At 42.8% G+C, this 40,509-nt stretch carries 35 protein-coding genes; 32 read left to right on the forward strand and 3 right to left on the reverse strand.

The annotated features are described in order from the left end of the window. The first annotated feature begins 140 nt into the window (after positions 1–140). The 16 genes from RG608_RS10530 to RG608_RS10605 all read left to right on the forward strand — a co-directional run bounded on the left by RG608_RS10530 (position 141) and on the right by RG608_RS10605 (position 15,037). A complete protein-coding gene (locus RG608_RS10530; RefSeq protein WP_002908049.1) occupies positions 141–587 on the forward strand; it encodes a LytTR family DNA-binding domain-containing protein in 447 nt (148 codons plus the stop codon). 4 nt (positions 588–591) lie between these two features. Next, a complete protein-coding gene (locus tag RG608_RS10535; RefSeq protein WP_002908050.1) occupies positions 592–1,266 on the forward strand; it encodes a hypothetical protein in 675 nt (224 codons plus the stop codon). Between the two features lie 130 nt (positions 1,267–1,396). Beyond that, entirely contained in the window at positions 1,397–1,585 is a 189-nt protein-coding gene (gene rpmB / locus RG608_RS10540) for a 50S ribosomal protein L28 (protein WP_001140948.1), read from the forward strand. A 141-nt stretch (positions 1,586–1,726) separates the two neighbouring features. Further along, positions 1,727–2,092 (forward strand): Asp23/Gls24 family envelope stress response protein, encoded by a 366-nt coding sequence (locus RG608_RS10545; protein WP_002893676.1) that lies wholly within the window; start codon positions 1,727–1,729, stop codon positions 2,090–2,092. Positions 2,093–2,094: 2 nt separating this feature from the next. After that, a complete protein-coding gene (locus tag RG608_RS10550) occupies positions 2,095–3,759 on the forward strand; it encodes a DAK2 domain-containing protein (protein WP_268686843.1) in 1,665 nt (554 codons plus the stop codon). Between the two features lie 109 nt (positions 3,760–3,868). Beyond that, on the forward strand, positions 3,869–4,477 hold the full coding sequence (locus RG608_RS10555; RefSeq protein ID WP_268686842.1) for an SP0191 family lipoprotein: 609 nt from the start codon (positions 3,869–3,871) through the stop codon (positions 4,475–4,477). Positions 4,478–4,894: 417 nt separating this feature from the next. Beyond that, a complete protein-coding gene (locus RG608_RS10560) occupies positions 4,895–5,770 on the forward strand; it encodes an ABC transporter ATP-binding protein (protein ID WP_308946951.1) in 876 nt (291 codons plus the stop codon). A 10-nt stretch (positions 5,771–5,780) separates the two neighbouring features. Beyond that, positions 5,781–6,515 (forward strand): ABC transporter permease, encoded by a 735-nt coding sequence (locus RG608_RS10565; protein ID WP_268686840.1) that lies wholly within the window; start codon positions 5,781–5,783, stop codon positions 6,513–6,515. A 4-nt stretch (positions 6,516–6,519) separates the two neighbouring features. Further along, the gene (locus RG608_RS10570; RefSeq protein ID WP_268686839.1) at positions 6,520–7,620 is read left to right on the forward strand and encodes a sensor histidine kinase; all 1,101 of its coding nucleotides are present in this window, start codon (positions 6,520–6,522) and stop codon (positions 7,618–7,620) included. Beyond that, positions 7,617–8,216 carry a response regulator transcription factor gene (locus RG608_RS10575; RefSeq protein ID WP_268686838.1) on the forward strand — a complete coding sequence of 200 codons (600 nt, stop codon included), beginning with the start codon at positions 7,617–7,619 and terminating at the stop codon, positions 8,214–8,216. Before RG608_RS10570 ends, RG608_RS10575 begins: the two co-directional genes overlap by 4 nt. A 901-nt stretch (positions 8,217–9,117) precedes the next feature. After that, the gene (locus tag RG608_RS10580; protein ID WP_308946952.1) at positions 9,118–10,818 is read left to right on the forward strand and encodes an acetolactate synthase large subunit; all 1,701 of its coding nucleotides are present in this window, start codon (positions 9,118–9,120) and stop codon (positions 10,816–10,818) included. Beyond that, positions 10,811–11,287 carry an acetolactate synthase small subunit gene (gene ilvN, locus RG608_RS10585; RefSeq protein WP_002898887.1) on the forward strand — a complete coding sequence of 159 codons (477 nt, stop codon included), beginning with the start codon at positions 10,811–10,813 and terminating at the stop codon, positions 11,285–11,287. The genes RG608_RS10580 and ilvN overlap by 8 nt, the downstream gene beginning before the upstream one ends. A 64-nt stretch (positions 11,288–11,351) precedes the next feature. Beyond that, the gene (gene ilvC / locus RG608_RS10590) at positions 11,352–12,374 is read left to right on the forward strand and encodes a ketol-acid reductoisomerase (protein WP_002893657.1); all 1,023 of its coding nucleotides are present in this window, start codon (positions 11,352–11,354) and stop codon (positions 12,372–12,374) included. Positions 12,375–12,473: 99 nt separating this feature from the next. Then, on the forward strand, positions 12,474–13,724 hold the full coding sequence (gene ilvA, locus RG608_RS10595; RefSeq protein ID WP_268686836.1) for a threonine ammonia-lyase IlvA: 1,251 nt from the start codon (positions 12,474–12,476) through the stop codon (positions 13,722–13,724). A 56-nt stretch (positions 13,725–13,780) separates the two neighbouring features. After that, positions 13,781–14,713, forward strand: coding sequence for an SPFH domain-containing protein (locus RG608_RS10600; protein ID WP_268686835.1), 933 nt, complete (start codon positions 13,781–13,783; stop codon positions 14,711–14,713). A gap of 108 nt (positions 14,714–14,821) precedes the next feature. Further along, a complete protein-coding gene (locus tag RG608_RS10605; RefSeq protein ID WP_002893653.1) occupies positions 14,822–15,037 on the forward strand; it encodes a hypothetical protein in 216 nt (71 codons plus the stop codon). Between the two features lie 94 nt (positions 15,038–15,131). Here the strand turns inward: RG608_RS10605 and RG608_RS10610 are convergent, their stop codons facing one another. Together RG608_RS10610 and RG608_RS10615 are read right to left on the reverse strand one after the other, a co-directional pair. Then, entirely contained in the window at positions 15,132–15,872 is a 741-nt protein-coding gene (locus tag RG608_RS10610; protein ID WP_268686834.1) for an amino acid ABC transporter ATP-binding protein, read from the reverse strand. Beyond that, complete coding sequence (locus RG608_RS10615; protein WP_268686833.1) at positions 15,869–17,434, reverse strand: ABC transporter substrate-binding protein/permease; 1,566 nt, start codon at positions 17,432–17,434, stop codon at positions 15,869–15,871. Before RG608_RS10615 ends, RG608_RS10610 begins: the two co-directional genes overlap by 4 nt. Positions 17,435–17,565: 131 nt before the next feature. Between RG608_RS10615 and RG608_RS10620 the strand changes: the two genes are divergently transcribed. From RG608_RS10620 to sufB, 9 genes are all read left to right on the forward strand, one after another. Further along, positions 17,566–19,461: a DUF2207 domain-containing protein gene (locus RG608_RS10620; RefSeq protein WP_268686832.1), complete on the forward strand. Its 1,896-nt coding sequence runs from the start codon at positions 17,566–17,568 to the stop codon at positions 19,459–19,461. A gap of 138 nt (positions 19,462–19,599) precedes the next feature. Continuing rightward, a complete protein-coding gene (locus RG608_RS10625) occupies positions 19,600–20,442 on the forward strand; it encodes an undecaprenyl-diphosphate phosphatase (protein WP_268686831.1) in 843 nt (280 codons plus the stop codon). A gap of 173 nt (positions 20,443–20,615) precedes the next feature. Next, complete coding sequence (gene mecA, locus RG608_RS10630) at positions 20,616–21,368, forward strand: adaptor protein MecA (RefSeq protein WP_268686830.1); 753 nt, start codon at positions 20,616–20,618, stop codon at positions 21,366–21,368. Further along, entirely contained in the window at positions 21,359–22,525 is a 1,167-nt protein-coding gene (locus tag RG608_RS10635; RefSeq protein WP_002911768.1) for a glycosyltransferase family 4 protein, read from the forward strand. Before mecA ends, RG608_RS10635 begins: the two co-directional genes overlap by 10 nt. Before the next feature lie 89 nt (positions 22,526–22,614). Further along, entirely contained in the window at positions 22,615–23,385 is a 771-nt protein-coding gene (gene sufC, locus RG608_RS10640) for a Fe-S cluster assembly ATPase SufC (RefSeq protein ID WP_011837463.1), read from the forward strand. A gap of 41 nt (positions 23,386–23,426) precedes the next feature. Next, on the forward strand, positions 23,427–24,689 hold the full coding sequence (gene sufD, locus RG608_RS10645; protein WP_268686829.1) for a Fe-S cluster assembly protein SufD: 1,263 nt from the start codon (positions 23,427–23,429) through the stop codon (positions 24,687–24,689). Positions 24,690–24,729: 40 nt separating this feature from the next. Continuing rightward, positions 24,730–25,962 carry a cysteine desulfurase gene (locus tag RG608_RS10650; protein ID WP_308946953.1) on the forward strand — a complete coding sequence of 411 codons (1,233 nt, stop codon included), beginning with the start codon at positions 24,730–24,732 and terminating at the stop codon, positions 25,960–25,962. Then, positions 25,949–26,386, forward strand: coding sequence for a Fe-S cluster assembly sulfur transfer protein SufU (gene sufU, locus RG608_RS10655; protein ID WP_268686827.1), 438 nt, complete (start codon positions 25,949–25,951; stop codon positions 26,384–26,386). Before RG608_RS10650 ends, sufU begins: the two co-directional genes overlap by 14 nt. Before the next feature lie 17 nt (positions 26,387–26,403). After that, complete coding sequence (gene sufB / locus RG608_RS10660; RefSeq protein ID WP_002893631.1) at positions 26,404–27,816, forward strand: Fe-S cluster assembly protein SufB; 1,413 nt, start codon at positions 26,404–26,406, stop codon at positions 27,814–27,816. 123 nt (positions 27,817–27,939) lie between these two features. On the opposite strand, the gene pbp3 is transcribed toward sufB, so the two are convergent. Further along, the gene (pbp3, locus tag RG608_RS10665; RefSeq protein WP_268686826.1) at positions 27,940–29,208 is read right to left on the reverse strand and encodes a D-alanyl-D-alanine carboxypeptidase PBP3; all 1,269 of its coding nucleotides are present in this window, start codon (positions 29,206–29,208) and stop codon (positions 27,940–27,942) included. A 293-nt stretch (positions 29,209–29,501) separates the two neighbouring features. On the opposite strand from pbp3, the gene RG608_RS10670 reads away from it, so the two are divergent. The 7 genes from RG608_RS10670 to RG608_RS10700 all read left to right on the forward strand — a co-directional run bounded on the left by RG608_RS10670 (position 29,502) and on the right by RG608_RS10700 (position 40,328). After that, a complete protein-coding gene (locus tag RG608_RS10670; RefSeq protein WP_268686825.1) occupies positions 29,502–31,457 on the forward strand; it encodes a peptide ABC transporter substrate-binding protein in 1,956 nt (651 codons plus the stop codon). Between the two features lie 191 nt (positions 31,458–31,648). Beyond that, positions 31,649–33,619, forward strand: coding sequence for a peptide ABC transporter substrate-binding protein (locus RG608_RS10675; protein ID WP_268686824.1), 1,971 nt, complete (start codon positions 31,649–31,651; stop codon positions 33,617–33,619). 232 nt (positions 33,620–33,851) lie between these two features. Continuing rightward, positions 33,852–35,828 carry a peptide ABC transporter substrate-binding protein gene (locus RG608_RS10680; RefSeq protein WP_308946954.1) on the forward strand — a complete coding sequence of 659 codons (1,977 nt, stop codon included), beginning with the start codon at positions 33,852–33,854 and terminating at the stop codon, positions 35,826–35,828. 64 nt (positions 35,829–35,892) lie between these two features. Beyond that, a complete protein-coding gene (locus RG608_RS10685) occupies positions 35,893–37,389 on the forward strand; it encodes an ABC transporter permease (protein WP_268686822.1) in 1,497 nt (498 codons plus the stop codon). Beyond that, positions 37,389–38,315, forward strand: coding sequence for an oligopeptide ABC transporter permease OppC (gene oppC, locus RG608_RS10690; protein WP_125445637.1), 927 nt, complete (start codon positions 37,389–37,391; stop codon positions 38,313–38,315). The genes RG608_RS10685 and oppC overlap by 1 nt, the downstream gene beginning before the upstream one ends. Positions 38,316–38,323: 8 nt before the next feature. Beyond that, positions 38,324–39,391, forward strand: a complete 1,068-nt coding sequence (locus tag RG608_RS10695; protein WP_268686821.1) for an ABC transporter ATP-binding protein — start codon at positions 38,324–38,326, stop codon at positions 39,389–39,391. Positions 39,392–39,401: 10 nt separating this feature from the next. Beyond that, entirely contained in the window at positions 39,402–40,328 is a 927-nt protein-coding gene (locus tag RG608_RS10700) for an ATP-binding cassette domain-containing protein (RefSeq protein ID WP_125434312.1), read from the forward strand. Positions 40,329–40,509: the final 181 nt, after the last annotated feature.

A 40,509-nucleotide genomic window follows, 5' to 3' on the forward strand; every position in this document is an offset into this window, starting at 1 on the left:
GAGACCCGGTTTTTTGATGTTTGATTCTTGTCAATGTTAGCAGCAAACCACTTACCGCCCAAAATCTACCACTTACTGAAAAAGCCTTGTTTCTCATTTTGAAACTGATATAATAAACGTAGAAAGTAAAGGAGGTAGCAATGAAAATTCGAGTAGAACTGGATTCGGATTTAGCGGAAGTAGAGATTGTCATCAGGGCTGCTCGATTTGATGCTCAGCTCGAGCAAATTCAGCAAGCTCTGGAGCAAGCAACGGCACCGCCCATTATTTTTTATAAGGGAGCTAGCGAATATTTTCTGGATATTGACAATATTCTCTTTTTCGAGACTGACGGTAGCAAGATTTTTGCTCATACGCGTGAGGATGCTTATGAAGTCAAGCACAAGCTCTATGAGTTGGAAGACCGCCTGCCCTATTATTTTTGTCGCATATCCAAATCCAGCATTATCAATAGTAAGGCGATTTACTCGCTGGAAAAATCCTTTTCGGGCAGTAGCAGCGTCCGTTTCTACGATACCCATAAGGAAGTGTATGTGTCTAGGCACTATTATCAAATTTTAAAAGAAAAGTTAAACGAAACGAGGTAACATCATGAGAAAAACAATATTAGGACTGGCTTGCTTACTTCTAGCAGCTTGGGTACTTTTGCAGGGGAATTTCGGGATTCCCGTTATTCACATCAATGTTTGGCCTTTGTTGGTCATTATGGGCTTTGTCTATTTTTCAGCGGAGAGCTTCTATTCTGGCAACATTCCGCTAGGTTTTATCTTTGCCATTATCGCTTTTATCATTGCTAATAGCACTTACGACCTCTTGCCCAATATCTCAGCAAGCGCAGTTAGTTTTGCTGGTATTCTAGCCTGTATCGGTGTCAATTTCTTGGTCAAACCTAGCAAAAAATGGAAATTAAGGCATTTTTCTAAACATTTTTCTGGCGAAGAAATTGGTGGCGAAGGCATTGTCTTTGGCTCAGGCACCCGTTATGTCAATAAGGACAATTTTAGCTATGATGAGCTGACTTGCTCTTTTGGTAGTGCCAAGGTTTACTTTGACAACGCTAAGATAGCTGGGGATTCAGCGACTTTTAAAGTGGAAGTTGCTTTTGGTAATGCCACTCTCTTTGTTCCAAGCTCTTGGCAGGTTGTCAGCAAGGTTGCTTGTGCTTTTGGCGGTGTTTCTCAAGTTCGCGATACCAGTGAAAAAGAAAAAACGCTCTATTTAGAAGGCAGCGTGGCTTTCGGTCATTTGAAAGTGATTTATATCTAATTATTTCTTGTTTTAAAAAGGTGATTATTTGCAAAACTTGGGAACTAGCTCTTGCCAAACTCGGTAAAGTATGGTAGACTTTATAAGTATGTGGTAAAACACCTTAAACTAATCAGGAGGATAAGTATCAATGGCTAAAGTATGTTACTTTACTGGTCGTAAGACTGTATCAGGAAACAACCGCTCTCACGCGATGAACCAAACAAAACGCGCTGTTAAACCAAATCTTCAAAAAGTTACTGTTTTGATTGACGGTAAACCTAAAAAAGTTTGGGCTTCAGCTCGTGCCCTTAAATCAGGTAAAGTTGAACGCGTTTAATTTTTATTTAAAAGGATGGAAATTTTCCGTCCTTTTTTGCTTGTAAATTTCCGCCTAGACAGTTGATTTAGACCCTTCCTCTTTTACACCCTGTATAAAATATGGTAGAATAAACTATAAAATACTTTTGAGGTACAAATTATGACTGTGAAAATTAATACAAAAGATGGTCAAATTGAGCTGACTGATGATGTGATTGCGACAATCGTCGGCGGTGCAGCGACTGAAATTTTTGGTGTAGTTGGCATGGCCAGCAAAAATGCAATCAAGGATAATTTTCAAGCCCTTTTAGGAAAAGAAAACTATGCTAAGGGCGTGGTTGTGAAAGCGACTGATGAAGGTGATATCGCAGTTGATGTCTACACTGTGTTAAGCTATGGAGTCAAAATCAGCGAAGTTTCCAAAAACATCCAAGAGCGTGTTAAATTCAGTTTGGAAAACAAGCTCGGAATTACTGCCCATGCAGTGAATGTTTATATCCAAAATATTAAAGTCGTAGGAGAATAATCGTGGCAAATATTACTACTAGTTTATTTCAAGAAATGGTGCAGGCGGCATCTACTCGCTTAAATAAACAGGCTGAATATGTGAACTCTTTGAATGTCTTCCCGGTTCCAGATGGCGATACAGGTACCAACATGGGTATGACTATTGAAAATGGTGCTAAGGAAGTGTCAGATAAGTCTGCTTCAACAGTTGGAGAAGCGGCAGGTATCTTTGCGAAAGGTCTTTTGATGGGTGCGCGTGGTAATTCAGGAGTTATCACCTCCCAGCTTTTCCGCGGTTTTTCTCAAAGTGTGAAAGAGTATGAAGAGCTGACTGGTGAAGATCTAGCTCTGGCCTTTCAGTCTGGTGTAGAAGTGGCTTACAAGGCAGTTATGAAGCCGGTTGAGGGAACGATTTTGACTGTTTCCCGCGGTGCGGCGATCGGTGCCAAGAAGAAAGCTGAAGTCACTAATGATGCTGTAGAAGTTATGAAAGCGGCTCTTGAAGGAGCTAAGGCTGCTTTGGCTAAGACACCGGATATGCTGCCGGTTCTGAAAGAAGTCGGTGTTGTGGATTCTGGCGGTCAAGGACTGGTCTTTATCTACGAAGGCTTCTTGTCTGCTCTTACAGGCGAATATATTGCGTCTGAGGACTTTGTGGCGACACCTGCGACCATGTCTGAGATGATCAATGCTGAGCATCATAAGTCTGTAGCTGGCCATGTGGCAACGGAAGACATCACTTACGGCTACTGTACAGAAATCATGGTGGCTCTCAAGGCAGGACCAACCTATGTAAAAGACTTTGATTATGATGAATTCCGTAACTACCTCAACGATTTGGGAGATTCCCTGTTGGTAGTCAACGATGATGAAATAGTCAAAGTCCATGTCCATACTGAAGATCCAGGATTGGTTATGCAGGAAGGTCTCAAGTATGGTAGTTTGGTCAAGGTCAAGGTTGACAATATGCGCAACCAGCACGAAGCGCAGGTTGAAAAGGAAGAACGCTCAGCTAAGCCTGCTCAAGAAAAAGACTTTGCGATTATCGCTGTCGTAGCTGGTGATGGCTTGGCTGAAATTTTTAAGGCTCAGGGAGTTGACTATATCATCTCTGGCGGTCAAACTATGAATCCATCAACGGAAGACTTTATCAAAGCTGTGGAGCAAGTCAATGCTCGCAATATTATTATCTTGCCAAACAATAAAAACATCTTCATGGCAGCCCAATCAGCAGCGGAAGTGATTGAACAACCTGCAGCTGTTATTGAGACTCGTACGATTCCTCAAGGCTTGACCAGTCTCCTGGCTTTTGATGGCGGCAAGACTATTGAGGAAAACCAAGAGCGTATGACTGCAGCCTTGGCAGAAGTAGTCAGCGGCAGCGTGACGACTGCGGTTCGTGATACGACGATTGATGGCTTGGAAATTCATGAAAATGACAACCTCGGTATGGTGGATGGTAAGATTGTTGTTTCTAATCCAGATATGCTGGCAACTTTGAAAGAAACGTTCAGCAAGATGCTCAATGAAGACAGCGAGATTGTCTCTATCTATATCGGTGAAGACGGCAGCGAAGAGTTGGCTAGCAGTCTTGCTCAAGATTTGATGGAACAATTCGAGGATGTCGAAGTAGAAATTCATCAGGGCAGTCAGCCGGTTTATCCATATATTTTTAGTGTTGAATAGCATAAAAAGGCAATCGAAAGGTTGTCTTTTATTATTTTATAGAAAATACTTAGACAAGAAACTGGTATTATGTTATACTGTAACAAATAAAAAGTAAAAAAGGTGAACTATGAAAAAATTTTTCATTCTTGTTATTTCTGCTTCGGTACTCTTGACGGGCTGTGTGCTTCCTAGCTTCAGCAAGCATCGTCCTAGACATTCTTCTGAATCAGCAGCTTCTTCTAGGAGGACTAAATCCAGCTCTAGCTCCAGCTCTAGCAAGTCATCCAGTTCTTCTTCTGAAAGTACAGAGATTGTCTCTAAAACTTTAGTCGGAGACATTGAAGAGATCCATCATCGTGATACAATTACCTATCAGGGCAAGAAAATCTTGAATCTTCGGATGGAATTGCTCACTTCCTTGCCAGAAGAAGCTAGTGCGGCATCAGCTACTTTGACTCCAGAGGAAATGACGACTATCATTCGTGAAGGAATGCAGTCTGATTCGAATTATGTAGCAGCTAAGAGTTTGGAAGGTGTTAATATTGATTATTCAGTTACAGCGGATAAAAAACTGCAGACCTTGATTGAAATTGATTTGCAAAAGGTCAATGTCGAAGAGGTGGAAAAGAATTCTTTCTTCCAAGGCTTTGGACTAAAGGACATTAAGGATATTACACCTGAGATGTTCATTCTGAGTCTGAAGCTCAATGGTCTCAAAGAAGAGGTACAGAGCTAAATTTTAAAAAGCGTTGGTCACCTCATCTTACAAATTGAGTAGCCTCTTTATTGAAAAATTTTTTAGATTAGGCTGCTTTGATTCCAGTTTCTATCTAAATTGCAACAGACATACAACTAGTCGGCTTCTCTCAACGAGGGGGACCGGCTTTTTTGTGTCTTCATGCAGAGGGGAGATAAACAGATTATTCCAATATTTGCTAGCTTTGTGCTCTAAAAGCAGAATAGTGACATTTGTCATGTCAGTCGGTGACAAAATCAACTAGTAGGAAAAATTTCTTTGCCTTATAATATAGTTAACAAAATGATAAAAGGTTGCTGTAGGCATTGAAAAAGCGATAGTGCTTAGTATTCTTCCGGCTTTGGAAAAATAAAGGAAAGATGTACATACGGTTCATCAAATCAAAGGAGGAGCAAAATGGAACTGATTGAAGTAAAGAAGCTTTCAAAAAGCATTCATGGTAAGGAGATTTTAAAGGATATTTCCTTTGAAATCTCCCAAGGTGACTGTGTGGCCTTGATTGGTCCCAACGGAGCAGGGAAAACGACTCTCATGGATTGTTTGTTGGGTGATAAGTTTCTGACAGCAGGCCAGGCAAGGATTCAGGGACTCAAACCAACTGACAATCATCTCAAACAGTCTGTAGCGATTTTACCACAGGAAAATACAGTGGTGGAGGATTTGAAGGTCAAGGAACTTTTGACTTTCTTCCAAGCAATTTATCCAAATAGTCTGTCTGATCAAGAAATTGATGGCTTGCTGCAATTTACAGACAAGCAAAAGAATCAGTTGGCCAGTAAGCTATCTGGTGGACAAAAACGTCTCTTCTCTTTTGTTCTGAGTCTGATTGGCCGTCCTAAGATTCTGTTCTTGGACGAACCGACGTCAGCTATGGACACCTCCACTCGTCAGCATTTCTGGGAAATTGTTAATCAGCTCAAGCAGCAAGGAGTGACCATCGTTTATTCCTCTCATTATATCGAAGAAGTTGAGCATACGGCAGATCGGATTTTGGTGCTGCACAAGGGTGAGCTGATTCGGGATACGACGCCTTATGCCATGCGCAGTGAAGAACAGGAAAAACACTTCACCTTGCCGCTGACTTATCAGTCTGTGCTGGAAAAGCTGGATAATGTGACTGATATAGAAATCAAGCAAAAGGCTTTATCTTTTGCTACTAGAGATGCTGGACAGGTCTGGCAGGTTCTGCAGGAACACGGCTGTACAATCGAAGAGATTGAAGTACGTAATCGTACCCTCTTGGGTAGTATTTTTGAAACAACACAAGAATAGGAGAGTAATCATGAAAAATATGGCAAGTCTTATGAAGATTGAGTTGATTTTAATGAAACGGCAGGCTGCTTATTATCTCTTGTCTATTGGTCTGCCCAGCGTCTTTTACCTGATTTTCTCAGGAATGATGTCTGGAAGTGATACGCCTGAACCTGTGCTTCGAGGCTACCTCTTCTCTATGACTCTTTTTAGTATCATGTCTAGTGCTTTCTTTAGCATTCCAAGCACTTTACAGTCTGATAAAAATAATAATTGGCAAAAAATGATTCAGCACTCGCCGATTTCTATGGTAAAATATTATATATCAAAACTTTGCAGTACGCTGTTGACTTTTATGCTTTCTATCATTGTAGTCTTCTCGATTGGGCATTTTGTTCGCGGTGTTAATCTGCCAATGGTAGACTGGCTTCTTATTGCCGTGATTCTTCTGGTAGGAAGTGTGGTCTTTATTGCTATGGGTGTATTGGTCAGTCTCTTGCCAAGTGCTCAGCTCATGTCTGTTGTGGGCAATATCGTCTATATGGCACTGGCTGTTCTAGGCGGTCTATGGTTTCCTCTGACTATGTTTCCAAAATGGCTCCAGCCAATCGGTAAGTTGACGCCAAGTTATCAACTGATGCAAGTCGTGTCTTCTTATCTGGAACACCATGAGTTTAATGGCAAGGCCGCTTTGATTGTTCTTATTTATACGGTTTTGGTCAGCATTCTTGTGCTGCAGCTCAAAAAGCGAATTGAGGTAAAATAAATTCATGTGGGAAAAACTTAAACAAGTCCACTATATGTTTCATATTGCGCTGGTCTTTATCATCTTTCCAGTTGCGGGAGTGATTAGCGGGGAATACCCGCTTTTCGTCTTGCTCTGGACAGCTATTTTTGTTGCGGCTTACTATGCGGTCTTGTTAAGTAACCATCGCCTTATCCAGTTTTTTTCTTGGTGGCTCTTGATTGCTTACATATATTATGGTTCTGTCTGGCTGAATACAGGTTTTACCTGGTATATTTTTTATCTATCCAATCTTCTTATTTACGAACTGGATGATATTTCTTTTAAATCCTGGCGTTTTTTGACCTTTCTCGCCTTGCAGCCTGCTATTGTGCTGACTAATTATTTGATGGGCAATGTTGGTCCAGCAGAGCTGCTTTCCTATATTGTAATCTTTCTCTTTTCGGATGGTTTGACTTTTGGTCTTTATCGGATTCAAACGACAGAGCGAATCAAGGAAGAAAAGGTCAAGCAAAATGCCCAGCTGAATCTTTTCCTGGCGGAAAATGAGCGCAATCGGATTGGTCGAGACTTACATGATAGTCTAGGACACACCTTTGCTATGCTCAGTGTTAAGGCGGAGCTGGCTCAGCAGTTTTTGCAGATGGAAGCCTATGACAAGGCAGCAAAAGAACTGCAGGAAGTGCAAGAGATTAGTAAGAAGTCCATGGCTGATGTTCGGCGGATTATTAACGATCTAAAGAATCGGACTCTGGACGAGGAACTAGTGACCATTCGTGCCATGCTGGAGATGAGCGGCGTTCAGGTAAAAATAGATAACCAACTCAATGTTGCCAGTATCCCACCGAGTCAGCAGTCGACGATTAGTATGATCTTACTGGAGGCGGCGACCAATATCATTAAGCATGCCAAGGCTAAAAAGAGTAATTTTTCTTTGGTAAAGAACGACGAAAAGCTTATTTTAGACATTCAGGATGATGGTTGTGGTTTTCAAAAGCTGACTGGTCGGGAGTTGCATAGTATTCGAGAGCGACTGTCTGCCTTGTCAGGAAGGCTTGAGATTCTCAGCAGCCAAGATCCAACATGGATTCGAATTGAATTGCCATACGGAGGGAAGGAAGCATGAAACTTTTGTTAGCAGAAGATCAAAGTATGCTGAGAGATGCCTTAGCTCAGCTCTTGCAGCTGCAGTCAGATGTCGAAGAAGTCTATCAGGCCGCAGATGGGCAGAAGGCCATTGACTGTCTCAAGTCAGAAACTGTTGATGTAGCTATTTTGGATGTGGAAATGCCCCACCAGACTGGCCTAGATGTTCTCGAATGGGTCAAGGCCAATCGACCCAACATCAAGGTCATCATCGTCACAACCTTCAAGCGACCGGGCTACTTTGAGCGAGCTGTTAAGGCGGATGTAGATGCTTATGTGCTCAAAGAGCGTAGCATTGCGGATTTGATGAAGACCATCCATACCGTTCTAGATGGGCAAAAGGAATATTCGCCGGAATTGATGGAGGTGCTAATGACCAGTAGGAATCCTCTCTCTCAGCAGGAGAGGCTAGTCCTGCAAGCTGCGGCGACTGGCCTGTCCAATAAAGAAATTGCTGAAAAACTCTACCTGTCAAATGGAACGGTTCGTAACTATATGTCTGCTATTTTGACCAAGCTAGATGCTGAAAATCGAACAGAAGCTGTCCGAATCGGGCAAGAGAAAGGCTGGTTATAGCTGGCAGGAGCTTGAGAGGAATCAGATATATTGGCATATCAAGAAAAAACATTATTTCTTTTCCTTTAATCTCCAATCTTGTGTAGGCGAGCTATCGACCATTCAGAGATAATGAACTAAAAAATTGAAAAAAGAAACAGGTTTTCTATACCATAGTTAGGTAGAAGACCTGTTTCTTTTGTTTTGTATAATCTAAGAATGAATTATCATTCTTGCTACAGTTTTTGCTTGTCTTAGGGAAGCAGCCTTAGTCAGTCTTACGATTGACAGAAAAGTAGAGATAAATTAGTCCGATCAAGCCGATAGGTATGGAAAAAAGCCAGATGATAAAGAAGCGAATGATTTTCCAAATAATCATGATAAGGACAGGAATGAGAAAAATGTTGTCCCCTATAATCAAATCAACGATGCTTTCATAGACAAACATGGCAAAAGGATAAAAGAGCGTAAAACTCAGATAAAGAAAGCCAGACAGGAAGAGGTGTGCTGAAACCTTTTAGCATAACAAATAGTAGCCCAAAAAAAGCAAAGCTAAAAATGTAGTGACGAATCAGCCAAGAACGGTCAAGACTTCTGAAAATATTAAGAAATTTCTCCATTGTTGACCTCCATTGATAAATTAATAGCATTATTATACCACTAAAGAAAAAGGAAGTCCATAGAAAATAAAAGCAATAGTGTAAGAAGGTTGTTTTCCTGTTTACAGAGAAAAGGCAAACCCTGATATGGAAGCAGCATGCTCTTATTCGGTTTCTTTGGAAAATTTTCCCTTTTCATCTGATAAATCGCTAAAAAAATGTAGAAAAATATTCTGCATGGCTTGCAATTTTTTTCAAAAATGTTATCATAGTAGAAAGCTTTTTGAATTTTTAGAAAATTGTAAATAAATGAAAGGGGAAGAATGGAGAAAATCAAATTAGAAACTCCTAAGACAGGTTCGGAGCTTGTTTTAGAAACCTTGAAGAGTCTTGGTGTTGATACGATTTTTGGCTATCCTGGCGGAGCTGTGCTGCCGCTTTATGATGCCATTTATAATTTTGAAGGTATCCGTCATATTTTAGGTCGTCATGAGCAAGGCTGTGTTCACGAAGCAGAAGGCTATGCTAAGTCTACTGGGAAAATCGGAGTATCCGTCGTGACGAGTGGTCCGGGAGCTACCAATGCCATTACCGGAATTGCTGATGCCATGAGTGATAGCGTACCCCTTTTAGTCTTTACTGGTCAGGTAGCCAAGGCTGGAATCGGTAAAGATGCCTTTCAGGAAGCGGATATTGTTGGGATTACGACTCCTATCACCAAGTACAATTATCAGGTCCGGGAGACGGCAGAAATTCCGCGCATCATTACAGAAGCTATTCACATTGCGACGACAGGTCGTCCTGGGCCGGTCGTTATTGATTTGCCTAAGGATGTCTCAGCTCTGGAAACAGACTTTATCTACGACAGCAAGTTGCATCTGCCGAGTTACCAGCCGACTATTGAGCCTAATGAATTGCAGATTAAGAAGATTATCAAACAAATCTCTAAGGCTAAAAAGCCGGTTCTGCTTTCAGGAGGCGGTATTAGTTATGCCGAGGCAGCAGAGGAGCTGGTTGCTTTGGCGGAGCGGTATCAGATTCCAGTAGTCACTACCTTGTTGGGTCAGGGGACTATTGCGACAGACCATCCTTTGTTCTTAGGTATGGGTGGGATGCACGGTTCTTTTGCGGCCAATATTGCCATGACTGAGGCCGACTTTATGATTAGTATCGGCTGCCGCTTTGATGACCGTCTGACTGGTAACCCGAAAACCTTTGCCAAGAACGCTAAAGTAGCACATATTGATATTGATCCAGCGGAAATTGGAAAGATTATCAGTGTAGACATCCCTATCGTAGGGGATGCTAAGAAAGCCCTGCAGATGCTATTGAATGAAGAGCAGGTGCATAACAATACCAGCAAGTGGATTGAAAAAGTAACGCAGGATAAGGAACGGGTTCGCTCATATGATAAGAAAGAACGTGTCGTACAGCCTCAGGCTGTCATTGAGCGCGTGGGTGAGCTGACCAAGGGTGATGCCATCGTTGTAACAGACGTCGGTCAGCACCAAATGTGGGCCGCCCAATATTATCCTTATAAAAACGAGCGTCAACTGGTAACTTCTGGCGGTCTGGGAACCATGGGCTTTGGTGTGCCTGCAGCGATTGGAGCTAAAATTGCCAATCCGGATAAGGAAGTGGTGCTCTTTGTCGGAGATGGTGGCTATCAAATGACAAACCAAGAGATGGCTATTCTCAATATCTATAAGATTCCGATTAAGGTCATCATGCTCAATAATCATTCGCTAGGTATGGTGCGCCAGTGGCAGGAAGCTTTCTATGATGGTCGTACCTCTGAGTCTGTCTTTGAAACTTTGCCAGATTTTCAGCTCATGGCTCAGGCCTATGGTGTTAAAGCTTATAAATTTGACAATCCGGAGACTATTGTTCAGGATTTGGAAGTCCTGAAGGAAGATATACCAATGTTTATTGAGGTAGATATCTCTCGCAAGGAGCACGTTCTTCCGATGGTGCCGGCTGGCAAGAGCAATCATGAGATGCTGGGGGTGAAGTTCCATGCGTAGAATGTTGACAGCTAAACTCCAAAACCGTTCGGGTGTTCTGAACCGCTTCACGGGTGTCCTTTCCAGACGTCAGGTTAATATCGAGAGTATCTCAGTTGGAACGACGGAAAATCCGGAAGTATCCCGTATTACCATCATCATTGATGTGGCTTCATTAGCAGAGGTTGAGCAGATTATCAAGCAGCTCAATCGTCAGATTGATGTGATTCGGGTTCGAGATATCACAGACCGCCCTCACTTGGAGCGTGAAGTGATTCTGGTTAAGGTCTCGGCTCCAGCTGATAAGCGGGCAGAGATTCTGTCTATTATCCAGCCATTCCGGGCGACAGTTGTGGATGTGGCACCTAGCTCTATTACCGTTCAGATGACTGGTGACGCGGAGAAGAGTGAGGCTCTGCTTCGCGTCATCCGCCCGTATGGTATCAAAAATATTGCTCGGACTGGAGCGACAGGCTTTACCCGAGATTAAATCAAACCTTTAATTTGTTAAAACCGCCTAACAGGCAATAAAAATAGAAAAGAGAGTAAAACTTATGGCAGTAACAATGGAATACGAAAAAGATGTAAAAGTAGCAGCACTTGACGGTAAGAAAATTGCCGTAATTGGCTATGGTTCACAAGGTCATGCCCATGCGCAAAACTTGCGTGATACAGGCCACGATGTGATTATCGGTGTTCGTCCTGGTAAGTCATTTGATAAAGCTAAAGAAGACGGCTTTGATACTTATACAGTAGCAGAAGCAGCTAAATTGGCTGATGTTATCATGATTTTGGCTCCAGATGAAATCCAACAAGATCTCTATGAAGCAGAAATCGCTCCAAACTTGGAAGCTGGCAATGCTGTTGGGTTTGCTCATGGTTTCAACATCCATTTTGAATTTATCAAAGTTCCTGCTGATGTAGATGTCTTCATGTGTGCGCCGAAAGGTCCTGGTCACTTGGTTCGCCGTACTTTCGAAGAAGGTTTTGGTGTACCAGCTCTCTATGCAGTTTACCAAGACGCTACTGGAAATGCAAAAGACATCGCAATGGACTGGTGTAAAGGTGTTGGTTCAGCTCGTGTTGGTTTGCTTGAAACAACTTATAAAGAAGAAACAGAAGAAGATCTCTTTGGTGAACAAGCTGTGCTTTGTGGTGGTTTGACTGCCCTGATCGAAGCAGGATTTGAAGTTCTGACTGAAGCAGGTTATGCACCAGAATTGGCTTACTTTGAAGTGCTGCACGAAATGAAACTGATTGTAGACTTGATCTATGAGGGTGGTTTCAAGAAGATGCGTCAATCTATCTCAAATACAGCCGAATATGGTGACTATGTATCTGGTCCGCGCGTGATTACTGAGCAAGTCAAAGAAAACATGAAGGCGGTCTTGGCTGATATCCAAAACGGTAAATTTGCTAATGACTTCGTTGATGACTATAAAGCTGGTCGTCCAAAACTCACTGCTTACCGTGAGCAAGCTGCTAATCTAGAGATTGAAAAAGTCGGTGCAGAATTGCGTAAAGCAATGCCATTCGTTGGTAAAAACGACGACGATGCTTTCAAGATTTACAATTAAGATAAAGAGCAGATAAGACATTAGGGGTTGGAATGCGAATTCCCAGCCCCTTGTTTTGCTTGATAGAGATAAACTGGAAGAATAGGGAAGGAAAAAAATATGCTCAGAGCAAAAGATATCACTCATGCTCATAAAGTGTTAAAAGATGCGGTTGTCAATACTCCGCTTGACTACGACCATTATTTGTCGGAGAAGTACCAGGCCAAGATTTACCTGAAGAAGGAAAATATGCAGCGGGTACGCTCTTTTAAACTCCGCGGGGCTTATTATGCCATTTCTCAACTTAATGAAGAGGAGCGCCAGCGTGGAGTTGTCTGTGCTTCTGCGGGAAATCACGCCCAAGGAGTGGCCTATACTTGTAAGGAAATGAAAATTCCAGCAACTATTTTTATGCCCATCACGACTCCTCAGCAGAAGATTAGCCAGGTTCGCTTCTTTGGCGGTGAATTTGTGGATATCAAGCTGGTTGGAGATACCTTTGATGCTTCGGCCAAGGCAGCGCTTGACTATACTGAGGCTGAAAATCGCACCTTTATCGATCCTTTTGATAATGAAGATGTCCAAGCTGGTCAAGGAACAGTGGCCTACGAAATCTTAGACGAGGCCAAGAGAGAAGCTATCACTTTTGATGCAGTTTTAGTACCAGTTGGCGGCGGCGGCCTGATATCAGGAGTCTCAACCTATATCAAAGAAAGTCAGCCAGCTATCGAAGTTATTGGTGTGGAAGCCAACGGTGCCCGCAGTATGAAAGCAGCCTTTGAAGCTGGAGGTCCGGTCAAGCTTAAAGAAATCGACAAATTTGCGGACGGTATCGCAGTCCAGAAGGTCGGTGCGTCAACCTATGAGGTTACACAAAAGAATGTTCAAAACCTTATTGGTGTAGATGAAGGTCTTATTTCAGAGACCATCATTGACCTATACTCCAAGCAAGGGATTGTCGCAGAGCCAGCTGGTGCGGCAAGTGTTGCTGCTTTGGAAGTTCTGAGCGAGTATATTAAAGGGAAGACTATCTGTTGCATTATCTCAGGTGGTAATAATGACATCAACCGTATGCCAGAGATGGAAGAACGGGCACTTATTTATGATGGTATTAAGCACTATTTTGTGGTTAACTTCCCGCAGCGTCCAGGTGCCTTGCGTGAATTCGTAAATGATATTTTAGGACCCAATGACGACATCACTCGTTTTGAATATATCAAGCGGGCAAGCAAGGGAACGGGACCAGTTTTGATTGGTATTTCACTGGCAGATAAGCATGATTATGCTTCTTTGATTAACCGTATTGAGCAGTTCGATCCGTCCTTTATCAATCTGAACGGGAATGAAACACTCTACAATATGCTTGTCTAATTCTAAATATATTTTAGCCTAATTTGTATGCTTTCGTTTGAAACTGCAAATTAAATATGTTAGAATATACTATAGTGAATCAAGGAGGCTTGAACATGTTTTTTATTCCATTTTTCTTTATCATATTGATCATAATCTTTATATTCTTGATGCTTAGTGCAGTCTATGTGGTTCGTCAGCAATCTGTGGCAATCATTGAGCGTTTTGGACGCTATCACAAAACCAGCAGCAGCGGTATCAATTTCCGCCTTCCTTTAGGGATTGACAAGATAGCAGCTCGTGTTCAGCTGCGTTTGCTGCAGAGCGAGATTATCGTTGAAACTAAGACACAGGATAATGTGTTCGTAACCATGAATGTTGCGACACAATATCGTGTAAATGAAAACAACGTGATTGATGCGTACTACAAGCTTATGAGACCGGAAGCGCAGATTAAGTCCTATATTGAAGACGCTCTTCGCTCCTCTGTTCCAAAGCTGACCTTGGACGAGCTCTTTGAAAAAAAGGACGAAATTGCCCTAGAAGTCCAAAAACAAGTGGCAGAAGAAATGTCGACCTATGGTTACATTATTGTCAAAACCTTGATTACCAAGGTTGAGCCTGATGCCGAAGTTAAACAGTCTATGAACGAAATCAATGCAGCGCAACGGAAGCGTGTGGCTGCTCAGGAATTGGCAGAGGCTGACAAGATTAAGATTGTGACAGCTGCTTCTGCGGAAGCTGAGAAAGACCGCTTGCATGGTGTTGGTATTGCCGAGCAGCGTAAGGCTATTGTGGATGGTTTGGCAGACTCCATCAAGGAATTGAAGGGAGCCAATATTGAGTTGACAGAAGAGCAGATTATGTCTATTCTTTTGACCAACCAGTACCTGGATACTTTGAATAATTTTGCAGATAGTTCGGGTAATAATACCATCTTCCTTCCAGCAAATCCAGAAGGAGTCGAAAGTATTCGGACTCAGATACTTTCAGCCCTCAAAGCTAAGTAAAGAAAATTCAGAATTATTTAATTTGTTCGAATTTGGTTTGTTTAAGTTGACAAACTGTATAAAAACAATTATAGTAGTTGATGTAGCTAGAATAGAGAGGAGTAAGAAATGGCTAAATCTAATTTCGAGAAAGTAGAATCTGTTGTTAGTTGGGTACGTGATAAGAAGATCACCGGTTACCGTATTAGTAAAGAAACAAATGCACGTGAAATGTCTATCATTGCTCTTGCTCAAGGACGTGCAAAAGTGAAAAATATCTCTTTTGAAACAGCTCTTGGCTTGATTGATTTCTACGACAAAAACCATGAAAAATTTGAAGACTAAACTTCAAAATCGTGCAACTGATATTGCTCATTAAATAAAAAAGGAATCTGGATTTAGTTCCAGATTCCTTTTTGTTTTTGAAAATAGAAGTAATTTAGCTGAGGAAGCGCTGCAGGAATTCTTTGGTTCTTTCTTCTTTTGGATTGGTGAAGATATCCTGTGGGCTGCCAGCTTCAGCGATAACGCCCTTATCCATAAAGATGACACGGCTGGAGACATCACGGGCAAATTCCATTTCGTGGGTCACGACTATCATAGTCAGTCCTTCCTGAGCTAGTTCTTTCATGATTTTCAGAACTTCACCAACCATTTCAGGGTCTAGGGCTGAAGTTGGCTCGTCAAAGAGGATGGCGTCAGGATTCATGGAGAGGGCGCGGGCAATAGCGACCCGCTGCTTCTGACCTCCTGAGAGTTGCTTAGGCTTGGCCTGCCAGTATTGCTCGCCCATGCCAACCTTGTTGAGGTTTTCTTTGGCAATTTTCTCGGCTTCTGACCGTTCTTTTTTCAGGACCGTTGTCTGAGCGACGATGGTATTTTCTAGGACATTAAGATTCTCGAAGAGATTGAAAGACTGAAAGACCATGCCCAGCTTTTCACGGTAATGGGTCAGGTCATAGTTCTCTGCCAAGACATTCTTGCCGCGGTAGAAAATCTGTCCGCCGGTTGGTGTTTCCAGAAGGTTAATGGAGCGCAGGAAGGTTGACTTTCCGCTGCCAGAGCTGCCAATGATGGAAATCACTTCTCCCTTATGAACGGTGAGGGAGATGTCCTTGAGGACTTCGTTTTCACCGTAGGACTTTTTGAGTTTTTTAATTTCTAAAATGGTTTCTGTCATGATTTCACTTCTCCTGTCTGCATTTGATTGGCACCTGTCGTGTAGTTGTCTGTGTCGAAGCGTTTTTCAACATAGCGCAGGATGCGTGTCACGCTGAATGTCAGGACAAAGTAGATTACAGCGATGATAGTAAAGGTTTGGAAGTACTGGTAAGTCTGGGTAGCAATGGTATTTCCAGAGAAATAAAGCTCAACTACCGAGATAACGTTCAACACGGATGTATCCTTGATGTTGATGACGAATTCGTTACCAGTTGCAGGCAGAATATTGCGGACGACCTGAGGCAGAACAATCTTGCGCATGGTCTGGCCATGTGTCATACCCAGTGCTGTTGCGGCCTCAAATTGTCCTTTATCAACGGCAAAGATACCGCCGCGGACAATCTCGCTCATATACGCTCCTGTATTGATAGAGACGATGAAAATAGCAGCGATAGTCCGGTCAATAGAAATTCCGAAAGCCTGGGCTGTTCCGTAGTAAATAACCATGGACTGAACAATCATCGGAGTTCCGCGGAAAATTTCAATATAGACATTTAAGAACCAACCGAAGATTTTTTGCAGTGATGCTAATAATTTATTCTTAGAAGCTGGCGCTGTCCGATAAACGCCAATCAGCAGTCCAATGATGAGACCTGCGATGGTGCCTGTAATCGAAATGAGCAGAGTCAAACCAGCTCCGCGTAGGAATTGCGGCCAGTTTTCAGCCAGAATCTTAGCTACTTGGCTGAAGAATGATTCCTTAGTTGCTTCACTATCCGTATCAACAGGCTGTTTCTGAATCATCTCATCCATCAGCTTGACTTGGTCATTGGTGGTAATCTTAGCGATAGCTGCATTGGCCTGCTCAATACGGTCGTCATTCTTGCGCATCCCAATAGCAATGGAAGCATCTTCTTCGCCGACTTCAAATCCTTTCTCAAACTGAATCATTTTGAAGTTGGAGTTGGCAGTCTCAGCAGTCAAGGCTTCTGGCCGCTCAGAGATATAGCCATCAATAACTCCAGATTCCAAGGCTTGACGCATCTGAGCAAAGTCGCCCATAGCTGTTTCTTTTTTGGCGCCAGGCAGCTGGTCAATGAGATTGTAGAGATAAACTCCTTGCTGGGAAGTAATTTTAGCGTCTTTGAAGTCTTCTAGAGTCTTAGCGGATGCATATTTTCCATCTTTACGAACTAGGAGAACTGGCTCGCTAGTGTAGTAACTGTTGGAAAAGGCGATTTCCTTTTTCCGCTCGGCAGTCGGACTCATACCAGCAATAATCATATCAATCTTGCCAGAGGTCAGAGCAGGAATTAAGCCATTCCAAGAAGTCTTGACAACCAGAGGTTCCTTGCCCATCTCTTGTGCAATTTTTTTGGCAATCTGCACATCGTATCCGTTGGCATATTGGTTGGTTCCTTCGATTTTTACAGCACCGTTGGAGTCATCGTCCTGAGTCCAGTTGAAGGGAGCGTAGGCTGCCTCCATACCGATTTTCAGGTAGTCATCGGCCTGAATAACATGGACTGTTCCTAAGGTGACCAGGAGGGCTGTAAATAGAGTGACTAATAATTTCTTCATGGGTTTCTCCTGCTTATCTAATAATAGTTCTTCCTATTCTATCGAAAATTGCGGTTCTTTTCAATCCTAGTAAGCCCTTACTTGATAAAAATGATATAATAGAGCAAAGTATCTGTAAAGAGAGGTTGAATATGAAGCGATATTTTTATCTTCTGTTGGTTTTATTTTCCTGTCTTTGTTTTGGTCGGGTTGTCTCAGCTGTTGACTATGATATTGAATCCTATCAAGGCGATCTGGCCTTGCGTGAGGACAATACAGCTACCTACACAGAGAAAGTGACCTACAAGTTTAATGATGACTATAATGGTCAGATTGTTTCGCTGGGCTCGGCTGGAAAGATGCCCACTGGCTTTGCTATTGATGGAAATCCGACGGTCTCGATTCTGACAAACGGTGAAACTGATCTGGACTTTAGGCCAGAAATCAAAGACTTGGGAGATGGCTATGAAGTCAAAATCTATAATTCAGGAAACGACGGTGACAGAGTTGTTGTTACTGTGACCTGGCAGTTGAGAAATCTCCTTTTTCTTCACAAGGATATTGCTGAGCTCAACTGGACTCCTATCAGCGACTGGGACCAAGGGATAGGAGAGGTCGTTTTGACGGTTTCTGGCTTGAGCAATCCAGATAAGAGCGAACTCTTTGCTCATAGTGGCTACTTTGGTACCCAGCCTTTCGTGGATAAGGATGGCACTGACTATCTGGTCAAAATCAATGGAATTGGCTCGGGCGATAATGTCGAGCTCCACGGCTATTGGGATCGACAAGCGGTTTCTCTTGTGTCCCAGAATGAAGACGAGAGCGACTACTTGCCAACCTTTAAAGCTCAAGAAGAAAAAATTGCTCGAAAGACGGTCTTTTATCGGCAGCTAGGAGAGATTTATATGCCCTTGCTGCTCTTATGTGTCATCCTTGTAGCGGCTATCCTTTATTTTGTCTTTGCCCAGAAAATCAAGCCTAAGCAGTCTTATCCCAAGAATGCCCGTCTATATGAGGCTCCGCAGGACTTGGCTCCTCTTGTCTTGGCGGAAAATATTTACGCGGTAGACATGGAAGATGTCAACCCAACTAGGGGCGGCAAGGCTGTGCTCAGCTTTGAAAACATGGTCCAAGCGACCCTCTTAGACTTGCTGGATAGGGGCAATCTCCTCCTGCAGGGAGATGCTGAAAATCCTGTTCTGCAAATAGCGACTTATGATGGGCTGGCAGACTTTGAGAGACGTTTTCTGGGCATGGCTTTCAACAAGCAATCCCAGGCTAGGGTGAAAGATCTCTTTTCAGCCTATCAAATTTCAGAAGAAATTTATAAGCACAAGTCTTCTGCGGATGAGTCCTATATCCGTAACATCGGTAGCAATATTAAGTCCTTGTTTACTAACAGTTTGCGCTCCTTATCTAAAGAAGTGCGATCTGAAGGCAAGCGTTTAGGTCTCTTTGGTCACTACCGGCCTCTTAAAGTTCAGGAAAAGAGATTGCTGATTACTGCCATTGTTCTAGCTAGTGCTGTTTTGTTGTTCTCTCTTGGAGTTTGGTTTGTCTATATGGCAGCTTTTGAAAGTCTTATCTGGATATATATTCCTTTAGCACTGGTGGGACTTGTTATGATTTGCATTTTTGCTAGTAAGGCGCAGCTTTATTGGCGAGATGGCGTCCTGAATGATGAAGGCGCGCATGATTACTATCTGTGGAGAAGTTTTTCAAATATGCTACGAGATATTGCCCATCTGGACAAGACGGAAATTGAAGGCATTATCCTCTGGAACCGTCTCTTGGTCTATGCAACCCTCTTTGGCTATGCAGATCGTGTCAGCCGTGTCATGGCTCTGCGCCAGATTCACTTGGAAAATCCATCAATGGACAGCTATGTTCAGGCTAATCTGCACTATGCCTTCTATAGCAGTATGCACAGTTTCTCAAACTACGGTCATGTAGCCACCACAGCCAGCAATTTCTCTGTCTCATCTGGCGGAAGTTCAGGTGGTGGGTTCTCCGGCGGCGGAGGTGGCGGAGGCGGTGGAGCTTTCTAATAGTCAAGCCCTCGCCTATCCGGAAAAGTCTTAGTACTGGCTTTTCCTAGCCTTGAAATTGTGATATAATAAGACCTAATACTCTTTGGGAATTTATATATGACTTTCCTTGAGTAAACCCTTGTTTCAGGAGTATCTATGTTTATCATTGAAATTTTTATCTCTATTATTTACGGTATCATCGAAGGAATCACAGAATGGCTGCCGATTTCCAGTACAGGTCACCTGATTTTGATTCAAGACTTTATCCAGTATAAAAATCAAAGTCCAGCCTTTATGGAAATGTTTAATGTCGTTATCCAGCTGGGAGCAATTTTGGCGGTTGTCGTCATCTATTTTGACAAGCTCAATCCTTTTAAATCAGGCAAGTCAGCACGTCAGGTTCAAAAGACCTGGCAGCTTTGGGCCAAGGTAGTCGTGGCAGCCTTGCCGGCTGCTGTTATCGGCTTATTTTTGGATGATTGGTTTGAAGCGCACTTCTACAATCTAGTCTCTGTGTCAGTGATGCTGATTGTCTATGGCGCAGCTTTTATCTATCTGGAAAGGCGCGAGCATGAGGAGCCTGCTGTGACGGATTTAGCCTATTTGCCTTACAAGACTGCCTTGCAGATTGGTCTCTTTCAGGTTTTAGCTCTCTTTCCTGGGACTAGCCGTTCTGGCGCCACCATTGTCGGTGGTCTCTTGAATGGTGTCAGTCGCTCTGTCGTGACAGAGTTCACTTTCTATCTGGGGATTCCCATTATGTTTGGCGCTAGTGGCTGGAAAATTCTCAAGTTTATCAAGAATGGGAACAGTCTGGGATTTGGGCAAATTTTCTTGCTCTTAGTTGCCATGGGGGTTGCCTTCGGTGTCAGTCTAGTCGTGATTCGTTTCCTGACAGACTATGTCAAAAAGCATGACTTTACCACTTTTGGGAAATATCGGATTGGCCTGGGCGGTGTGCTTCTGGTTTATGCTGCAATCAAAGCCTTGATGGGATAAAAGAGGCAAGTTTAATGTTTCCCTGACTATCTCATGTAGTGAAATAATAAGCTCTCGGAATTTTCTGAGAGCTTTTTTGGTAATTGCTGTTTTCAGACCAATACTAGCTATTTTTTGAAATACGGGGGATTTTTTAGTATAATAGTAGGACTAGAAGTGTATGAGGTAGAGATATGGAAATGAAACAGATTAGTGATTCGACCATAAAAATCACGATTCAGCTGGAAGATTTGGAAGAGCGTGGCATGGAAATGGCCGATTTCTTAGTCCCCCAAGAAAAGACGGAAGAATTTTTCTACACCATCTTAGATGAGTTGGAAATGCCGGATAATTTTTTGGACAGCGGTATGCTGAGTTTTCGTGTGACGCCTAAGCCGGATAAGGTGGATGTGTTTGTTACCAAGTCTAAATTGGATAAGAATCTGAGTTTTGAGGATTTGGCAGATCTGCCAGACATGGATGAGCTGTCTCATATGTCTCCAGATGAATTCCTCAAGACATTGGAAAAGAGCATTTTTGAAAAGAGTAAGGAAGACATAGAAGCAGTCCAATCTTTGGAAACAGCAGAAGCAGAGGAAAGGGAGCAGCTTTCTCAGGAGGTGGCTGATGAGCAGTCAGCAGAAAATGCAGAGCGTTACATTTACTACATCCTGCGATTTGAAGATATTAAGGCTGCTGCGGCTTTTGCCCAGACGGTGGACTATAAGATTGACTTATCAGAGCTTTATAAGTATGATTCAGTTTATTATTTGACGATTTTGGTAGATGTTGAAGGCTTCCCAGAGCGCTATCCAGCTTGGCTCTTGGCCAAAATGCGTGAGTTTGCAGATGATTCAGATATCACTCGGGCAGTGTTGCAGGAGCACGGTCATCTGCTTTTGGTGACAGATGCTGTCTCCGGCCTGCAGAAGGTTGAATGCCTATGATTACTTTTCCATTAAAGTTTATCTTGGTATTGCTGGGAACTTTTTTTATCGGGGTGATTCTGACACCCTTGGTTCGGCTCTTAGCCTTTAAGATTGGTGCGGTAGATTATCCCAATGCTCGCCGCATCAATAAAAAGCCCATGCCTAGCAGTGGCGGGCTGGCGATTGTAGCGGCCTTTTCTATTTCTACTCTGCTCTTGATGCCGCAGATTGTTGCTGTAGATTTTTTTGGACAGACCTATTTTGATTATGTTTGGCCGGTTGTACTAGGTGGTTTGATTATTGCCTTTACAGGGCTGGTCGATGATATCAAAGAGCTGTCGCCCATGCTGAAAATGGGTGGAATTGTTCTAGCAGCCAGCCTAATCTGGTGGCTGACAGATTTCCGATTGGATGATTTTAAGATTCCTTTTGGCGGACCTTTCCTGCATTTTGAGCCTTGGCTGTCCTATATTTTGACAGTGGTGTGGATTATTTCTATCACTAATGCGGTTAATTTGATTGACGGTTTGGATGGTCTGGTGAGTGGGGTGTCTATCATCTCCTTGGTGACGATGGGGATTGTTTCTTACTTCTTTTTGCCCCAGCATAATCTCTTTTTGACCTTGACTATTTTCGTCTTGGTCTTGTCAATTGCAGGTTTTTTCCCTTACAATTACCACCCAGCTATCATCTATCTTGGTGATACGGGGGCTCTTTTCATCGGCTTTATGATTGCTGTTCTGTCCTTGCAAGGGCTGAAAAATGCGACGGCTGTTGCAGTGGTGACTCCTATGATTATCTTAGGGGTACCGATTACAGATACTTTTCTGGCGATTATCCGCCGTACTCTGTCTGGTCAGAAATTCTACACGCCTGACAAGCACCATCTCCACCATAGGCTCTTGTCTCTGGGATTGACTCACCGAGGAACAGTGCTGGTTATCTACGGAATTTCGCTGGTCTTTGCCATGATTTCTCTCTTGTTGAATGTTTCCAGTCGAATTGGTGGCGTGCTCTTGATGATTGGCTTACTTCTGGGTGTTGAGCTCTTTGCTGAACTCGTCGGAGTTTTGGGACCCAATCGTACTCCTTTGCTCAATATTCTCCGCTTTATTGGCAACTCCTCTTATCGAGAGGAAGTTCGACGGAAATGGCGCCAAAAGAGGAATAAATAAGAATAGCTCTAAACAAAATAAAAGCCTTTTGGGCTTTTTTTTGGTATACTAAAGTGTGTAAATCAGCTAAGCAAAGAAAGGAAAAAGAAATGTCTGTCTTAGAAATCAAAGATCTTCATGTTGAAATCGAAGGGAAAAAAATTCTCAAAGGGGTGAATCTCACTCTGAAAACAGGAGAGGTTGCAGCTATTATGGGCCCAAATGGAACAGGGAAGTCCACCTTGTCTGCAGCCATCATGGGCAATCCTAACTACGAAGTGACTCAAGGAGAGGTGCTTTTTGATGGAGTCAATATCTTGGAGTTGGAAGTGGATGAGCGTGCTCGCATGGGACTCTTCCTGGCTATGCAGTACCCTAGTGAAATTCCTGGTATTACTAATGCAGAGTTTCTACGTGCAGCTATGAATGCTGGCAAGGAAGAAGAGGAAAAAATCTCTGTCCGCGACTTTATCATGAAGCTGGATGAAAAGATGGAACTGCTCAACATGAAAGAAGAAATGGCTGAGCGTTACCTTAATGAAGGTTTCTCCGGTGGTGAAAAGAAGCGCAATGAAATCCTGCAGTTGCTCATGCTTGAGCCGACTTTTGCACTCTTGGATGAGATTGACTCAGGTCTGGATATCGATGCTCTTAAGGTTGTGTCCAAAGGGGTTAATGCTATGCGCGGTGAAGGCTTTGGTGCTATGATTATCACCCACTACCAACGCCTACTCAACTATATCACTCCAGATGTGGTTCATGTTATGATGGATGGTAAAGTCGTTCTTTCTGGCGGTCCAGAATTGGCAGTCCGCTTGGAGAAAGAAGGCTATGCTAAATTGGCTGAAGAGTTGGGCTTCACCTATACCGAAGAAGCCTAGTCAAACATTCTTTTGACTTTGATAAAAGATAGGAGAATGACATGACTAAAGAATTAATTCAAGAATTTTCACAGCTACATGCAGAGCCAGACTGGCTCTTTCAACTGCGCCAGCAGGCCTTTGATAAGATTGACCAGTTAGAATTGCCGCGTATTGAGCGGGTTAAATTTCATCGCTGGAATCTGGGTGACGGCCGTATTTCAGAGAGTGAGCCGCTGACAAGTGTTCCAGACTTTACAGCCCTAGATGACAATCTCAAGCTTGTCCAAGTGGGAACTAATACTGTTCTGGAGCAATTGCCGGCTGACTTGGCGGCGCAAGGTGTAATCTTCACAGATTTCCACTCTGCTTTGGAAGAGATTCCAGAGCTGGTAGAGAAGCATTTTATGTCCGCGATCAAGTATGATGAGGACAAATTGGCAGCTTACCACACGGCCTATTTCAACAGCGGTGCGGTTCTTTATGTACCGGACAATGTTGAGATTGACCAGCCGATTGAAGGAATTTTTTATCAGGACGGCGAAAGCGATGTTCCTTTTAACAAGCATATTTTGATTATCGCAGGCAAGCATTCCAAGGTTAACTACTTGGAACGCTTAGAAACTTACGGCGAGGGCTCTGTTCCAGTAACAGCCAATATCACTGTTGAAGTCATTGCTCAGGCTGGTGCTCAGATTAAGTTTTCTGCTATTGACCGCTTGGGCGAAAATGTAACGGCTTATATCAGCCGTCGCGGTAAGCTGGACAATGATGCCATGATTGACTGGGCTATCGGCGTTATGAACGAAGGCAATGTCGTGGCTGACTTTGACAGCGACCTCTATGGCAAGGGTAGCCATGCGGATATGAAGGTGGTAGCTCTCTCAAGCGGTAAGCAGGTTCAAGGGATTGACACCCGCGTAACTAACTATGGCTGCAACTCTATCGGAAATATCCTGCAGCACGGGGTCATCCTAGAAAAAGGAACCCTGACCTTCAATGGTATCGGTCATATTATCAAAGGGGCTAAGGGAGCAGACGCCCAGCAGGAAAGTCGGGTTCTTATGCTGTCTGATCAAGCGCGCTCAGATGCTAATCCAATCCTCTTGATTGATGAAAACGATGTGACAGCTGGTCACGCAGCTTCTATCGGTCAGGTAGATCCAGAGGATATGTATTACCTCATGAGTCGGGGCCTTGATAAGGCGACGGCTGAACGCTTGGTCGTGCGCGGCTTCTTGGGCTCAGTGATTGTGGAAATCCCTGTTAAGGAAGTCCGTGATGAAATGATTGAAAATATCGATATTATTCTCGCAAAAAGATAAAAAGCTGGGCCTTGTCCCGTGTAAGTAGATAGGAGTCTTCATGTCTGGATTTAATGCAGAAGCAATCAAGCAAGATTTTCCCATTTTGGACCAAATTGTCAATGATGAGCCTTTGGTTTATTTGGATAATGCGGCGACAACCCAGAAACCCAAGCAGGTGCTGGCAGCTATCGAAGACTATTATCTTAGAGACAATGCCAACGTCCACCGCGGTGTGCATACGCTAGCCGAACGGGCGACGGCAGCTTATGAAGCAGCCAGGGAAAGAGTGCGTTCTTTTATCAATGCATCCTCTAGCAGAGAAGTCCTATTTACACGAGGAACCACGACGAGTCTCAATTGGGTGGCTCAGTTTGCAGCTGAAAGGCTGCAGCCTGGTGATGAAGTGATGATTTCTATCATGGAGCACCATTCCAATGTCATTCCCTGGCAGGCAGCTTGTAGGAAGACCGGAGCCAAGTTAGTCTATGTCTATCTCAAGGATGGTGCTCTGGATATGGAGGATTTCCGTGCCAAGCTCAATGAGCGGACCAAGTTGGTCTCTCTGGCTCATGCTTCTAATGTCCTCGGTGTCATCAATCCCATCAAGGAGATTGCCCAGCTGGTTCATCAGCAAGGAGCGCTTTTGGTGGTGGATGGGGCTCAATCCATTCCACACATGAAGATTGATGTGCAGGATTTGGATGTGGACTTTTTCGCCTTTTCGGGACATAAGATGGCAGGTCCAACTGGTATCGGGGTACTCTATGGCAAGGAAGAACTGCTAGAGAAGATGTCACCGGTCGAGTTTGGCGGCGAAATGATTGATTTTGTCTATGAGCAGGAAGCGACATGGAAGGAGCTTCCTTGGAAGTTTGAGGCTGGAACTCCGAATATGGCAGGAGCAATCGGTCTTGCGGCGGCCATTGATTATTTGGAAGACTTGGGCATGGATGCCATTGCTCAGCATGAGCAGGACCTGATTGCCTACGTATTTCCTAAGCTGCAGGCAGTGGAAGGTTTGACCATTTATGGCTCTCAGGATTTGGCCCAGCGATCAGGTGTGATTGCCTTTAACCTGGATGGTCTCCATCCGCATGATGTCGCGACGGCTCTAGACTACGAAGGAGTAGCTGTTCGGGCGGGTCACCATTGTGCCCAGCCTTTGCTCACCTATCTACAGGTGTCAGCGACTGTGCGGGCTAGCTTTTATATCTACAATACCTATGCAGATTGTGACAAGCTGGTAGATGCTTTAGAAAAGACAAAGGAGTTTTTCAATGGTGCTTTCTAAGTTAGACAGTCTTTACAAGGCGGTTGTGACGGACCACTCGGCTCACCCCCATCATCATGGTAAGCTGGAAGATGCAGAGCAAGTAGTTCTCAATAATCCGACCTGTGGTGATGTCATCAGCCTGTCTGTGAAGTTTAATGCGGAAGATAAGATTGAGGATATTGCCTTTGTAAATTCTGGCTGTACCATCTCAACGGCTTCGGCCAGCATGATGACGGATGCGGTTCTGGGCAAGACAAAAGAGCAGGCGCTGGAATTAGCAGAGGTCTTCTCGCAGATGGTTCAGGGCCAGGAAGACAGTCGCCAGAAAGAATTGGGAGATGGAGCCTTTTTAGCAGGCGTTGCCAAATTCCCGCAGCGAATTAAGTGTGCGACCTTGGGTTGGAATGCCCTCAAGCGAGCAATTGAAGAAGATAAAAAGTAAGAATGTGAAAGGAAATTATGTCAGAAGAAAGAGTAGAACCAAAACCGATTGATCTCGGTGAGTACAAGTTTGGTTTCCATGACGATGTTGAACCTGTCCTCTCGACAGGGAAAGGGCTGAATGAAGCGGTCATTCGTGAGCTTTCTGCAGCCAAGGATGAACCAGAGTGGATGCTGGATTTCCGCCTCAAATCCTACGAAGCTTTCAAGAAGATGCCGATGCAGACTTGGGGGCCGGATTTGTCGGAAATTAATTTTGATGACTTGATTTATTACCAAAAGGCCTCTGATAAGCCTGCTAGAAGCTGGGATGAAGTGCCTGAGAAGATTAAGGAAACTTTTGAGAAAATTGGGATTCCAGAAGCGGAGCGGGCCTACCTGGCTGGTGCGGCGGCCCAGTATGAGTCTGAAGTGGTTTATCACAATATGAAGGAAGAGTTCCAAAAGCTTGGGATCGTCTTTACGGATACCGACTCAGCCCTTAAGGAATACCCAGAGCTCTTCAAACAGTATTTTGCTAAGCTGGTCCCTCCAACAGATAACAAGCTAGCAGCTCTCAACTCCGCCGTCTGGTCTGGTGGTACCTTTATCTATGTGCCAAAAGGCGTTAAGGTAGATGTTCCTTTGCAGACTTATTTCCGGATTAACAATGAAAATTCGGGTCAGTTTGAGCGGACTTTGATTATTGTCGATGAGGGCGCTAGCGTCCATTATGTTGAGGGATGTACAGCTCCAACGTATTCTAGTAATAGTCTACATGCTGCGATTGTTGAAATTTTTGCCCTCGATGGGGCCTATATGCGCTACACCACTATTCAAAACTGGTCCGATAATGTCTACAACCTCGTGACCAAGCGGGCGAGGGCTATGAAAGATGCGACGGTTGAGTGGATTGATGGGAACCTTGGTGCAAAAACAACTATGAAGTATCCGTCTGTCTATCTGGACGGACCTGGAGCGCGTGGAACTATGCTTTCTATTGCCTTTGCCAATACCAATCAGCACCAAGATACAGGAGCTAAGATGATTCACAATGCTCCGCATACCAGCTCATCTATCGTGTCTAAGTCCATTGCTAAGGGCGGAGGTAAGGTGGATTACCGCGGTCAAGTGACCTTTGGAAAGAATTCACAGAAATCTGTCAGCCATATTGAGTGTGATACGATTATCATGGATGATATTTCGGCGTCAGATACCATTCCTTTTAATGAAATTCATAACTCTCAAGTGGCTCTGGAGCATGAGGCCAAGGTTTCTAAGATTTCAGAAGAGCAGCTCTACTATCTCATGAGCCGTGGCTTGTCCGAATCCGAAGCAACCGAAATGATTGTCATGGGCTTTGTCGAGCCATTCACCAAAGAACTGCCTATGGAATACGCTGTTGAGCTTAACCGCCTTATTAGCTATGAAATGGAAGGATCAGTTGGGTAAAACTTTAAATCACTGCTTGAAGAACCGCACTGGGAGTTAATATTCAAAGAAGTTTGCTAGTTCTAGTCCAACATTTACAAACCATACAAAACAACCGCGAATCATTTAATTCGCGGCTTTTCTTTATAGTTTCTCGTTGACATAGCGGACAAAGTCATTCCACCAGACCTTGAAGAAAATACTTTTTTCCACCTCTTGACCTGCCACCATTGTGACAGAGGGTGCTTTGTTTTCCAGATAGCCTTGGCCGATTGGTTCAGGGTCGGTATAGGTCAAGGTACCGAGTTCAGTATTTTTTTTCAGCGGAGCTTGGAAGCCTTTTTCGTTGGTGGAAAATTCCACTTTGTGTTCCGCCTGATTGGCGATGCGTTCAATGATAGTGAAGTCCTTACTAGCAACGGCTGGCACGGTTTTTTGTTTTCCGTCAATAACGGTTGAATGGCTTTTATTGTAGGCTTCACCCTCGGCCACAATGGTCGTCTGGGTGAAGTTTTGCGAAACATAGTTCATCAAAGACGCTGTGGCTACAAACCGTGCGTAAGGGTCTCTGTCAGTTTGCTCAACGTCCAGCACAACAGTAATCATGCGGATGCCATTTTCAGTAGTCGTTGCAACAAAGGAAGAGCCTCCCTTATCAGAAGAGCCGGCTTTAAGTCCGTCTACACCTGAGCGGAAGTTGGACTGGTTTTCCAGCATGAAGTTATAATTTTCCAGACTCGTCCCTGCAATTTTGGCTGTAGACTTGGACGTGATGTCTGTGACTTGAGGGAAGACCATAATCAGATGCCGGCTGATAACAGCCAAGTCGTAGGCGCTGAATTTATTTTCAGTATCCTTATTTTTTTTAGCTGTGCTAGCTGAGGCAGTGTAGTCAGTTTCTTCAGATGCGTATTCTAGAAGAAGAGTATTTAGCCCTGTGGAGTTCACAATAGTTGCATCTTTGATTCCCCATTCTTTGAGCTTGGCTTTCATCATTTGGACGAAATTTTCTTCGCTGCCCCCAACCTTCTCAGCCAAGGCAATCGTAGCACTGTTGGCGCTGGACATCAAGGAGGCGGCAATCAAGTCCTTGACTTTGTAACGTCTGGCTTCCAAAGGGACATTACTGATATTTGGATTAGCTGTCAGATTGTAGGCGTAGTCTGAAATATCAACATAGGTATCGGCAGTCAGATCTCCTCTGTCAATGGCTTCGTAGACCAGATAGACGGTCAAAAGATTGGTGATAGAGCCGACTTCAATTGGAGTATTAGCATCTTTTTCGTAGAGAATCTTTCCGGAAGTAGCATCCACGGCCATTGCACTTTTAGCGGCAATGTTGTAATCATCTGCTGCAACTTTGCTGGCGGTCATTCCGACCAAAACTAGTAAACATAGGAATAATCGTTTCATTTCTTTCCCCTAAAACAAGATATAACCATTGTATCATAAAATTCTCTTTTCTTTTACAAATCAAGGATAATAAAATATTATAAGATAAATGTAAAGAAAAGTAGAACAATCTCCTTTAAGAGATTTTTTATAAAAATATCTTTCGAAAAAATCTCACAAAATAGAAAAATATTTGAAATAATACAGTTAAACGAACTGAAAAATAGAAAATTATTATTTTTTTACATAAAGCGTTTGTTTTTATAAAAAAATATTGTATAATAATACAATATAAATTGCGAAGGAGAATGCTCATGAAAAAATCTAAATGGTTGGCTATTACTGGACTGACAGTCTTATCAACACTGATTTTAGCTGCTTGTGGAAGCTCTAGTGCAAGCAATACCTATTCTTATGTCTATTTGAGTGACCCTGATACTTTGGACTATGTAAACTCTAATCGGGCAACGACTTCTGATGTGGCTTCAAATCTGGTCGATGGTCTTTTGGAAAATGACAAGTATGGTAATCTGGTTCCATCTATTGCGGAAGACTGGACTGTTTCAAAGGATGGTCTGACCTATACCTATAAGCTTCGTAAAGATGCTAAATGGTACACTTCAGATGGAGAGGAATATGAAAGTGTCAAAGCCCAGGACTTTGTCACTGGTTTGAAACACGCAGCAGATGAAAAATCAGAAGCCCTTCCAATCGTCCAAAGCTCTATCAAAGGCTTGGATGCCTATGTCAAGGGTGAGTCAAATGACTTTTCGACTGTTGGCGTCAAGGCTGTCGATGACTATACGGTCGAGTACACTCTTAACCAGCCAGAAAGTTATTGGAATTCCAAGACGACTATGGGGATTCTCTTTCCGATTAACAAAGAATTTTTGGAATCAAAAGGAAAAGATTTTGGTACTGTAAAACCTTCCTCTATTCTTTATAATGGTCCTTATATTCTGAAGGCTTTCACTTCTAAGTCTGTCATTGAATACGCTAAAAATCAGAACTACTGGGATAAGGACAATGTCAAGGTCGAAAATATAAAACTGACTTATTTTGATGGTTCAGATCAGGAATCTTTGATTCGCAACTTCTCAGACGGAGCCTATTCTCAAGCACGGCTTTATCCGACAAGTTCTAACTACGCTTCTGTTGAAAAGCAATACAAAGACAATATTATCTACACACCACAGAACTCGACTAGCTATTTCTTTAGCTTCAATCTGAATCGTAAGGCTTATAATCATTCGTCTAAGACCACAGATGCTCAAAAGACATCGACTACAGCGGCTATTCAAAATAAAGACTTCCGTCAGGCGATTAACTTTGCCTTTGACAGGACATCTTTTGGAGCTCAGATGAATGGTAAAGATGGAGCGACTAAACTCATCCGTAGCTTGCTAGTTCCTCCTAGCTTCGTGCAGGTTGATGGCAAAGACTTTTCAGATGTTGTAGAGAGCAAACTCCCCACATACGGCGATGAGTGGAGCGGTGTTAAGCTGACAGATGCCCAAGACAGCATCTACAATGCTGACAAGGCCAAGGCAGAGTTTGCTAAGGCTAAGGAAGCCTTGCAAGCAGAAGGTGTTGAATTCCCTATCCATATTGATGTTCCTGTGGATCAGACTGACAAAGTCTTAGTACAGCGGACCAACTCTTTCAAACAGTCTGTTGAAGCAGCGCTCGGGCAGGATAATGTCGTTATTGATGTTCAGCAAATGTCCACAGATGATTATGATAACTCTGCCTACTTTGCAGAAACAGCAGCTCAGAAAGACTACGATCTCAACATGTCTGGCTGGTCAGCAGATTATCAAGACCCATCAACTTATCTGAATATTTTCAACCCAGAAACTGGTGATATTCTGGATAATATAGGCTTAGAAAAAGGGAAAAATCAAGATATCGTCAATAAAGTCGGCTTGAACGAATACAAAGAGTTATTGGATGAGGCAGATAAGGAAAAACAAGATACCGACGCTCGTTATACCAAATACGCAGCAGCTCAAGCTTGGCTGACGGATAGCTCCATTGTTATTCCTAGTGTTTCTGCGGGTGGTTCACCAGTTGTTCAGAAGGTCGTGCCATTTACCAAGTCTTACTCTTATGTCGGAATCAAAGGAGATGTCTATGTCTTTAAGAACATGGAACTCCAAAATGATATTGTGACAACCAAAGACTACGAAGCTGCTCTTAAGAAATGGGAAAAAGAAAAGGAAGCATCCAATAAAAAAGCTCAAGAAGAGCTAGAAAAACACATCAAATAAGGTTCTGAACCGCGAACTTTTGACTCTTTACAAACAGTTTGGAATCAAAAGTTTGTAAATACGATAAAGCGAGACTGAGACATTTTGTCCCAGTCTCTTTTTAATATGACTCTCTATTACATTGAAGCGTTTACATCCTGTCGCAGAAGTGCTATAATGAAAGTAATCTTAATGAAAACTGGAGGAAGTTTATGAAAACATCTAAGTTAGCTGCAGCTGCTGGGCTTGTCATTCTCTCTGCAGGTGTTTTGGCGGCCTGTTCGTTTGGCGGCTCCAATTCATCTGGGAAAAACTATAGCTATGTTTATACCGCAGATCCAGATACGCTGGATTACACTGTGTCCAATAAGCGGGCAACCAATGAGATTATGGCTAATGTAGTGGATGGTTTGCTGGAAAGCGATAAGTATGGTAACTTAGTGCCCTCTCTAGCGGAAGATTGGACCGTTTCAAAAGATGGTCTAACCTATACTTATAAGCTTCGTGAGGGAGTGAAATGGTATACTTCAGATGGTGAAGAGTATGCAGATGTGACTGCTAAGGACTTTGTGACCAGTCTGAAGCATGCCGCAGACAGCAAGTCTGATGGTCTCTATATCGTTCAAAAATCCATTAAAGGCTTGGACGACTATGTCAATGGTAAAAAAACTGATTTCTCTCAAGTGGGTGTCAAGGCAGTGGATGATTCTACTGTTCAATACACTCTCAATCAGCCAGAAAGTTTCTGGAATTCTAAGACAACCATGGGGATTCTTTTCCCAATTAACGAAGAATTTCTGAAATCAAAAGGCGACAAGTTTGCTCAGGGAACGGATCCGACCAGTGTCCTCTATAACGGTCCGTTTATCTTGAAATCTATCACTTCAAAATCTCAAATTAACTTAGAGAAAAATCCAAACTATTGGGATAAGGAAAAGGTAAAAATTGACACTGTCAAATTCTCTTACTATGATGGTCAAGATACAGAATCTCTGGTGCGTGGCTTCTCTGACGGCAATTACACCATTGCTCGTCTTTTCCCAAATAGTTCCAACTTTGCCAGCGTGAAGAAACAGTACGGCGATAACATCGTCTACACACCTCAAGGTTCAGGAACCTTCTTTGTCACAACTAATATTGACCGTCAGGCTTACGAGCATACTTCTAAGACAACGGATGCACAGAAATCTTCCACTAAGAAAGCACTGCTCAATAAAGATTTTCGTCAGGCTCTGCTTTTTGCCTTTGACCGTACTGCCTATTCTGCACAAACCAATGGCGAAGAAGCAGCAGACAAACAACTTCGTAATACCTTTGTTCCGCCAACCTTTGTACAAGCTAATGGTAAAGAGTTCGGCAGCATTGTAGAAGAAAATCTGGCTAGCTACGGTGATGAGTGGAAGGGAGTCAAATTAGACGACGCTCAGGATGGTCTTTATAATCCAGAAAAAGCCAAGGCAGAATTTGCCAAAGCTAAGGAAGCGCTGCAGGCAGAAGGAGTAGAATTCCCTATTCATCTGGATATTCCGGTTAGCTCAGCAGATACCAATGGTGTTAAGGGTGTTCAGTCACTGAAGCAGTCTATTGAAGCTAATCTTGGCTCTGACAATGTGGTGATTGACATTCAGCAGATGACAGATGATGAGTTGAATAACATCACCTACTTTGCGAACTCTGCATCTCAAGAAGACTGGGACTTGAATAATAATCTCGGCTGGAGCCCAGATTATAACGATCCATCTTCTTATCTGGAAATCACTGGCTCTAAGACTGGTGAGAATGTTGACAGCTACTTTGGTTTTGACCCTGGAACAGATAATGCAGCAGCTAAAGAGGCCGGCTTTGAAGAGTATGACAAGCTTTTAGAAGATGCAGCTTCAGAAAACGAGGATATTAACAAACGTTACGAAAAGTATGCTGCAGCTCAGGCTTGGCTGACAGACAGTGCCCTGTTGATGCCGGCATGGTCATCTGGTGCAACACCAAGTGTCCGTAAGGTTGTTCCATTCTCAGGTCCATTTGCTTGGACTGGAAACAAGGGTGAATACAGCTTTAAATATGTTGAAATCCAAGATAAACCAATAACGACTAAAGAATATGAAAAAGCACGTGAAAAATGGGCAAAGGAAAAGGAAGAATCCAACAAAAAAGCTCAAGAAGAACTCGCAGAACATATCAAATAAAGCAAGAAAATCCCATTGTAGCAACAGTGGGATTTTTGATGATTTTAGAGTCGAAATGGGTCAGGTTGAGGTTGTCTAGTCCTAGATAATAAACATCCGAGAAAAGCAATTGCATAAACATCTTAGGCTGCTAGTGAGCTAACTTAATATTCTGAAAATTTATTTTACTTTTAGTACTATCTATGCTATAATCTTAATTAAATCTAAAAATCTAAAAGATGGAGAAACCCATATGAAACAAAGCAAAGTCCTTGCACTTGCAGGAGTAACACTTCTTGCGGCTGGAATTCTTACAGCTTGCTCAGGCTCCAAGTCAAACACAAACTCAGGCAGCTCTACGACCTTTAATTATATCTACGAAACAGACCCTGAAAACTTGAACTATCTTACTTCAAGTAAGGCTGCGACAACAGACTTGACAGCCAATGTCATTGATGGTTTATTAGAAAATGACCAATATGGAAACTTAGTTCCTTCAATGGCAGAAGACTGGATTGTATCTCAAGATGGGAAGACTTATACTTATAAGCTTCGCAAAGATGCTAAGTGGTATACTTCCGAAGGTGAAGAGTACGCAGATGTGACAGCAGAAGACTTTGTTACAGGTCTTAAGTATGCGTCAGACAATAAATCTGAAACACTGTACTTGGTTCAGGATTCTGTTAAAGGGCTTAAGGACTATATTTCTGGGAAGATTGATTTCTCAGAAGTAGGGATCAAAGCAGTTGATGATCATACCGTTGAGTATACTCTTAATGAGCCAGAAAGTTTCTGGAACTCTAAGACTACAATGGGGATTCTCTATCCAGTAAACAAAGACTTTTTGAAAAACCAAGGCGATAAGTTCGCTCAAGCAACTGATCCTACAAGCTTGCTTTACAACGGACCTTTCTTGCTCAAATCATTGACTTCAAAATCTGAAATTCAATTTGAAAAGAATCCTAATTATTGGGACAAAGAAAATGTTCACGTAGATACAGTCAAGCTCTCTTTCTATGATGGACAAGATCAAGGGAAACTAGCTGATCAGTTCAGTCAAGGGGCTTTGACAACAGCGAGACTCTTCCCAACTAGTGCGACTTATGAAAAGGTTGAAAAAGACTTTAAAGATAATATCGTCTATACTCCTCAGGATGCCTCAACTTTCTTGGTAGGTACAAACATTGATCGTCAGTCTTACAACCATACTGCTAAGACGTCAGAAGCTCAAAAGACTTCAACTAAGAAAGCCTTGCTTAACAAGGACTTCCGTCAGGCTTTGACCTTTGCCTTCAATCGTGAGTCTTATGCATCTCAGATTAATGGTAAAGACGGAGCAGACAAACTTCTTCGCAATCTTTACGTCCCACCTACATTTGTGCAAGCTGGTGACAAGTCCTTTGGTGACTTAGTTAAGGAAAAAGTCGTAACCTATGGCGACGAATGGAAAGATGTGGACTTCTCAGATGGCCAAGATGGCTTCTATAACGAGAACAAAGCCAAGGCTGAATTTGAAAAAGCAAAAGAAGCTTTGAAAGCCGATGGCGTAGAATTCCCAATCCATCTGGACATTCCGGTTGATCAAACAGCTACTTCTAAAGTACAGCGCGTTCAATCCCTCAAGCAATCTATTGAAAAGACTTTGGGAACAGATAATGTTGTGATTGATGTTCACCAATTGTCTAAAGATGAAGTGACCAACATTACCTTGTTTGCTCCTTCTGCTGCTGAAGAGGACTGGGATATTTCAGACAATGTCGGCTGGTCTCCTGACTATCAAGACCCATCTACCTATCTGGATGTTATCAAACCTGGTGGTGAGAATACAAAGACCTTCTTAGGATTTGACGGCACCGATAATGCTGCAGCAAAACAAGTTGGTTTGGATGAATATACCAAACTAGTTGAAGAAGCTGGAGCAGAGAAGATGGATCTCAACAAGCGCTACGAAAAATATGCGGCAGCTCAGGCTTGGCTAACTGATAGTGCTTTGTTGATTCCGGTAACTTCTAGAACTGGCCGTCCAACCTTGACTAAGGTAGTACCATTCTCAGCACCGTTTGCTTGGTCTGGTGCTAAGGCGCGTGAAGCAGCAAGTTATAAGTACATGAAGTTGCAGGATGAGACCGTAACGACAAAAGATTATAATAGCGCTCAGGAAAAATGGAATAAAGAACGTGTGGAATCTAATAAAAAAGCTCAAGAAGAATTAGCAGACCACGTGAAATAAGCTTGCTAAGAGAACTTTCTCTAATAGAGGAGAAAGTTCTTTTGGAATTTAAAGGAAACGATAAATGAAAAAATATATTTTTATGCGTATTTTACGCTCAATTGTGTCGATTTTCTTGGTGACGACCCTGACTTATGCCATTATCTATACCATGGTGCCAAGAAGGTTGATTTTCAAGCAGGATCCTAACTATAATAAAATAGCGACCAATAAAGATAAAAAAGCTAACTATGAAAACACCATCTTTGAGCGGATGGGTTACATTGACTATTATGATACTAAGGAACTACAGGAGAAAGCCAGCAAGGAAGATCCCTCTGTTACAACAGAAGCTACAGAAGCAAACAAGAAGATTTATCAGAATTATATTGATAAACTTGGCAATGGCTGGAAATTGCAGAAATTCCCACTGAGCGGAGAATTCTATGCTGTACGTGAAGTGCCTGTTTATGAGCGTGTCTTTGAGTTCTATGCTAATTTGATTCAAATTGATCATCCAAATGTTATTCAAGATGAGGAAAATCCAAACCTAGAGCGTTATATCCGGTTTGAAAATGATCCTTCTGTTGGCTGGTCTCTTGTGGGTTCTGGTACTAAGCATAAGTATCTGCTGTACTTTAATGGTCAGTTCCCATTTGTTCATCAGAACTTTATTACCTTTAATTTAGGTAATTCTTATCCGACCTATGCTAATATCCCTGTTCTGCAGGTTATTACGCAAGGACAAGGACAGACTAAGTCTTCCGAAGTTCAATTTCCAACAGGCAAAAAGACATCGTCTGTTAACATTTACTCTCGTACCTATAAGACGCCAAGTAAAGCCGATTCACAGGACATTGCTAAGTTTGGTAAGGGAGATGCCTATACAGCGACTCAAAGCAACTATCAAAATCCTTCCATGATTACCAGCTCAGCCATTATTGGTTTGATTGGTGTGGCCCTGTCTTATTTGATTGCTATACCGCTTGGTTCCTACATGGCTCGACTCAAGAATACATGGTTTGATAGCATTTCCACAGCAGGTTTGACCTTTATGATGTCACTGCCAACCATCGCCTTGGTCTACATTGTCCGTTTGGCGGGGTCTGCCGTTGGTCTGCCAGATTCCTTCCCAATCTTGGGAGCGGGAGATTGGCGTTCTTATGTCCTGCCAGCTGTTATTCTAGGGCTTTTGAGTGCTCCTTGGACAGCTGTTTGGATTCGCCGGTATATGATTGACCTTCAGTCTCAGGACTTTGTCCGCTTTGCGCGTGCTAAGGGTCTCTCAGAAAAAGAAATTTCTAATAAGCACATCTTTAAAAATGCTATGGTGCCACTGGTATCTAGTATCCCAGCTTCAATCGTCGGAGTTATTGCCGGTGCAACCTTGACAGAAACAGTCTTTGCTTTCCCTGGTATGGGTAAGATGCTGATTGATTCCGTTAAGGCATCCAATAACTCTATGGTTGTTGGTCTTGTATTCATCTTCACATGTCTGTCTATCTTTGCCCTCTTGCTGGGTGATATTCTGATGACTGTACTGGACCCACGTATCAAGTTAACATCAAAAGGAGGTAAATAATGGCTACAATTGATAAAAGCAAATTCCAATTTGTCAAACGTGACGATTTTGCCTCTGAAACGATTGATGCTCCAGCCTACTCTTACTGGAAATCAGTCATGCGTCAATTTTTGAAAAAGAAATCCACCATTACCATGCTGGGAATTTTGATTGCCATTATTCTCATGAGCTTCATTTATCCTATGTTTTCAGACTTCGACTTTAATGACGTGAGTAAGGTAAACGACTTTAGCATGCGTTATATCAAGCCAAGTGCTCAGTACTGGTTTGGAACAGATAGTAATGGTAAGTCTCTCTTTGATGGTGTTTGGTTTGGTGCTCGTAACTCCATTCTTATTTCGATTATTGCGACAGTTATTAATCTGGCTATCGGAGTGATTATCGGCGGTATCTGGGGAATTTCCAAAACAGTTGACCGCGTCATGATGGAAGTCTACAATATCATTTCAAATATCCCAGCCCTCTTGATTGTCATCGTCTTGACTTACTCTATCGGTGCTGGCTTCTGGAATCTGATTTTTGCCATGACGATTACTGGTTGGGTCGGTATTGCCTACACTATCCGTGTGCAGATTATGCGCTATCGGGATTTGGAATACAACCTTGCCTCTCGTACTCTTGGTACACCGACTCTCAAGATTGTTACGAAGAACATTATGCCGCAGTTGGTATCTGTTATCGTGACTACCACTTCACAGATGCTGCCAAGCTTTATCTCTTACGAAGCCTTTCTGTCCTTCTTTGGATTAGGTCTTCCTGTAACAGTGCCAAGTTTGGGACGCTTGATTTCAGATTATTCTCAAAACGTGACGACCAATGCCTACCTCTTTTGGATTCCGCTCACAACCTTGATTTTGGTATCCCTCACTTTCTTCGTAGTTGGTCAAAACTTAGCCGACGCCAGCGATCCACGTACACATAGATAGGAGTAAATATGACAAAGAATGAAAATGTAATATTGACTGCTCGCGATATTGTCGTGGAATTCGATGTTCGCGATCGTGTCTTAACCGCCATTCGCGGTGTCTCATTGGACTTGATTGAGGGCGAAGTACTGGCTATTGTTGGTGAATCAGGCTCAGGAAAGTCTGTATTGACCAAGACCTTTACGGGTATGTTAGAAGAAAACGGCCGTGTAGCTCAAGGAACCATTGACTACCGTGGCAAAGATTTGACGACTCTTCGCACCAACAAGGATTGGGAACCAATTCGCGGTGCAAAAATTGCGACTATCTTCCAAGATCCGATGACGAGCTTGGATCCGATTAATACTATTGGAAGTCAAATCACAGAAGTCATTATCAAGCACCAAGGGAAGTCAGCTAAAGAAGCTAAAAAAATGGCTATTGATTACATGAGCAAGGTCGGGATTCCAGATGCGGAAAAGCGTTTCGAGGAATATCCTTTCCAATACTCAGGTGGTATGCGTCAGCGGATTGTTATTGCAATTGCCTTGGCTTGCCGTCCGGATATCCTTATCTGTGATGAGCCGACAACGGCCCTTGACGTAACCATTCAAGCACAGATTATTGACTTGCTCAAATCCTTGCAGCAAGAGTATCATTTCACAACCATCTTTATTACGCATGACCTTGGAGTTGTAGCTAGTATTGCAGATAAGGTTGCGGTCATGTATGCTGGTGAGATTATCGAATACGGTACAGTTGAAGAAATTTTCTACGAGCCAAAACATCCTTACACATGGAGCTTGCTATCCAGCTTGCCTCAGTTGGCAGATGCGAATGGAGCCCTCTACTCGATTCCTGGAACGCCTCCGTCTCTTTATTCACCAATCAAAGGGGATGCCTTTGCTTTGCGCTCTGACTATGCCATGTCAATTGACTTTGAAGAAGCAGCGCCGGCTTTCAATGTATCTGATACACATTGGGCTAAGACTTGGTTGCTCCATGAAGATGCGCCTAAGGTTCATAAGCCAGAGATTATCGAAAACTTACATGAAAAAATTCGTTCAAAAATGGGCTTCAATCAATTAGAAGCTTAGGAGGAAGGAAATGACTGAAAAATTAGTTGAAATTAAAGATTTAGAAATTTCCTTCGGCGAAGGAAGTAAGAAATTTGTAGCAGTAAAAAATGCAAATTTCTTCATCAATAAGGGGGAAACTTTCTCTCTTGTAGGAGAATCAGGTTCTGGTAAGACTACTATTGGTCGAGCTATTATCGGCCTTAATGATACCAGTGCAGGTGATATCTTCTACGAAGGCAAAAAGATTAATGGGAAAAAGTCTAAAGCAGAAGAAGCGGACTTGATTCGTAAGATTCAGATGATTTTCCAAGACCCAGCTGCCAGTCTGAATGAGCGTGCAACTGTTGATTACATCCTTTCTGAGGGGCTCTATAATTACCATTTGTTTGACAGTGAAGAAGACCGTCAAAGAAAAGTGAAAGATATCATCAATGAAGTTGGCTTGTTGGCTGAGCATTTAACTCGCTATCCTCATGAATTCTCTGGTGGACAGCGTCAGCGGATTGGGATTGCTCGCGCTTTGGTCATGCAACCAGATTTCGTAATTGCAGATGAGCCTATCTCTGCCTTGGACGTGTCTGTTCGAGCTCAGGTTCTGAATCTTTTGAAAAAATTCCAAAAAGAATTAGGTTTGACATATCTCTTTATTGCCCATGATCTTTCGGTGGTCCGTTTTATTTCTGATCGTATCGCTGTTATTTATAAGGGTGTTATTGTAGAGGTTGCTGAGACAGAGGAGTTGTTCAACCATCCGGTCCATCCCTACACACAATCCTTGCTCTCGGCGGTTCCCATCCCAGATCCAATCTTAGAGCGTAAAAAAGTGTTGAAGGTTTATGATCCTGAACAGCACGATTATTCTGTTGATAAACCAGAAATGGCAGAGATTCGTCCAGGACACTACGTCTGGGCTAATAAAGCTGAGCTTGAAAAGTATAAACAAGAACAAGAATAGAAAAAAATGTCCGAAAGGGCATTTTTTGCGCATTTAAAAAAGATATAGAATGTAGATTAATCGACCAGCCAAAAAGGTATGTAATATCATCCACTAACTTAAAAACAATAATTTTTTAAAAAAAGGTCAAAAAAGGTATTGACAGGAGGCGGGTATAGGTGATATACTAATATAGTTGTCG

Source organism: Streptococcus sp. IsoGale022 (assembly GCF_031142805.1).
Taxonomy (GTDB): domain Bacteria; phylum Bacillota; class Bacilli; order Lactobacillales; family Streptococcaceae; genus Streptococcus; species Streptococcus sanguinis_A.

Excerpts from the sequence above, each read along its gene's own strand:
- RG608_RS10530 (WP_002908049.1), top strand. The coding sequence starts at position 141 with ATGAAAATTCGAGTAGAACTGGATTCGGATTTAGCGGAAGTAGAGATT.
- RG608_RS10535 (WP_002908050.1), top strand. The coding sequence starts at position 592 with ATGAGAAAAACAATATTAGGACTGGCTTGCTTACTTCTAGCAGCTTGG.
- rpmB (WP_001140948.1), top strand. The coding sequence starts at position 1,397 with ATGGCTAAAGTATGTTACTTTACTGGTCGTAAGACTGTATCAGGAAAC.
- RG608_RS10545 (WP_002893676.1), top strand. The coding sequence starts at position 1,727 with ATGACTGTGAAAATTAATACAAAAGATGGTCAAATTGAGCTGACTGAT.
- RG608_RS10555 (WP_268686842.1), top strand. The coding sequence starts at position 3,869 with ATGAAAAAATTTTTCATTCTTGTTATTTCTGCTTCGGTACTCTTGACG.
- RG608_RS10560 (WP_308946951.1), top strand. The coding sequence starts at position 4,895 with ATGGAACTGATTGAAGTAAAGAAGCTTTCAAAAAGCATTCATGGTAAG.
- RG608_RS10565 (WP_268686840.1), top strand. The coding sequence starts at position 5,781 with ATGAAAAATATGGCAAGTCTTATGAAGATTGAGTTGATTTTAATGAAA.
- RG608_RS10570 (WP_268686839.1), top strand. The coding sequence starts at position 6,520 with ATGTGGGAAAAACTTAAACAAGTCCACTATATGTTTCATATTGCGCTG.
- RG608_RS10575 (WP_268686838.1), top strand. The coding sequence starts at position 7,617 with ATGAAACTTTTGTTAGCAGAAGATCAAAGTATGCTGAGAGATGCCTTA.
- RG608_RS10580 (WP_308946952.1), top strand. The coding sequence starts at position 9,118 with ATGGAGAAAATCAAATTAGAAACTCCTAAGACAGGTTCGGAGCTTGTT.
- ilvN (WP_002898887.1), top strand. The coding sequence starts at position 10,811 with ATGCGTAGAATGTTGACAGCTAAACTCCAAAACCGTTCGGGTGTTCTG.
- ilvC (WP_002893657.1), top strand. The coding sequence starts at position 11,352 with ATGGCAGTAACAATGGAATACGAAAAAGATGTAAAAGTAGCAGCACTT.
- ilvA (WP_268686836.1), top strand. The coding sequence starts at position 12,474 with ATGCTCAGAGCAAAAGATATCACTCATGCTCATAAAGTGTTAAAAGAT.
- RG608_RS10600 (WP_268686835.1), top strand. The coding sequence starts at position 13,781 with ATGTTAGAATATACTATAGTGAATCAAGGAGGCTTGAACATGTTTTTT.
- RG608_RS10605 (WP_002893653.1), top strand. The coding sequence starts at position 14,822 with ATGGCTAAATCTAATTTCGAGAAAGTAGAATCTGTTGTTAGTTGGGTA.
- RG608_RS10610 (WP_268686834.1), bottom strand. The coding sequence starts at position 15,872 with ATGACAGAAACCATTTTAGAAATTAAAAAACTCAAAAAGTCCTACGGT.
- RG608_RS10615 (WP_268686833.1), bottom strand. The coding sequence starts at position 17,434 with ATGAAGAAATTATTAGTCACTCTATTTACAGCCCTCCTGGTCACCTTA.
- RG608_RS10620 (WP_268686832.1), top strand. The coding sequence starts at position 17,566 with ATGAAGCGATATTTTTATCTTCTGTTGGTTTTATTTTCCTGTCTTTGT.
- RG608_RS10625 (WP_268686831.1), top strand. The coding sequence starts at position 19,600 with ATGTTTATCATTGAAATTTTTATCTCTATTATTTACGGTATCATCGAA.
- mecA (WP_268686830.1), top strand. The coding sequence starts at position 20,616 with ATGGAAATGAAACAGATTAGTGATTCGACCATAAAAATCACGATTCAG.
- RG608_RS10635 (WP_002911768.1), top strand. The coding sequence starts at position 21,359 with ATGCCTATGATTACTTTTCCATTAAAGTTTATCTTGGTATTGCTGGGA.
- sufC (WP_011837463.1), top strand. The coding sequence starts at position 22,615 with ATGTCTGTCTTAGAAATCAAAGATCTTCATGTTGAAATCGAAGGGAAA.
- sufD (WP_268686829.1), top strand. The coding sequence starts at position 23,427 with ATGACTAAAGAATTAATTCAAGAATTTTCACAGCTACATGCAGAGCCA.
- RG608_RS10650 (WP_308946953.1), top strand. The coding sequence starts at position 24,730 with ATGTCTGGATTTAATGCAGAAGCAATCAAGCAAGATTTTCCCATTTTG.
- sufU (WP_268686827.1), top strand. The coding sequence starts at position 25,949 with ATGGTGCTTTCTAAGTTAGACAGTCTTTACAAGGCGGTTGTGACGGAC.
- sufB (WP_002893631.1), top strand. The coding sequence starts at position 26,404 with ATGTCAGAAGAAAGAGTAGAACCAAAACCGATTGATCTCGGTGAGTAC.
- pbp3 (WP_268686826.1), bottom strand. The coding sequence starts at position 29,208 with ATGAAACGATTATTCCTATGTTTACTAGTTTTGGTCGGAATGACCGCC.
- RG608_RS10670 (WP_268686825.1), top strand. The coding sequence starts at position 29,502 with ATGAAAAAATCTAAATGGTTGGCTATTACTGGACTGACAGTCTTATCA.
- RG608_RS10675 (WP_268686824.1), top strand. The coding sequence starts at position 31,649 with ATGAAAACATCTAAGTTAGCTGCAGCTGCTGGGCTTGTCATTCTCTCT.
- RG608_RS10680 (WP_308946954.1), top strand. The coding sequence starts at position 33,852 with ATGAAACAAAGCAAAGTCCTTGCACTTGCAGGAGTAACACTTCTTGCG.
- RG608_RS10685 (WP_268686822.1), top strand. The coding sequence starts at position 35,893 with ATGAAAAAATATATTTTTATGCGTATTTTACGCTCAATTGTGTCGATT.
- oppC (WP_125445637.1), top strand. The coding sequence starts at position 37,389 with ATGGCTACAATTGATAAAAGCAAATTCCAATTTGTCAAACGTGACGAT.
- RG608_RS10695 (WP_268686821.1), top strand. The coding sequence starts at position 38,324 with ATGACAAAGAATGAAAATGTAATATTGACTGCTCGCGATATTGTCGTG.
- RG608_RS10700 (WP_125434312.1), top strand. The coding sequence starts at position 39,402 with ATGACTGAAAAATTAGTTGAAATTAAAGATTTAGAAATTTCCTTCGGC.